Raw genomic sequence first — 54,929 nt, 5'->3', positions numbered from 1 at the left:
GGTCCGGTTCTTCACCCGCGTGATGGCCCGGCACATGGCGTCCGGCTTCCATGCCGTGCGCCTGATGCGGCCCGGCGTGCCGACGCTTCCCCATGACCGCCCGGTGATCGTCTACTGCAACCACCCCTCCTGGTGGGACCCGGCCTTCCTGATCCTGCTGGCATCGCGGGCCTTTCCGGAACGGCGCGGCTTCGGCCCGATGGACGCGGCGGCTCTGGCCCGTTACCGCTTCATGGCCCGCATCGGCCTGTTCCCGGTCGAGCCCGACACGGCCGCGGGTGCCGTCGCCTTCATGAAGGTCGGACAGGCCCTGTTGTCCCGGCCGGACGCCATGCTGTGGGTGACGGCGGAGGGCCGCTTCAGCGACCCCCGCTCCCGGCCGGTGCGGCTGCGCGGCGGCATCGCGCATCTGGCCTGCCGGCTGGAGCGGGTGACGCTGCTGCCGCTGGCGCTGGAGTACCCGTTCTGGGAGGAGCGGACGCCGGAGGCCCTGGCCCGGTTCGGCACGCCGCTGCTGAAGGAGCCGGGCAGCGACCTGACGCCGGGGCGCTTGCAGGAGATGCTGGAGGAACGCCTGGAGGCTGCCATGGACGATCTGGCCGTCGCGGCCCGGAGCCGGGACCCGGATCGCTTCGCCACGCTGCTGGGGGGGCGGGTCGGCGTCGGCGGCGTCTACGACCTGTGGCGCCGCGGACGGGCCTGGGCCCAGGGACAGCGCTTCGATCCCGCCCACGGGAGCGCCGCAGCAGGGGCGGCCGGACGGAAGGAACCGACATCTTGATCCTGATTGCCTGGAGCGCCCTGGGGCTGGCGCTGCTGCCGCTGCTGCTGGGGCTCTGGAACCTCGTGCTGTTCCGCGCGCCGCCGGTCGCCCGGTCCGCGCCGGTCTCCGGCGTGTCCGTGCTGATCCCGGCTCGCAACGAGGAGGCCAATATCGGCGATGCCGTGCGCAGCGTGCTGGCCTCCCGCGACATCGAGCTTGAGGTCGTCGTGCTCGACGACCATTCGACGGACGCCACGGCCACCATCGTCCGCGAGCTGGCGGCCTCCGACCCCCGTGTCCGGCTGGAGATGGCGCCGCCGCTGCCGGCGGGATGGTCGGGCAAGCAGCATGCCTGCCGGGTGCTGGCGGACCGGGCGCGGTTCGACCACCTGCTGTTCCTGGATGCCGACGTGCGGCTGGCGCCTGGGGCCGTCGGCCGCATCGCGGGGACCCTGGGAACCCGGGAGATCGCGCTGACGAGCGGCTTCCCGCGGGAAGTGACGGACAGTCTGGCCGAGCATCTGGTGATTCCCTGGATTCATGTCCTGCTGCTGGGCTATCTGCCAATGGCTTTCATGCGGCTGCTGCCCACCGCCGTGGGCTTCGGCACCGGCTGCGGTCAGTTGATGCTGGCACGCAGGCAAGCCTATATGGCAGCAGAGGGTCATGCGGCCATCCGTGCCAGCCTGCATGACGGGGTGAAGCTGCCGCGGGCCTTCCGCCGTGCCGGTTTCGGCACCGACCTGTTCGACGCCACGGACCTTGCCACCTGCCGCATGTACAGGGGCTGGAAGGAGGTCTGGCCGGGCTTTTCCAAGAACGCGACCGAGGGCATGGCGACGCCCGTGGCGCTGCCGGTCTGGACCGCGCTGATCGGCGGCGGCCACGTCCTTCCCTGGCTGCTGGCCCCGATCGGCTGGGCTGCCGGGTCCGGGACGGTGGCGCTTCTGGGCCTGGGTGGGATCGCCGCCAATGTCGCGTGGCGCGCGCTGCTGGCGTGGCGCTTCCGCCAGAGCTGGACCGGGGCGCTGCTGCATCCCGTGGGCGCCCTGGTGCTGCTGGCGATCCAGTGGACCGCCCTGCTGCGCCGCGGCCGCCCGGCGGAATGGCGGGGCCGGCGCTATTCCGCCGTCTGAGCGGTTCCTGCCTTTCCTGGAATATCGCGGACTGCCGGGCCGGGAGGGCGACTTCCGTGTTCTAGCTGGACATTGACAGTCCAGAGGCTCCCATGCGCGATCAGCCCGGCACCGCCGAACAGCACGCCCCGTTCCGGAACGTCCATGTCCGCACGGGATCGCGTATCGAGGAAGGATCACCCTTTCCACTCGGGGCCACCTGGGACGGGCTGGGCGTGAACTTCGCCCTCTTCACCGCCAACGCGACCAAGGTGGAGCTGTGCCTGTTCGACGCCGAGGGGCGGCGGGAGCTGGAGCGCATCGCGCTGCCGGAATACACCGACGAGGTCTGGCACGGCTATCTGCCGGACGCGAGGCCCGGCACCGTCTATGCCTACCGGGTCCATGGCGCCTACGAGCCGCTGGCGGGGCACCGCTTCAACCCGAACAAGCTGCTGCTGGACCCCTATGCCAAGGCCCATGTCGGCAGCCTGCGCTGGTCCGACGCCCTGTTCGGCTACCGCGTCGGCTCCCGTCAGGCCGACCTGGGGTTCGACCGGCGTGACAGCGCGCCGGCCATGCCGAAGTGCCGTGTCGTCGATCCGGCCTTCACCTGGGGTCGGGATCGCCCGCCGGCGATCCCGTGGACCAGCACGCTGTTCTACGAGACGCATGTGCGCGGCCACACGATGCGCCATCCGGCCGTGCCGGAAAGCCTGCGCGGCACCTTCGCCGGCATGATGCAGAAGGAGGTGATCGACTATATCCGCAGCCTCGGCGTCACCTCGGTCGAGCTGCTGCCGATCCATGCCTTCGTGGACGACCGCTATCTGATCGAGAAGGGACTGCGCAACTACTGGGGCTACAATTCGATCGGCTTCTTCGCCCCCGATCCGCGCTATCTGGCCGGCCCGGTCATCAGCGAGTTCAAGGAGATGGTCGCCCACCTGCACGATGCAGGGATCGAGGTGATCCTGGACGTGGTCTACAACCACACGGCGGAGGGCAACGAGATGGGTCCGACGCTGTCCTTCAAGGGCATCGACAACGCCAGCTACTACCGGCTGCTGCCCGACCAGCCGCGCTACTATATCAACGACACGGGCACCGGGAACACGCTCAACCTGAGCCATCCGCGGGTGCTCCAGATGGTGACGGACTCCCTGCGCTACTGGGTCACCGAGATGCATGTGGACGGGTTCCGCTTCGACCTTGCCACGATCCTGGCGCGGGAACCCTACGGCTTCGACGAAGGCGGCGGGTTCCTGGACAGTTGCCGGCAGGACCCGGTGCTTTCCCGCGTCAAGCTGATCGCCGAACCCTGGGACATCGGGCCGGGCGGCTATCAGGTCGGCGGCTTCCCGCCCGGCTGGGCGGAGTGGAACGACCGCTTCCGCGACACCGTGCGGGCCTACTGGAAGGGTGACGAGGGGCGGCTGCCCGACCTTGCGGCGCGGGTCACGGCCTCGGGCGACGTGTTCAACCGGCGCGGTCGCAAGCCGTGGTCCAGCGTCAACTTCGTCACCGCTCACGACGGCTTCACCCTGAACGACCTCGTCTCCTACAACGACAAGCACAACATGGCGAACGGGGAGGAGAACCGCGACGGCCACTCCCATAACCTCTCCTGGAACCACGGGACCGAAGGGGCGACGGACGACCCGGCCATCCTGGAACTGCGCGAGCGGCAGAAGCGCAACATGCTGGCGACCCTGCTCTTCGCCCAGGGCACGCCGATGCTGCTGGCCGGCGACGAGTTCGGGCGCAGCCAGGGCGGCAACAACAATGCCTACTGCCAGGACAACGAGATAAGCTGGCTGGACTGGCAGGGCATCGACGACCGGGGACAGGACCTGATCCGGTTCGTCCGGCGCCTGATCCGCATCCGCCAGATGCACCCGCTGCTGCGCCGTGGCCGTTTCCTGACCGGCGCCTACAACGGGGACCTGGACGTCAAGGACGTGACCTGGCTGACTCCGTCGGGGGAGGAGATGACGCCCGAGCACTGGCAGGACCCCCATGCCCGCTGCCTGGGCATGCTGATGGACGGTCGGGCCCAGCCGACCGGCATCCCGCGCACGGGCAACGACGCGACCCTTCTGCTGGTCTTCAATTCGCACCACGAGGAGGTGCCCTTCACCCTGCCGGAGGTCGCCGGCGGGCGGGCCTGGGCGACGCTGGTGGACACCGCGCGGCCCGATCTGGAGAACGGCGAGAACCTGGATCCCGGCGAGGTGTTCGGCGTGCCCGGGCGGTCGCTGCTGCTGTTCGAGCTGGTGCGCCCCCGTGGGCACCGCGTATCGCCTGCGTCCGAGTGAAGGCGGGACGTTCGGAGTACGCCGACGGAACCCGGCCGTCGCGGCCCGATCTTCAGAAGTCGTTAAGCACCCCGGTGATGATCTTGGGGCGGGTCGGCGCGCCGGGCGCTGGCCGCCGCCATCGTCCGCCACACCGCCTACCGGGGATCTCCGACCATGACCCGTTTCATGCAGCCCGATCTTGAGGATGCCGCCTTCGTCCAGGCCCGGCTTCTGGACCACTTCATCGCCATCGCGCGCGATACCGCCGAGCAGGAAGGCGGTTTCACCCGGGAGAGCCTTGGCGATCTGATCGAGGCATTGCGGGAGGAGCGGCGCACCATCGGCCAACTGGCCCGGCCCCGGCTGGTCGGCGTCTAGCCGGCTGAGGTACGCCGGCTACCACGAAAGAACCGGATGATCCGCATGCGGACCCTAGGTACGCAGGGGATCTTCCGGCTACACTTCCGTCATTCGCGCTAGACTTTTGCGCCCGGGTTTCGGTCCCGGGCGTTTTTTTGCGGCCGCACATTCGCCTGCCGTGCCTGGAGGGTCAAGAGCACCTGTCGGCTTATCCCGTTGGAACCGCCAGCCCTGGCCGGTCGAGTACATCCTCCGGCAAGATCATCCCATGCTTCCCTGAGCCGTGGGGTGTGGCGGCTGTTGCATTTCCTTGACGCTTCTCTTCCCGCGCCTGTCCCGACCGCGGTGTGGACCCCTGCACGACGCAGGGCCATCTTCGCTGCACACCGCGGGCCGGTGCGGCTGTAGTCTCGTCGCGGCGGCATCGGCCTTCCCCAAGCCGGTGCGACGGCCCTCAACGAGAACAACTCCGGAGGAAATGCGCCATGCCCGATACTCTGACCAAGCCTGCCGATGTGCGTGCCGTGGTCGGTGAGGCGGAGTGGAAGGTCCGGGAGGATCTTGCCGCCTGTTACCGTCTGGTCGCCCTGTTCGGCTGGGATGATCTTGTCTTCACCCACATCTCGGCCCGCGTTCCGGGACCGGATCACCATTTCCTGATCAATCCCTACGGCCTGCTGTTCGAGGAGATCACGGCGTCCAGCCTCGTGAAGATCGACCTTCAGGCCAATGTCGTGCTGGACACCGGGTTTCCCGTGAATCCCGCCGGTTTCACCATCCATTCGGCCGTGCATGAGGTGCGCGAGGATGCGCACTGCGTCATGCACCTGCACACGCCGGACGGCACGGCGGTATCGACGATGACGGAGGGGCTGCTGCCCCTGAACCAGACGGCCCAGCTCATCCTCGGCGATCTGGCCTACCATGACTATGAGGGTGTGGCGCTCGACCATGACGAGCGGCCCCGGTTGCAGGCCGACCTCGGGGACCGCTCCACGATGCTGCTGCGCAACCACGGCACCCTGACCCTGGGCAGCACGGTCGCCGAGGCCTTCACCCGCATGTATTTCCTGGAGCGGGCCTGCCAGATGCAGGTGCGGACCCTGTCGCAGGGCCGCGAGCTGTATCCGACCGCGGACGCGGTCATCGGGAAGAACGAGGCGATCGGCAGGATGGGGCTGACCCAGGCCGCCAACCTGCTGATCTGGCCGGCCCTGTTGCGCAAGCTGGAACGCACCGATCCCGGCTACAGGGAGTAGGTCCGGGACGCCGGTACGGACGGGAGGACGGGGCGGCGGTTCCCGCCCCGTGCCCCGCGACGGCCGGGTCAGGGCCTGTAGCCGGCCGGGCCGCGCAGCCCCGGCGTGCGCAGCGGGGCGGCGAGATTGGCGAACTCGCAGAGGAGGCTCCGCGTCTCGCGGGGGTCGATGATCTCCTCCACCGAGAAATGCTCGGCCGTGCGGAAGGGGCTGCGCATCCGCTCCAGCCGGGCCTGGATCTCCGCCATCCGGGCGGCGGGATCGGGAGCGGCCTCCAGCTCCGCACGGTAGGCGACCTCGATGCCGCCCTCCATGGGCAGGCTGCCCCAGTCGCCCGACGGCCATGCATAGCGGTAGCGCAGCCGGGCATGGTTCATCATGCCGGCCCCGGCGACGCCGAAGGCACGGCGCAGGATGATGCTGCACCAGGGCACGCTGGCCTGGTAGACGGCGGCCAGGGCGCGGGCGCCGTGCCGGATGGTGGCCGACTTCTCCGCCTCCGGCCCGACCGCGAAGCCGGGAACGTCCACCAGATGCACGACGGGAAGGTGGAAGGTCTCCGCCAGATCGACGAAGCGGATCAGCTTCTGCGCCGCCGCCGCATCCCAGGCCCCGCCGAAGACGAACGGGTCCGTGGCGATCAGGGCCACCGGCCAACCGTCCAGCCGGGCGAAGCCGGTGACCAGCGAGCGGCCGTGGCGCCGCCCCATCTCGAAGAAGCTGCCCTGGTCCACCAGCGTCTCGATCACCGGGCGGATCTTGTAGACCTGCTTCCGGTCGCGCGGGATGGCGGACAGGAGGCTGTCGTCGCGGCGGGCGGGATCGTCGCGCCTTGCCCCGCGGGGCGGCGCCTCATGGACGGAGGAGGGCAGGTAGGAGAGGAAGCGGCGGGTCCGCTCGAACGCCTCCTCCTCGCTCGCCACCTCGTCGTCGATGGCGCCGGCCCGGGTGTGGACCGCCGCCCCGCCGAGATCCTCCTTGTCCAGGCTGGGACCGATGCGCGCGACGACCGCCGGGCCGGCGATGAACATCTGCGCCGTCCCTTTCACGATCATCGAATAGTGGCTGGAGACCGCCCGTGCCGAGCCCAGCCCGGCGACCGGCCCCAGCGCCAGGGAGACGACGGGCACGGTGGCGAGGTTCGCCACGACCCAGTCCCAGCCGGGATTGAAGGGCACATAGGTGAATCCCATCGCCTCGTAGGACTTCACCGATCCGCCGCCGCCGGTGCCGTCGATCAGCCGCACGATGGGCAGGCGCAGCTCGTTGGCCATCTGCTCGGCCATGATCTGCTTCTGGAAGATGCCAGCGTCCGCCGCCCCGCCGCGCACCGTGAAATCGTCGCCCCCGACGATGACGGGCCGGCCGTTCAGGCGGCCCCGTCCGAACAGGAAATTGGCCGGGGTGAAGTCCTCCAGCGTGCCGTCGTCGGCATACCGCGCCTGTCCGGCCAGACTGCCAACCTCCCGGAACGTCCCGGCATCCAGCAGCTTGCCGATCCGCTCCCGCACGGTCAGACGGCCGTTGGCGTGCTGGCGGGCGACCTTCTCCGGCCCGCCCATGCGCCGCGCCAGTTCCTGGCGGCGGTGCAGTTCCTCGATCTCCGGCTCCCAGACCATCCGACGCTTCTCCCCAGGGTCCTTCCATGTCCGGGCACTGGCGGCCCTTGCCCCGAGTAGGCGGGGCGTGGCCGGAGCGGTCAAGGGGGAGCAAGCAACGTCAACGGGTTGACGACGGGAGGCGCCGCTCTGCGGCCGGGTCAGGCGCGACCGACGGGCGGATCGAGCAAGGTCAGGAGCTGGGCCATGTCGGCCGGCAGGTCGGCGTCCAGCGGGCTGGAGACGCAGTAGCGTTCCAGCCGGGCGCCGTCCGCGATGGCGGCGAGCATCTGCTCCAGCCGGACCAGGGTAGCGGGGTCGCAGCTTTCCACGGCCCGCGTGCAGGACTGCACGATACGGGTGCGGCGGGCCGCGAAGGCGGATCTGGATGCGGTCATGACGCCCCCCTGGAGTGACGGGTCGAGACTAGGCTCCCCGGGTTAAAGCCGGTTTCAAGCCCGCGCATCCCGTCTTCAAACCCGTTTTAATCCCGCCCGGCTAGGGTTGTCCCGAGAACCGCCTGTCATTCGAAGGGATTCACCATGCTGCCGATACCGATCCAGACCGCGCCCTCCGGGACGGCGCCCGCGGCTGCCGGCCAGAACGGTGGGGCGGTTCAGGGTGGCGCCGGCATGGCGACAGCAGGGGGGGCGGCGGTGGTTCCCGGATTCCTCGCCGCGCTGGCGCTGGTCCGGCCGCAGGGCGAGGCCGAGGCGGGTCCGGTCGCCGGCCAGCCCAAGCGGACCAGAACGACCGAGGGTGAGGCGACGGGGCTGGAGGGGCAGGCGCCGCTTGTCGCTCCCTTCCCCATGATCGCCATGGCGCCCATGGCGGCGGCCGGTCAGGCGTCGCCCGCTGGTGGGGCACCGCTCCTGGCCGCTGCACCGGCGGCGCCGTCGTCGGCTGCCGGGATGCCGGGGCCGGGGGGTGCCGCTTCGCAAGGAACCGGGGCGACACCGCCGCTGGCTGGAGCTTCGCCCGCCGGCGGGACGCTGGCGGGGGGCGAGGCAGCCGCCGGTCCCGGGACGGCGGACGGGGAGCCCGGGGCCGCGCCTCCGATGCCCGCCGCGCTCCAGCAGGGAGGCGCGGCCCGTTCCGATCAGAAGGCGGCAGCCATGGACGAGGCAGGGCGTCAGACCCGCGCCGATGCCGCCGTCCAGTCCCTCGGCGCCGCGGTCCGGCCCCAGGTCCGCGCCGGCACGGCCGGCCCGGAGGCGATGCGCCCCGCAACCCCGGGAGAGGCGGCTGCCGCACTTCCCGACGGCACGGCCACGCTGCTGCCCGATGCCGTGGAGCCTGCCGCGACTGTCCTCGCGCCCACCGTGGCGTCGGGCGATCCGGCCCGCGTGGCGGCCGTGCATCAGGCGGTCCGCGCCGGCCCGGCCAGCCCCGCCGCACAGATCCATGTCCAGATCGAACGGGCCGTCGCCGACGGCGGCCCGCGGAGCTTCACCGTCCACCTGGAGCCTGAAGAGCTGGGCCGCGTGGAGGTGAAGCTGGAATTCCAGGACGGACGCCTGCACGCGCTGGTGATGGCCGACCGTCCCCAGACCCTTGATCTGCTGCAACGGGACGCCCGCCTGCTGGAACGCTCCATCGAACAGGGCGGCCTCCGGCTGCAACAGGACGGGCTCCAGTTCAGCCTGCGCGAAGGTGGCGGCCAGAACGGCGGCCAGGGTGGCTGGCAGGGGGGCGATCCGCTCCACCGCGGCGCGCGTCTTCTGGCCGCGGTCGGTGAGACCGCCGGCTCCACCGACCCCGTCCGCACCCTTGCGGCGGACGGACTGATCGATATCCAGGTGTGAGGTTCAGAGCATGACCACCGTTGCCTCCCCGTCCGCCGCCGGCACGCAGCAGACCACCGCCGATGTGGCAAGCGTCCGGCTGGCCCAGGACACGCAGTCCTTTCTGAAGCTGCTGACGGCACAGCTCGCCAACCAGGACCCGATGGCGCCGATCGACGCCACCCAGTTCGTCACCCAGCTCGCCCAGTTCTCCTCCGTGGAGCAGGCGGTGCAGTCCAACACGCGGCTGGCCGAGGTGCTGGGCGAGCTGCGCTCCAGCAGCGAGCGGCTGGATCTGGCCTATGTCGGCCGGACGGTCGAGATCGAGTCCGATGCCCTGCCCCTGACCGGCGGCGCCGCCAAGGCCAGCTATACCGTTCCGGAGGATACCGAGAAGACGGAGATCCGCATTCTGGACAAGGACGGCACCATCGTGCGGACCCTGGAGGGCAGCAGCATCCCGGGCAGCCACCTGATGACCTGGGACGGGCTGGACGACAATGGCGTCAAGGTCGCGGACGGCATCTACCAGATCGACGTGGCGCCGCGGAATCCCGCGGGCGACCGGCTTGCCAGCACCGTCCAGACGGCGGATACGGTGGAGCGGGTCCGCCGGGTGGACGGCGAGAGCGTCTTCGTCATGCGCAGCGGTCTTCAGGTCCAGCGCGACCAGATCGTCTCGGCCGGCTGATCCGCCGGCCCGGAAGCCGGCGGACCGGATTCAGCCGACGAACCAGATGCCGGCGACCTTGTGCAGCCGCTCGACTTCCTCCAGCGACAGTTCGACACGACGGCGCGACAGGGTAAGTCCGTAGAACCGGCCGTCATCGTCCTGGCGCAGGTAGAAGGCGAGCGGCGACCAGCTCACCCGGTTCACCACGAGGTCGCCGAGTGCCGGCGCGCGGCCGGGATGCACATGCAGGACGACCCCCGGCATCAATGCCGGGGCGTTCGACAGGTCGTTGATGGTGATCGCATAGGCGTCCGGCACTGACCGGAGCTGCGCCGGTGCATCGACCCTGCCGATGGGCTCGGCCGCATTACCGACGCGGGCCAGATCGCGCCCGTCGTAGAGCGGCAGGGTCGCCGCCGGCTCCGGGGCGACCATGACACGCAGGGCGCTCGCCTCCCCGATCAGGTCGGCGGGCGGAATCTCGAAGGCCCTGGCCAGCTTGGCGACATGATCGGGGCGCAACGGGCGGACGCCCGTCTCCAGCTTGGACAGCTCCCCCTTGGACAGGCCGACCTTCGCGGCCAGCGCGGACAGACTCATCCCGCGGGCGGTGCGCAGGCTGCGCAGGCGGCTTGAGTCGCGGACGGGAACGTCGGGCGGCATGGCAGACCTGATAGTTTCCTGATGGAAACATACACGATCTGCGTGCGCCGGGAAGGGGTCGCATCCGCGCAGGTGACGGGCTTGTCCGGAGCCTGCGCCTCTTGGCCGCAGCTTGCCGCTCTCTCCCAGGTGCTGTTGTCGCTCAGGTGCTGCGGTTCTCCTGCCGCACCAGCTTGGAGAGATCCAGGCTGCGCACCCGCTCGGGGCCGATGGCATCCCGCGCCGCAGCCAGCAGTGCCGCGGACAAGGCAGCCGGATCGGCCGCTCCCGGATCGAGACGCCCCTCGGCGCCGGCGTCGATCAGGGTCTCCAGCATCCGGTCGTGCAGGATGGGCATCAGCTCGGACGGGGCACTGCCGGGAGCGAGGCGCAGGCTGATGGCGGCGGCGACATAGCCGATGATCCGTCCCTCCCGCCAGATCGGCACGATGATCTGCCCCAGGTCCGCCAGCATCTCGATGTCCTTGGACCCCAGCGCGGCGCCCGGGGGCGGGTCCGCCGGGGGGGGCGTGGCGGGGACGGGCTGCACGACCACGCGCCCCAGCGCGAAGCCAAGGACCGCACTGGACGCCACGGCGACCAGGAAGAGGCGGGAGCTGGAGGACATGGCGGCGCTTCCGTGGGGATCAGAAGGGCAGCACGACGTCCAGCACCTGCTGGCCGATGCGGGGCTGCTGCATGTCCGTGATCTGGCCACGGCCGCCATAGGCGATGCGCGCCTCGGCGATCTTCTCGTAGCTGATGCTGTTTCGGGTGGTGATGTCCTCGGGTCGGATGACGCCGGCGATGCGCAGCTCGCGCAGCTCGAAGTTCACCCGCACCTCCTGCTTGCCGGCGATCACCAGGTTGCCGTTGGGCAGCACGTCGGTGACGACGGCCGCGACCTTGAGCTGGATCTGCTCCTGCCGGTTGACCGAGCCGGCGCCGGTGCTGGAACTGGAGCTGTTCATGTTGACAAGCCGCTCCGGGTTCACCGCATCGGGCAGCACGGCATCCAGGCGGCTCTCCAGCCCCAGGAAGTTCGGCGCGCCCAACTGCTCTCCGGAGGCGCGGCTGCGCTGGGTCTGGTTGCGGATCTGGGCCTGCTCGGACATGTCGATCACCACCGTGACGATGTCGCCCACCCGCTTCGCCCGCAGATCGCGCAGGAAGCCGGTGGACCCGGTGCGCCAGAGGGAGGCGGGCTGGCGCGCTTCGGTCGAGGGCACCGGCATGGGCATCCGGACCAGCCGGGCCTCCGTCTGCGTGCCGGGGTCTTCGATGGGCGACATGGCGGGCGCCCGGCCGAGATGGTCGAACTGTCCGGCGCAGCCGGGCAGGCTGGCCAGGAGAAGCAGGGCGGCGGCGGGGCGGATGCGGGACATGGGCGGATTCCTGATCGGATCGGGGCGGACGTCAGGGCGAGGCCGAGACGAGACCGGGGCCGCTGACGACGCCGGTGATGGTGCGGTTGCTGTCCAGGTTGATGACCCGCACCACGTCGCCCACCCCGCCGCTCTCCAGGGCGCGGCCCCGGGCGGTCAGGAGCAGGGCACCGCTGCGGAACTCCAGGGTCACCGGCTTGCTGCGCTCGACCACGACCGGCTCGCCGACCGATCCGGCCTGGACCAGCCGGCCGGGCACCAGGGCGCGGCGGACCTGCTTGCCGACCAGGTCGGCGGGGGTCACCACGGCACGGGCGCTGACCTGATCGGCACGGACGGGAAGGGAAGCCAGGTCGCCCGGCTGGATGATCTCCCCGGGCGTCAGGCGACGGTTGGGCACGGCGGCCGTGATCTCCGTCCAGGCGCTTCCTTCCACGGCGAAGCGGCCCTCCGCGGCGACGAGGATCGCCGCCACCCGGCCGGTGCGCGGATCGTAGCGGAGCGTCTCCACCCCGATGATCTCGGCCGGCCCCTGCCGGTCCAGGAGCACGCGCAACTCCCCCTCCGGCAGCGAGCCGCCGAAGCGGCGCACCATCTCGTCCGCGACGGCCTCGCCGGCATTCGCCAGGGCGGGGGCGGGAAGCGTAAGGATCGCCAGAAGGGGGAGCAGGTATCGCATGGCCGCCTCAGCGCATCTGGGTGACGGTGTTCAGCATCTGATCGCCGGCTTCGACGACGCGGCTGTTCATCTCGTAGGCACGCTGGGCGGAGATCAGGCTGGTGATCTCCTGCACGATGTTGACGTTCGCCGCCTCGACATAGCCCTGGCGGATGCCGCCATAACCGAGCTGGCCGGGGATGCCCAGGATCGGGATGCCCGAGGCGGGCGTTTCCCGGAACAGGTTGTCGCCCATCGCCTCCAGGCCCGCTTCGTTGACGAAGGTGGCGACCTCGAACTGGCCGACATTCTCCGGTTCCGTCTGACCGTCGATGAAGGCCAGCACCTCGCCGTTGCGGTTGATCGCCACCTTGCGGGTGTTGTCGGGCACGGTGATGTTGGGGCTGACGGTGTAGCCGTCCACCGTCACGATGGTGCCCTCGGGCGAAAGCTGGAAGTTGCCGGCGCGGGTATAGGCGGTATCCCCGTTCGGCAGCGTGACGACGAAGTAGCCGCGTCCGTCCAGGGCCACGTCGTAGTCATTCTCCGTGGGGGTCAGCGGACCCTGGCCGTGCATGCGGCTGACCGCGGCCGGCTTCACACCCAGGCCGAGCTGGATGCCGGCCGGCACGATGGTGTCCTGGTCGGAGGATTCCGACCCCGGCCGTACCTGGGCCTGGTACATCAGATCCTGGAACTCTGCCCGGCTGCGCTTGAAGCCGACCGTGTTCAGGTTCGCGATGTTGTTGGAGATGACCTCCACGTTGAGCTGCTGGGCCATCATGCCGGTGGCCGCGATGTTCAGCGTGCGCATGCTAGTCTCCTTGGTGCGGCGTCCGTCCGCGGCCTCAGGTGGCCGGGCCGCCGAGCTTGGAAATGGCCGTCTTCTGGCGTTCGTGTTCGGATTCGACCATGCGGTTGGCCTGTCCGTAGGCGCGGGTCAGTTCGACCAGCCGGACCATCTCGGTGATCGGCTGCACGTTGGACCCTTCGACCGCGCCCTGGATCAGGGTCGCGCCTTCCGCGGGCAGCGGGTCGCCGTCGTAGCGGACAAGGCCGGAACCGTCGCGCTCCAGGTCGCCGGCCGCGGGCAGCCGGGCGAGACCGAGGCGCCCCAGCTCCTCCACCTCACCGTTCTCGCTGTCCACGGCCGGGGCGCGGATGGCGCCGTCCGCCGTGATGGCGATGGCACCGACATCCTCGGGCAGGGTGATCTCCCCGCCGCCCTCGTCCAGCACCGGATAGCCGTCCAGAGTCACGAGCCGGCCGTCAGGGTCACGGTTCAGGCGGCCGTCGCGGGTGTAGCGGACACCATCAGGCGTGGCGACGCTCAGCCAGGCATCGCCGCGCACCGCCACGTCCAGCGGATTGCCGGTGGTGGCGACGGTGCCGTCCCGCGTGTCGGTGTAGGTCGCGCGGTCAATGACGAAGGCGACCTTCTGGCCCTTTCCGGCCTTTTCGACAAAGGCATCGAAGACCGGGCGTTCGGCCCGGAAGGCCGCCGTATTCATGTTGGCGACGTTGTTGGCGGTGACGTCCAGCATCCGGCGCACTGCCATCTGCTGGGACAGTGCCACGTACAGCGAATTCTCCACGGGACCGGTCTCCGGCAATGGGAGTGGGAGGTTTTGAAGCGGCTTTAATGTGGCGACGCTAGGTTAAACGGGCGTTCAAGTTTCCAAGAAGTTGCCGATGAAAACGACGCTCCCCGCCGCCGCCCTTATGGCCTTCCTCGCCTCCAGCGGCGCCCTGGCGGACCCGCCGGTCGCCGCCGAGCTGCGCCTGCGGTCCGGCGCCACGGAACTGGTGCTGCCCGGGCAGGCATCGGCCCGCCGCGCGCTGATCCAGGACGCCTGTTCGGCGACCCTGTCCGTGTCGGTGCCGGTCGATATCGGCAGCCTTCCGCCACCACCGCTGGGGGGCGTCCTCTCCCTGTCCATGGCCAGTCCCGAGACGCTGGTCGTCGGCGTGCCCTGCGGGGCGCGGGTGGAACTGAAAAGCCGACGGGGCGATCTGGTCCTGGCGGTCAGTGCCGTGCCGATGCCGGTCCGGAAGCCCGGCCCCGGCCCGGCCCCGGCCCGGAACATCGCGGCCACCCCGTCCGGAGATGGCGCCGACGGGGCAGCGCCGCCGCCTCCGTCGGAAAGCTCTCGGGCGGGGCATATCCAGACAGCGGGCGCTACAGGGGGCGCACCGGTCCCGATGACGGAGGGTGAGACCCGGCACGTCCGCAAGGCCGTGGCCGATGCCCTGGACGCCGTGGAGCGCGATCCGGTGACCCCGTCCGCCGGCCCGGCGCCGGATGGCGAGGCGATGCCCCCATCCGCCAGCACCGGGCCGGCTCCGCGGCCCGCCGAGCCTCCGGCACCGCAAGGTGCGGTCGGCGGGACATCTCCCGTTCCGGCTGCCCTCGCAACGGCGGCTTCACCGGCTCCTCCGCCGGCCCCCGCGCTGTTCGACCTCGCGGCATGGCGGACGGAGCCGTTCCGGGCCCGCCGCTCCGCCCTGCGGGAGGCCGCGGCCCGTCCTGACGCCCCGGAGGCGCGGCGCGATTTCGCCAGCTTCCTGCTGGCCTGGGGGCTCGGACCCGAGGCGGCGGCGGCGGCCCGCGCGGCTGGCGACGTTCCGCTGCTGGCGGCGGCGACCCTCCAGGAGGACCCGGAAGCCTCAGACGCCGACTGGCTGGCCGGTCCGGAGGCGCTGACCCATGCGGACGGACCGCTGTGGGCCGCGGTCCTGCTTGCGCGGCGAGGCCGACCGGCGGAGGCGCTGCCGCTGCTGCCGGGTGCCCTCAAGGCGCTGCCGGCCCTTCCGGCGGATCTGCGCGGCGCCTTCGCGCTCGATCTTCTGGCCATGGCGGCCGGTGCGGGCCGCGACTCCGTCGGCCGCGATCTCGCCCGGATCGCCGAGGAGGCGGGACTGGCGGAACCGGACCAGGCCCGTCTGCATCTGCTGATCGGCCGTCTGCATGAAGGGACCGGCCGCAAGGATCTGGCCCTGGAACAGTACGACAAGGCGGCTGTCCTGCCTGGGGAGAGCGCGGCCCGGGCCAGGCTGGCCGCGGCCGACCTGCGTTTCGCCCGCGGCGACCTGGACGCGCCCGCTCTCCACGCCGTGCTGGAGGAGCTTGCCCGCGACTGGCGGGGAGGGGAGGTGGAATTCCGCACGCTGGCGCGGCAGGCGGAGCTTTCCCGCGCCGAGAGGCGGCCCGTCGAGGCGCTCGATACCTTGCGGCTGCTGATCGACCGTTTCCCGGCGTCGGAAGCCCTGGCGGCGGAGACGTCCCGGGCGGGCGGGGATTTCGCGGCCCTGCTGGCCGCCGGTCCGGCCCCGGATCTGGTCGCCGCCTTCGAACGCAACCGCGCCCTGTTGCCGGCGGGCAGGCCCGGGCTGGATCTCAGGATCGGATATGCCCGCCTGCTGACGGCCCAGGGCCTGACGATGGCGGCCGCGCGCGAACTGGCCCAGGTGGCGCAGGCGCTGCCACCGGCCGAGACCGCCGCGGTCCGCCAGGAACTGGCCGCCCTGGAACTGGCCGCCGGCCGGCCCGACGCGGTCGCTACCCTGGTGCCGGAGGACACGCCGGACGCCCGGGCCGTCCGGGCGCGGGCGGCGGCGGCGACCGGCAACCTGGACACGGCCCTCGACCTGATCGGCACACCGAAGGACACCGCGGGTCTCACGGCCCGGGGGGATGCGCTGTGGCGGTCGGCCCGCTGGACGGAGGCCGCCCGGACCTATGGCCTGCTGGTGGAGGCCCTGTCGGCCCTTCCTGCCGGCGATCCCGGTCGCGCCGGGTTGGCCGACGCGGTCGGACGCCTGGGCGTGGCAGCCTATCTTGCCGGCGATGCGGCAGCTCCCCGCCGTCTGCTGACGGCACATGCCGATCTGCTGGCCGGCGGTCCCTGGGCGTCACAGCTCGCCGTCCTGGCCGGTGACCGCTCCCCGCCGGCGGGAACGGCCGGGATGGACCGGCTGCTGGCCGAGACCGACGCATTGCTTCGCCTGTCCGCCGCCGGCCGAACCGAAAACCAGCCTTAATCGGACGGCGGCACACTCGCCCCGTCCCAACACCCGCTCCGGAGGGAAACCATGAACCTGATAATCGGGTCGATCATCGTCATCGGCTCCGTCCTGGGTGGGTTCGCCGCCCTGGGCGGCAATCTGGGGGTGCTCTGGCAGCCCTTCGAGGTCCTGATCATCTGCGGCGGCGCCGTCGGCGCCTTCGTCATCGCCAACCCCAGCCAGGTGCGCAAGGACACCGTTTCCGCTCTGCGCGAGCTGTTCCGCGGCACGCGGCACAAGCATGCCGACTACCTGGAACTGCTCGGGCTGCTCTACACCGTGCTGCGGATGGCGCGGACCAAGGGGCTGCTGTCTCTGGAGAAGGACATCGAGCGGCCCGAGGAGAGCCAGATCTTCCAGCAGTTCCCCACGGTCCTGCGCCACGAGCGGGCCGTGCGTTTCCTCACCGACTATCTGCGTCTGATGTCGCTCGGGGCCGACCGCTCGCATGAGATGGAAGCCCTGATGGACGAGGAACTGTCCACCCTCCAGAAGGAACTGCAACGGGTCTCCCATGCCCTGCATGTCGTGGCGGAGGGGCTGCCCGCCCTGGGCATCGTCGCGGCGGTGCTGGGCATGATCAAGGCCATGGGGTCCATCGCGGCCCCGCCGGAGGTCCTCGGGCACATGATCGGCGGGGCACTCGTCGGCACCTTCATGGGAGTGCTGCTCTCCTACGGATTCATCGGTCCGCTCGCGGGGGCCGCGCACCGCATGCGCGACGAGGAGCTGAAGTACTTCCAGTGCATGAAGGCCGGTCTGACCGCCTATCTGCACGGGTCGGCCCCGGCGATCTGTGTCGAGCACGCCCGCAAGGTGCTCTATTCGGAGGTGCAGCCGAGCTTCTACGATGTGGAGGAGGTGACCACCGCCGCCGCGGCCCGCCTGACCGAACGTCAGAAGGCGGCCTGAGCCATGACGGGGAAGCCCCAGAAACCACAGATCGTCATCAAACGCCGCGGTCCGGAAGAATCGGACGAGCTGGAGGGGAACGGCACCTGGAAGATCGCCTATGCCGACTTCGTGACGGCGATGATGGCGTTCTTCATGCTGTTGTGGCTGGTGAATGTGACCACGCCGGAACAGCGGCACGGGATCGCCGACTACTTCAACCCGATCGCCGTGTCCGATGCGAATTCAGGCGCCAACGGCCAGCTTGCCGGCCAGTCGGTGGCGCGCGAGGGGGCTCTCACGAGCAACGCGGCAAGCGCCTGGGAGACGATCCCCACCGCGCGCGTGCCGACGCTCTCACCGCCGGGTCCGGACCGGGAGCTGAACGAAGGCGAAGGCGGGGGCGCTTCGTCCCGGGAAAGCGCCGAGACAGCGCCGGCCGACCAGAACGGCACCCCGATGAACGCGGCCCTGGAGCAGCAGCTCCAGCAGGTGGCGGCGGAGGAGCAGAGCTTCGACCGCATCGAACAGTCCGTCCGTGACGCGCTGACATCCGCGGTCGATCTGGCCGATCTGTCGCAGAACCTGGTGTTCGAGCGGACCGCGGACGGTCTGCGCATCCAGATCACCGACCGGCCGCACTTCTCCATGTTCGATTCCGGTGCGGCCGACCTCAACGATCGCGCCGTGACGCTTCTGGGCATCGTCGCCGAGGCCCTGTCAGGGGTGCCGAACCGGATCGCCATCAGCGGGCACACCGACGGGCGGCCGTTCGCCGCCAATGCGCGTTATGGCAACTGGGAGCTGTCCGCCGACCGGGCGAACGCCGCCCGGCGCGTCCTGCTCCAGAAGGGCATCCAGCCGGGCCGGGTGGCCCGGGTGGAGGGGTTGGCCGACACGCTGCACCTGTTGCCGGAGGAACCGGGCGATCCCCGCAACCGGCGCATCAGCATCATCGTCATGCGCCGCGTGCCGCTGCCCGGCGCGCCTGTTTCTCAATAGGAAACCATCTCCGCAGCGTTTTCACGCGCCTTTAAACGGCGCCGGCATACCGTGCGGCAGGAGGAGGTCCCAGCGGACTCCGCCGATCTGCCGACAAACGATGGAAAACCGCCATGAGCATCTACAGCGCCATGTATTCGGGGGTCAGCGGCCTGGCCGCGCAGAGCGCCAAGTTCGCCGCGATCTCCGACAACATCTCCAACTCCTCCACCGTCGGCTACAAGCGGTCCGGCGTGCAGTTCTCGACGCTGGTGACCAGTGCCTCCAATCAGGGCAGCTACTCTGCCGGCGGCGTGAAGGCCGACCTGCACACCGAGGTATCCCGCGGCGGCATCGTGCAGGCCACGACCTCGGCGACCGACATGGCGATCGCCGGGCGCGGTTTCTTTGTCGTTTCCAACCGTTCCGCCGCCGTGAACGGGGATGCGCCGAGCTACATGCTGACCCGCTCCGGCGCGTTCCGTGTGGATGAGAACGGCAACCTGCACAATACGGCCGGCTACTTCCTGCAAGGCTGGAAGCTGGGGCCGGATGGCAAGGTGGTCGGCGGCGAGCCGTCGCGCACCAGCTTCACCGGCCTGGAGACGGTGAACCTTTCCTCCATCACCGGGCTTGCCAAGGCGACGACGCAGATCGACTTCGCGGCGAACCTGCCGGCCAGCCAGACCGGTCAGACCCCGGCGGCCCAGCCCTTCTCCACCTCCGTGGACTATTACACGCCGCTGGGCGGCACCGGCCGGTTGACGCTCCAGTGGGCCCCGCAGTCCACCGACAACCAGTGGAACCTGACCGTCTATGATGGCGCGACGTCGCTGGGAACGGTCAACATCGAGTTCAACGGCAACACCGCCACGGCCGGCCCGCCGGGGTCGCTGAACACGATGTCGGAGGTCGGCGCCTCGCCGACCCTGGATGTGGATGCCGCCGCCGGCACCCTGAAGCTGGACGTCAACGGCCAGCCGATCGTCGTCAATCTGGGGCGTCCGAACCAGACGGGCGGGCTGACCCAGTGGGGCGACGACTACGTGCCGACCAAGATCAACAAGGACGGCGCGAGCTATGCTCCGCTGGAGCGGGTCGAGATCGGCGACGACGGCATCATGACCGCCATCTACAAGAATGGCCTGCGCCAGGCGGTCTACCAGATCCCGGTGGCCGACGTGACGAACCCGGACGGGCTGCGCCGCATGGACGGCAACGCCTTCCAGGTCAGCCGCGAGTCCGGCGACTACTATCTCTGGGATGCCGGCTCCGGCAAGGCCGGGGCCGTCGACGGCAGCGCGCTGGAAGCCTCCAACGTGGATATCGCGGAGGAGCTGACCAGCATCATCGAGACCCAGCGCGCCTATTCGTCCAACGCGAAGATCATCCAGACGGCCGATGAGATGCTGGATGAAGTTTCGCGCCTGATGCGCTGACGGGGAGGGTACGATGAGCCTCGGCCTTGCCTTGCAGACGGCGCTGACGGGCCTTCAGGCCCAGCAGCGGAAGTCCGCGGTCCTTGCCCGCAACGTGGCGAACGCCACGACCCCGGGCTACACCCGCAAGGAGGTGACACTCGCCTCCCTCACCGTCGGCGGGGAGGGCCGGGGCGTCACCGTGCGCGATGTCCGGCGCAGCGCCGATGCGCATCTGGCCCGCGAGGTCCGCACGCAGTCATCGGACTATGCCGCCAAGGCGGCCCGGGCCGATGCGCTGGCGGTCTATACGGAGAGCATCGGCCAGCCGCAGGAGGAGCGCTCCCTCTCGTCCGCCGTCACGGCGCTGGAGACCGCCTTTCTTGCCCTTGAGGAACTGCCCGACAACCCGGTGCAGCAGCGTGCCGTCGTCGATGCCGCGGTGTCGCTGGCCAACCGGCTGAACGCGGCGGACGACAAGATCAAGCAGGTCCGCCAGCAGGCGGATTCCGATATCGCCGCCTCCGTGGCCGATGTCAATCAGGCGCTGGTCCAGCTTGAGAAGCTGAACCGCGAAGTGAAGATGCGGACCGGCAGCGGCCAGGACACTTCCGAGCTGGAAGACCAGCGCGATGTGCTGCTGGACCGTATCGCCGACCAGATCGGCATCCAGTACTTCACGCGCAGCCCGAATGAACTGGTCATCATGACCGACGGCGGGGTGACCCTGCTGGACGGTTCGGCGCGGATGCTGGAGTTCACGCCGACCGCGGTCATCGGCTCCACCACCGAATACCCGTCGATGCTGAGCGGCCTCAAGGTCGAAGGCGCGGACATCGCCCCCGGGAGCGGCTATCCGCTTCCGCTGAAATCCGGCCGCATCGCCGGGCTGTTCGAGGTGCGTGACAGCCTGATGCCGCAGGCGCGGCGCCAGATCGACGAGATCGCCAGCGTCCTGGCGGACCGCTTCCAGGCGGCCGACGCCTCCATTGCCGGCACCGGCCTTACGGATACCGGCCTGTTCACCGATGGCGGGGTCCGGCACTCCCGCACCCCGCCTTATTCGGCCGCATCGCCGGGACCGGCCGGGCTGGCGGGTCGCATCGCCGTCAACGACCTTGTCCGGGTCGAGGCCGGCGGCAATCCGGCCCTGCTGCGCACCGGCATCCATGCCGCGACCACCGGCGATGTCGGCGACACCGCCCAGATCCGCTCGTTCCTGGGGGTCTTCCAGCAGACCGTCAGTTTCGACGCGGGTGCCGGGTTGATCCCGACAGGAACCCTCAAGGGGTTCGCGTCCGCGGCCATGGGGCATCAGCAGGTGCTCCGCGCGACGGCGGCGAACGACGCCAAGGCCCAGAGTGTGCTGCTGGAAACGGTCGATACGGCGCGCATGTCGAAGGATGGCGTGAACATCGAAGAAGAGATGCAGGAACTCCTGCTGATCGAGAAGGCTTTCGCCGCCGCCGGGCAGGTGATGCAGGCCGCATCGCGCATGCTCGATACGCTCATGGAGATCTAGCATGTCTGTTTCTTCCATCTCGACCATGGCACTGGCGCGCCAGACCCGGAACCTTGTCCGTACCATGCAGACGGACATGCATACCCTCGAGCTGGAGATCGGGACGGGCAAGAAGTCGGATGTCGCCGGTTCCGTGGGCAGCCGTGCGGCGCTGCTGCTGGATCTGCGCAATGCCCGTCAGACCACGGCCGAGTACCGCCAGTCCATCCAGACGCAGTCCTCGCGGCTCACGCTGATGCAGGAAGCGCTGGACAAGGTCCGGGGATCGGCGACCCATGTCCGGGATCTGGCCCTGTCGGTTTCCGGCTCGGGCGACGGGGCCGCAGCCGCGACGATCGACGAAGCCGCGCTCAACGCGCTTCAGACCCTGTCCTCCATGTTCAACTCCTCCCAGTCCGGCCGTTATCTCTTCGCCGGGACGCGCTTCGATACCCGGCCGATGCAGCCGCCGACGGAGGCGGCGCCGTCCGGCGTCGTGCCGCTGGACGCGGTTAAGTCCGTGCTTTCCTCATTGGGGCCGACCTCGACGGCGGCCGATGTGGATGCGGCGCTGAACGGACCCAACGGTCTGTCGTCGCTGTTCTCCGACACCTATGGCGGCGGACCGGCCGCCCCGGAGAATTTCTCCAAGACCTTCTTCCTGGGCAGCACGACCCAGGTGAAGGGGCGGGCGGGCGAGGACCTGCCGGTCACCTATGCCTGTACCGCTGGCGACGAACCCGTCCGGACCTTGCTGAAGGGGCTCTATCTGCTGGCGGCGGTTCCTTCCGAGTCCGTCTCCACCGAGGCCTATCAGCGGATCACCGACCAGGGCTGGCGGTTGATCACCCAGGCGACCGACGAGCTGATCGACACCCAGGGCATCCTTGGCTTGCAGGAGGAACTGCTGAAGCGGGCGGATGAGCGGCACGAGGTCGAGGACGGGCTGCTGTCGAAGCAGATCACCCAGATGGAAATGGCCGATCCCTACGAGACGGGACTGCGCCTGAACACGCTGGAGACCCAGCTTGAGGCGACCTTCGCCATGACAAGCCGGATCAGCAAGCTGTCGTTGATCGATTTCCTCTGATACCGGCCCCGCACGCGCCGCTCCCACAGGCAACGGCCCCGGGTGGAGATCACCGCCCGGGGCCGTAGCGCTTCCGGCACCATCTCATCGGTGCGGTAACGCGCCCACGGAAAAGGCGCTGGCGGAAGCGGCAGTCAGGGGCCAAGCCTGACCATACCGTTTCCACCAGCGCCGGAGTCCGGGCAAGGCCCGTCAGCAGGGCCGGATGATCGGAATGGAGCGGGGTCGACGCCGGCGGGCACCGCGATGCCCGCCGGCGCGGAACTGCTTCAGCCGCTGACGTGGCGGCCGTCGTCCGCGGCCAGGGCAGGGGAGAGGGGGGCGATGTGCGCGACGGCCCCGATGTCGGCTTCCTCTTCGGACGGGGCTTCGAACTTGTAGCCGCGGCCGTAGACGGTCTCGATATAGCGGTCGCCGCCCGTTGCTTCCGCCAGCTTCTTGCGCAGCTTGCAGATATAGACGTCGATGACCTTGTCCAACGGATCGGAGCCGGTCAGGCCATAGACCGTTTCGTAGATCTTTTCCTTCGAAACGACGCGGCCGACATTCAGGGCCAGCACGCTGAAGATGGCATGCTCACGGTGGCTGAGCCGCAGCCGCTGGCCGTCCACCGCAGGATCGCGCCCGTCGAGATACACGGTGAGGCGGCCGACGCGCAGCTCGGAGGAGCTATGGCCGTGCGCCCGCCGGCGCACCGCGTGCAGCCGGGCTTCGAATTCCAGCGCGTTGATCGGCTTCACCAGCACATCGTCGGCGCCGGAGCGCAGATAGGCGATCGTGCTGGTGACGCAGCGATGGCCGAGCAGGCCGATGATGATCGTGTGTCCGGAGCAGCGACGGAGCTGCGAAACCAGACCGCCGCCGTTCGACACGGTTCCGACCAGGATCGCATCATAGTCGGCGAAGCTGTCGTCACCTTCCTGCATCAGCCGGATGGCGTCAGCCTCGTCCGACAGTTCGCACCGCAGGCCGGCTTTGCCGATCTCCCGGTGCAGTGCCGCAGCGATGAGCCGCTCGTTTTCGATAAGCAGGATTCGCATGCCCCCTCTCCATGTTGATCCCGGCGGACCGGGCGACCCGTCGTGAGAAGATTTCCGTAAAATTGTTTGTTATTTGGTCTTACCACTTTCTTGATTATCTACCGCATGACTTGCTGGCAAGAGTCAAGGATCCAGCGCCTTTAATCTGAGTTTAATCCATGAATAAAGTATAGTTTGATTTGTAGATAAACACCTTAACAAAGCCGCGCTCCGACCTTCCGGGCTAAAAGCCGCTTTAACCCGCTGCCGCTAGGCTGCCCCCTGTTGCCGAAAAGAAAACGGGGTTGAGGCATGGATGCCCGCCGTTCCGGCCAGCGCGCCCTCGCAGTCGTCCTGGCCTTGCTCCTGTCCGTCCTGCCGTCCGCCGGCCCGGTCTTCGCGCAGATGCGCATCAAGGATCTGGTCGAGGTCGAGGGGGTGCGCAGCAACCAGTTGATCGGTTACGGCCTCGTGGTCGGACTGGATGGCACCGGGGACCGCCTCCAGAACTCTCCCTTCACGCAGCAGAGCCTGGAGGGGATGCTGGAGCGCATGGGCGTCAACATCACCGGCCTGAACGTGAAGACCCGCAACGTCGCCGCGGTGATGGTCACGGCTGAACTGCCGCCCTTCGCGCGTCAGGGGTCGCGACTCGATGTTTCCATTTCCACCATGGGCGATGCCACCAGCCTGCTGGGCGGAAGCCTGCTGGCCACCCCGCTGATCGGAGCCGACGGTTCGGTCTATGCGGTCGCGCAGGGCTCGGTGGCGGTGGGGGGGTTCTCCGCCCGCGGGGAGGCGGCGAGCGTCACCAAGGGCGTGCCGACGTCCGGCCGCATCCCCAACGGCGGCATCGTCGAACGTGAGGTCGAGTTCGCCTTGAACGATCTGGCGCGCGTTCGGCTGACGCTGCGCAATCCGGACTTTTCCACCGCCACCCGCATCGCCCAGGCCGTGAACCGCCAGCTCGGCGCCTATTCCGCCCGTGCCACCGACCCGACGACGGTCGAGCTGACGGTGCCCGGCGCCTACAGCGGCAATGTCGCGGACCTGATCTCCCGGGTCGAGACGCTCCCAGTCACCCCGGATCAGCCCGCGCGGGTGGTGATCGACGAGCAGTCCGGGACCATCGTCATGGGCGACAGCGTGCGCATCAGCACCGTCGCCATCGCCCAGGGCAACCTGACCGTGCGGGTGACGGAAACCCCGCAGGTCTCCCAGCCCGGCCCCTTCGCCCAGCAGGGCCAGACCGTGGTGGTGCCGCGGACGGACATCCAGGTGGATGACGGCTCCGGCAACCGCCTGAACATCGTCCAGGGCAGCGTCAGCCTGCGCGAACTGGTTGACGGCCTGAACCGGCTGGGGGCGGGCCCGCGGGACATCATTTCCATCCTACAGGCGATCAAGGCCGCCGGTGCCCTGCACGCCGACCTGGAGGTGCTGTGATGCATGTATCCCCCCTGGCGGCGACGCCCGCCACTGCTGCGGCTGCCCGGGCGAACGATCCAGCCTGGAAGACGGCCAAGGCCTTCGAGGGCATGATGATGTCGCAGATGCTGGAAGCCATGTTCGCGGGCCTGTCCACGGACGGCCCGTTCGGGGGTGGTTTCGCCGAGGAAACCTATCGTGGACTCCTGCTGGAGAACTACGGGTCGGCCATGGCCGGGGGAAACGGGGCTGGAACCGGGATCGCCGAAGCCGTCTATGCCCAGATCAACGCCTATCGCCAGGCCAAGGAGAGCTGACGTCATGGATGTGGATACTCTGCCGCCCGACCTGCGCCAGCGGCTGCGGACCGCCTTCGACAATCTGGCCGATCTTCTCGACGAGGAGACGGGACGGGTCGCCCGCGCCGATGCGGAGGAGCTGAAGCTCTATACCGAGGCCAAGCAGGCCCTTTTCGAGCAGCTCGGGATTCTGCTGAAGGAAGCCAACCGGCCGCAACCGCCCGTCCTCCCCGGGCCGGTGGTCGAGACCGGTGGCGTGGCGGCCGAGCTTGCGGAGGGGGCCGCGACGGGGGCGGAGTCGGCCGAGGAAACGACTGCGGCCACGCCGGATGGTGGCGGAGAAGAAACCTCCGCGCCGCCGGTCGACGACCCGGTCGCCGTGCGGGCCGCGGCCACCCGGCTGCGCGGGGCCGTCGAAACGAACCGGCGGGCGATCCGCGCGGCCCAGGATGCCGTATCGGCGGTCGCGCGCCATATTGCCGGCGCGATCGAACGCAGCCGCAGTGACGGGGTCTACGGGCGCAGCGGTCAGGCTCGACGGGCTGTCACGACCAGCTTCGCCCGGGTGGAGCGTGAACTGTAGTCTCCGAGGCTGCGGCAGCCGAGAGGATGGAAAGGGCCGCCGGTATCGACCGGCGGCCCTTCTGCTGTGACGCGTCGCCGTCGTCGCCAAAAAGGAAACGATTTTTACCCGGGCTTAAACGGACCGTGCCAGGGTGGAGACGGTCGGAAACGGCGGCACAGCCCGCACCGACGCGGTGCCAGAAGGCGCCCTGACCAACCCCATCCATGAAGGACGACGAAAATGGCTGCTTCCTCGATTCTCACCAACACCGGCGCCATGGTGGCGTTGCAGACCCTGAACCGCACCAGCAAGGATCTGCAGACCGTTCAGGACCGCATCTCCACCGGCATGAAGGTCGCCACCGCCAAGGACAACTCGTCCTACTGGTCCATCGCGACGACCATGAAGTCGGACGTCAGCGCGCTCAAGGCTCTGAACGAGAACCTGGCGATCAACTCCGCCACGGTGCAGACGGCCCGGGTCGGCGCCGAGAACATCCAGAAGCTGCTGGGCGAAGTGAAGGCCCAGCTTTCGCTGGCCACTTCCTCCTCGGTCGACCATGCGAAGATCGGTAAGGAGCTGGACAGCCTCGCGGCGAACATCCAGAACACGATCTCGGCCGCCAGCTACAATGGCGAGAACCTGCTGAACAACACCACGGCTCGCGTTCTGACCGTGTCCATCAACCGCTCGGGCAGCTCCATCTCGGCGGTGACCGATACGGTGTCGGGCGTCGACATGACGGCCGTGCAGACGTTCGTCGCCGGCCTCAGCGCCGCGATCACCGGTGGCGCCGACGGCGTTGCCAACGCTGCGGCGGCCCAGACCCAGCTTCTGGCCCTGGAGGCGCAGATGACGACCTCCATCAACGCCGCGGCTGAGTTCGGTAACGTCGGCAAGCGTCTGGAACTCCAGGTCGACTTCACCAGCAAGCTGATCGACAGCCTGAACGAGGGCGTCGGCACCCTGGTGGACGCCAACCTGAACGAGGAGTCCGCTCGTCTGCAGGCCCTTCAGGTGCAGCAGCAGCTCGGCATCCAGGCGCTCTCCATCGCCAACGGTGCGCCGCAGAACATCCTGTCGCTGTTCCGCTGATCCGCGGTCAGTCCAGGATCGTTGCCCCGGGAAAGGGACCGCCGCAAGGCGGTCCCTTTTTCCTGTTCCAGAACAGAAAGTTTCCATAAATTTCCAAGGATAACCCTTCACCCGGGTTTAATCGCGGGCTGCTACTGTTGGCGGACATGAGATCATGAGGACGGAAACCATGAGCGTAGCCGCCTATCGTCAGTCGATGCGGGATACCGTCAGCCCGCGGCAGTTGGAGCACCGTGTCTTTTCTCAGGTCACGGCCGAACTGGAGGTCTGCACCCGGCAGCCGGACGCCTTCGCCACGATCCGGGCGGTCGACCGCAACCGTCGACTCTGGGGCGCCCTGGTGACGGACCTGGCAGAGCCCGACAATCTGTTGCCCGATTCTCTGAAGGCCGGCCTCATTTCGCTCGGCCTCTGGGTGAACCGCTACAGCAGCGAAGTCCTGACCGAGGGGCGTCCGCTCACCCCGCTGATCGAGGTCAACCGGACCGTGATGCAGGGGCTGGGGTCGGCATCCGCCGGTGCGGCCTGAGGGAAGCCGTCCATGGGTCTGAAGCTGAAGCTCAAGCCGTTCGAGAAGTTCATCGTCAACGGCGTGGTCATCGAAAACGGCCGTCACCGCAACACCGTGACCGTTGCAAACCACGCCCAGGTGATGACCGGCCGCAGCATCATGCAGCTTGAAGAGGCGAATTCGCCGGCCCGGCGGACCTACTTCGCCATCCAGTGCATGCTGATCGACCCGCCCCGGATGGCCGAACATCGGCGCACCTACGAGATGCTGATCGGCCCCCTGAGCGAGGCCGTCACCGACACGGAGATGGCCCGGCATCTGGCCGAAGCGGCTGCCCATGTCCGGGACGGGGACCACTACAAGGCGCTCGCAGCCCTTCGGCCGGTGATCGCCTACGAGGCCGACCTGCTGGGCGACGACCGGGTGGCGGCTGGCGCGACGTTTGCGGACGAACCTGCCGGCGACCAGGCGATCCCGGCCCGGTAAACGCCGGGAGGCCGGAACCGCCGCCGGGACAAGGAGGGGATGATGAGCGAACGCAAGCCTGTCGAAGGGGTTTCGGCCAGCGAGGCGGCGACAAAGATGCGCCTGCCGGAGCGGGTCGTCACCGAGGCACGCACCCGCGAGGCGCGGGAAGAGAAGCCCCCTGAACCGCCACCCCCGCCCATCGAACCGTCCCCCTCCTACCGGCCGTACCGGGTCCAGCTCGACCCGGAAACCAGCCGCCTGTTCACCGAGGTCATCGACCCGCGCACGGGCCATGTGCTGCTGCGCATCCCGCCGAGCTATGTGCCGTCCGACGAAACGTCGGAACCACCCGATGCCAGGGCTGTACGGAAGGAGATCGAACTATGAGCGTGGTCGGTTTCGGCGCCGGTACCGTCAGCGGTGGGACGGGGTCCAGCATCACGCAGTGGCGGCTGCTGGGCCGCACCGCCGACCGCCAGAAGACCATGATGATGAGCGATCCGGTCAACAAGGCGGACACCCAGTACGCGCGCGCCAAGCTCGCCTCCGTCGGCACGGTCGACGAACTGATGTCGGACCGCCGCCTCTACAGCTATGTGATGCGGGCCTTCGGGCTGGAGGATCAGATCAATTCCCAGGCTCTGGTGCGCAAGATCCTCACCAGCGACCTGTCGGACCCGTCCTCTCCGGCTAACCGCATCGCCGATCCGCGGTTCCGGGAACTGGCGGCCGCGTTCAATTTCGGCGCCAGTGGATCTTCCGGTAGCAGCGCAGCTCGGGCCAAGGCCAGCCCATCCTTCGCCAATCAGATTGCCGACCTCTATGTGACGGCGCGGTTCGAGGAGACGGTGACCGAGAAAAACGAAGCCCTTGGCATGATGCTGGACTTCACACGCAAGTTCCCCAGCAAGACCAGTTGGGCCGATATCATGGCGGACGACGGAATGGCGGCAGTCGTTCGTACTGTCTATTCCATGCCCGAGCCGATCGGCCCGGTGGACGCTGCCGCCCAGGCCAAATCGCTGGAGGCTGCGGTTCCCTTCGCCAACATGAAGGTGGCCAGCGTGCAGGCTGACTTCCGCGAGGCGTTCTTCAACATCTGGGACGCCAGCGGCAATCCGCGCGGCAGCGCCGTTTCGTCCAAGCTGCAATGGGAGATCCTGAGCAGCACCTATGACCGGGACAAGGCTGCGTTCGCTGCCCGGTACGATGTCAAGCGGGACGTCGCCACCCTCGCCAAGACGATCCCGACCCTGGACTCCGTCGATGACCTGCTGAACGACCGCAAGCTGCTCCCGATCGTGCTCAAGGCGTTCGATCTTGAGGACAAGGCGACGGACAGGACCTATCTGCGCAAGGTGCTGGAGAGCGACCCGAACAGCGCCACCTCCTTCGCGGTCAAGGCCGGTCCGGAGGAGAAGGCGCTGGCGCTCGCCTTCGGCATGACCAATTCCGGGGCGAAGCGGCGCGGCAGTCCCGCCTTCGTCGAGGACATCGTCAACCGCTACACGACACAGAGCTTCGAGGTGTCGGCCGGCAACGCCAACGAGGCGCTGCGCCTGGGCCTCTACTTCCAGCGCAAGGCCGGGGGCCTCACGAGCTGGTATCAGGTTCTGGCCGACCAGGCACTGGCGAAGGTGGCGCGGCTGGCGCTGAACCTGCCCTCGCAGTCCGCGCAGATCGATCTCGACCGACAGGTCGACATGCTGTCGAGCAAGTTCGACATCAAGAAGCTGAAGGACCCGGCGGAGGTCGGTAAGCTGATCGAGAAGTTCCTCCTGATGTGGGACGTGACCGGCGAGGATAACGGCAACAGCGCCTCGTCCTCCCCCCTGGTGCAACTTCTTTCCGGCAACGGCGGCCGCACGAGCCTGGACCCGTCCACGCTTCTGGCGGCGGCGTCCCTCCGGCGGCGCTGGTAGGCGCCCCCGTTCCCGGGCTGTCATCCGGCCCACGGCCCGCCTAATCTGTCCTGGATCGTGACCAGGCAGGGGAAGGTCGTGGACAAGGAGATGCGTGCCCGGATCAGCCGGCGGGAGCGGCAGCGGCGCTGGCGTCAGCGCAATCTGGAGGACCGCAGCGGCCGGCGGGGGACGTCGGTCGTCGCCCACCTCAACGACATCGAGATCGCCGTCCTCGACAAGCTGGCGATCGACGATTACCGGCGCCGCCCCTGCGGCCGCACCGATGCGGCCGACCTGTCCCCGCCCAGCCGCTCCCGTGCCATCCGCCTGCTGATCCGGCGGCTGCTCGATCTCGATCTCATCGCGCCGGAGGATCTGGGGCCGCTCATCCCGTTGAAGGAGGAACTCGGCGAGTTCTGGAGCCGGGAGGCGTGCTGGCGCCGGGCGAGCCGGGAGCGTCGCCAGGGCCTGGACGACGAGGGACGGGACGCCATCGAGCAGCCCGAACCGCCCTGGCTGCCGGACCCAGACTGTCGCGGCTGACGCGCGGCTTGGGGGAGGCGCCCGCGGGCGGGCCCTCAGATGCCGGCGACGAAGCTCCGCATTGCCAGGAAGAGGGCGGCGCTGATCAGCGCGGTGAGCGGAACCGTGATCACCCAGGCCGCGACGATGGTCAACAGGTGGCTGCGGCGGACCAGCCGACGTTTGGCCACCTTGCGCAGGGTCTCTTCCGGCACAGGATAGAGGACCGGCTCGGGGGCGGCGGCCGGCGCAGGACCGTCCACGCCTCTCAGCCGCAGGGCGCGGCGGATGTGACCACCGCGGCTGACATGGTACTCGCGGGCAAGACCGACTCCGAACACGGCCCCGACGGCGATGTGCGTCGAACTGACGGGCAGCCCCAGGGCCGAGGCCACCAGGACAGTGATCGCGGCCGACAGGGCGACGCAGAAGGCCCGCACCGGATTCAGCTTGGTGATCTTCTCCCCGACCACGCGGATCAGGCGGGGGCCGAACAGAGCAAGGCCGACCGAGATGCCGATGGCACCGATCAGCATGATCCAGCTCGGCACGGCGACCTTCGCTCCGGCTTCCCCGCCGACCGCGGCGGCGATGGCCGCCAGGGGACCGATCGCATTGGCCACGTCGTTGGCCCCATGCGCGAAGGAGAGGAGGGCGGCGGCCACGATCAGCGGCACCATGAAAAGCGTTCCGACCGCCTTCTCGCTGTTGTCGAGAAGCGGCGCCCGCCGGGCGATGGCCATGCGGGCCAACTGTGCCCCTCCCAGCAGGATGGCGACCGACAGGAAGAGCAGGGTCCCGGTGCCCGGATGCCAGACCTTGGACAGTCCCTTCTGGACGAGATAGACGGTGAAGGCTGACGCCGTGACCCCGACGATCAGCGGCACCCAGCGTTGTGCCGCGGCGATTCTGTCATCCGCCTGGAGGATGAGCGCGTTGAGGACGGCAAGGAAGCCGGCCGCGATCAGGCCGCCGAGCAGCGGCGAGATCACCCAGCTGGCGGCGATGGCGCCCATCACGGGCCAGTTCGCCACGTCGAACCCGGCCGCCGTGATCCCGGCGCCGAGCACGCCACCGACGATGGAGTGTGTCGTCGAGACGGGCGCACCGATCCATGTCGCCAGATTGAGCCACAATGCGGCGCCCAGCAGGGCCGCCATCATCAGCGCGACGAAGGTGGCGTTCCCGGAGACGGCCGCCGGGTTGATGATACCACGGCTGATCGTTTCGACGACATCGGCGCCGGCGATCAACGCCCCGGCCGCCTCGAAGATCGCCGCGACCACCAGCGCGCCGGTCATGGTCAGAGCCCGGGCCCCCACCGCCGGGGCCATGTTGTTGGCCACATCATTGGCACCGATGTTCAGTGCCATGTAGCCACCGATGACCGCCGCTGCGACCACCAGCCCGGCACCGGAACCGGGGAGAACCTGGTTGGTGGCCAGCAGCCATACCAGCACCAGGAAGATCAGACTGAACCCCAGCGGCAGCAGCCGCAGCCCGCCTTCGTGACCGACAGTCTCAAGAGCGCTGATCTTCTTGAGGTCCTTGTCGAGCGCCTGCTTGCGCAGTTGTGACGGCATCTCGCCCATGATGTCCTGCAAACGGGTATCCGGGGGGCGCCAGCTATCAGAGTTTGCGGGGCGGGACAACGTCGAAGGTCATCTTCATACCCCCTCGGATATGCCAGCCCGGTCTTGCCCGTCCGGATCGCAGACCCGTAGGCCTGCGGGCAAAAGCGCGTCCGTGCCAGGGGAGCACCCCGCAAGTTCCTCTTTCCTGGGGCATATTCAGTCGGGGCAGGGTAGGGCAGGCCGCAGAACGATGGCCCTGTCGCCGGGACGGCGCTGGGACGAATCGTCTCCCCGGGGGACCGGGCATACTCTTCTGGCTGCTGTGGGCTCAGGAATTGCCGGTGTCTTGGCTATGGCGGGCGTCTGTCTCTGACGGGATTGATTTATGTCCAATCCATGAGATGCCACCACATACCGTCTACGCGTAGACGGTATGTGGTGGTTTATTTGGAAGGGAAACCGTAGCGACATTCTGGGAAACCGAAAGCAGACAGCACATGCCCCGACAGCTCGCGCGGAGCCTCTCCGGCCCCCGTCATCCGGCGGGGCGGGGCAGTCTTTTGTGCACCGGCGCCTCCGGAAGGGGAGGTTCCGGTGCCAACCCGTCCAGGATGCCCTGAAGCCGTGCGAAAGCGTCAGCGGACGCCGTCGTCTCGGTCTTGCCCTGGCGCAGAAAACTCTCCAGCGGTTCATTCGCCCTGATGGCGAGATCCAGCTCCGGATCGCTGCCGGCCTTGTAGGCACCGAGCCGCACCAGTTCCTCCATGGATTCGTACCGGGCCAGCAGTGCCCGGGCACGGCCCATGGTCAGGTTCTCCTCATCCGAATGGCAGCCAGGCAGGGCGCGGGACACGCTCTTGAGGACGTCCGCCGCGGGATAGCGTCCGCGCTCAGCGATGGAGCGGGTCAGGACCAGATGGCCGTCGAGAATGCCGCGCACCGCGTCGGCCACCGGCTCGTCATGGTCGCCACCCTCCACCAGCACGGTGAAGATGCCGGTGATGTCGCCCGTGCCCTCGCGCCCCGGCCCGGCCCGCTCCAGCAGCCGGGGCAGTTCCGCGAAGACGGTGGGGGGATAGCCCTTGGTCGTCGGCGGCTCGCCGGCGGACAGACCGATCTCCCGCTGGGCCATGGCGAAGCGGGTGACGCTGTCCATCATGCACAGCACGTCGCGCCCCTGGTCGCGGAAGTACTCGGCCAGCCCCAGCGTCAGCCATGCCGCCTGCCGGCGCATCAGCGCCGGCTCGTCGGAGGTGGCGACGACGACGACGGAGCGGGCCAGCCCCTCCGGTCCCAGATCGTCCTGGATGAACTCCTGCACCTCGCGCCCGCGCTCACCGATCAGGCCGATCACGTTGACATCGGCGGCACTGGAGCGGGCCAGCATGGCCAGCAGGGTGGACTTGCCCACGCCCGACCCCGCGAAGACACCCAGGCGCTGGCCGCGGCAGAGCGGCACGAAGGTATCCACCACCCGCAGCCCCGTCTCCAGCCGCGGCCCGATGCGGCGGCGCTCGTAGGCGTGGGGCGGTGCGGCACGCAGCACACGGTTCTCGTCACCGCGGGAGAGCGGCCCCCGGCCGTCCACCGGCCGGCCGAACCCGTCCACGACCCGCCCGAGCCAGGAGAGCGACGGGCGGAAGGAGGCCGGCTCGCCGCCGGTCTCCACCCGGCAGCCCAGCCCCAGCCCGTCCAGCGGACCGAAGGGCATCAGCACGGCGCGGCCGACGGAAAAGCCGATGACCTCGCAGGCGAGCGGCCGGCCGTCGCGGGCGAAGACCCGGCAGGCATCGCCGACGGCCAGCCGCCGTTCCAGCCCCTCGACCTCGACCGTCATCCCCGAACAGGAGGACACCTTTCCATGGAAGACGGGACCGGGAAGGTGCTGGACGTCGGCGGCAAGGCCGGCAAGGACGGTCATGGGACGGGACTCCGGGAACGGGATCGCGGACGGCGCTTGGCCGCCATCCTCGGCCGCCGGGTTTAAAGCGGCTTAAAGCGTGCCGTCCCGGTCAGGGGCCTTAAACCCCGCTTTAAAGGCGGCATGGAACCATCCGCTCCGACAGAAGCCGGCCCCGTGCCGGCCCCGCAGAACCACAGGGGCACGACGTCATGGACCTCGCCGCCATCGGGCTCTTCCATCTTGCCAGCCGGCGCATGGACTATCTCGGCGCCCGCCATCAGGTGATCGCCGAGAATGTGGCGAACGCCAATTCACCCGGCTACCGCGCCAAGGACCTGAAGGCGTTCGACTTCCAGTCGGCCATGCAGTCGGCTGCGGTGCGTCCCTCGCTCACCGACCCCGCCCATCTGGCCGGCCTGCGCGAAGCGCGGGACTTCAAGGAGGACCGGCAGGCCGCCGCCTACGAGATGGCGCCGGACGGCAACGGGGTGGTGCTGGAAGAACAGATGATGAAGGCCGCCGAGGTCCGGCAGGCCTACGACCTCGCGGCCGGCCTCTTCCAGAAGCATGTCGGCATGCTCCGCCAGGCCTTCACCGGCCGCTGAGCCCCGCGCGACCACGGGAGATCGACAGAATGGATCCGCTTGCCTCCTCCTTCGGCATCGCCGCTTCCGGCATGAAGGCCCAGGCGACCCGCCTGCGCGTCGTTGCAGAGAACATGGCGAACGCCAGCTCCACCGGCGAGACTCCGGGCGCCGATCCCTACCGGCGCAAGACCATCGTCTTCGACAGCGTGCTCGACCGGGCGCTCCGGGCGGATACCGTCCGGGTCAAGACGATCGGCCGCGACAGCTCCGATTTCCGCCTGAGCTACGAGCCGGGCCATCCCGCCGCGGACGCGAAGGGCTACGTCAAGCTGCCCAACGTGAACACGCTGGTCGAGATGATGGACATGCGCGAGGCCGGGCGGTCCTACGAGGCCAACCTGAACGTGCTGCAACAGGCCCGCGGCATGCTGGGCCGCACCATCGACATGCTGCGCGGCTGAGCGGACAGGGAGACCGGAGATGATCGTTCCCGCAGCAGGCGTCGCCAAGGCCTATGCCGCCGGCAAGGTGGCCGGCATTGCCGGTCCGGCGCTCGATACCGCGACGGCGCCGGAGCGCGGCAGCTTCGCCGGCTTCGTCGAGACCGCCGTCAAGTCGGCCATCAAGACGGTCCACACCGGCGAACAGATGTCCGCCGCCGGCCTGCAAGGCAAGGCCAGCGCGCAGGAGGTGGTGCAAGCCGTGATGTCGGCAGAGATGACCGTGCAGGCCGTCGTCACGGTCCGCGACAAGCTCGTGAGCGCCTATCTCGACATCATGCGCATGGGGATCTGAGCGGCTGTCATGAACGAGGCGGATGTCTTCGAACTGGTGCGGGCGGGGATCTGGGCCGCGGTCTGGGCCGTCGGCCCCGTGCTTGCAGTCGCGCTTCTGGTCGGCTTCGGCATCTCGCTCCTGCAAGCGCTTACCCAGCTCCAGGAGGCGACCCTCAGCTTCGTGCCGAAGATCATCGCCATGCTGGTGACGATCGTGCTGTCGCTGCCCTTCATGTATGGCGTTCTGGCCACCTTCACCGAACAGGTGGTGGCGCGGATCGGAGGCGCGCCATGAGGGCGCTGGGAGAGGTCACCGCGACGCGCCGCATCTTCGTGAAGCGCAGCCGCCGCCGGCTGCACCGGCTGCTGTTGCTGGCAGTGCTGGTCGGGCTGGGCCTCGTGGCGCCGGGCTGGGCCCTGTCCGAACCTGCGGCGCTGCCGGCAACGGCCCCCGAGCGCCTCTGCCTGGACGCCATCCGCAAAGCAGAGCGGGCGCACCGCCTGCCTTCCCGGCTGCTGCTGGCCCTGGGCGTCACGGAGTCCGGCCGGACCGTGGACGGGCGCCTGACCGTCTGGCCCTGGACCGTCAATGCCGAAGGGCAGGGGCGCTTCTTCAAGAGCCGGGAAGAGGCGCTGGCGCATGTCCGCGCGCTGCGGGCCCGGGGCGTCCGGTCGATCGACGTGGGCTGCCTGCAAGTCAACCTGCACTGGCACCCGAAGGCGTTTCCGGATCTGGAAACGGCGCTCGATCCAACGGCCAATGTCGGCTATGCCGCGGCCATGCTGAAGGACCTGCATGGCGATCTGCGCAACTGGACGCGCTCCGTCAAGCACTACCACTCCCGGACGCCCGAGCGGGGCGAAGCCTATTTCGACCGTGTCTCCGAGAACATGCGCCTGGTCGCTCAGCGCCGCCGCGATCTTGCCGACGCCCCCCCGCCGCGCCAGCGCACCGCCCCGGCCCCCGGCGGTACCGTCATCCGTCCCGTGACGGACTCGCTGAGCGCCTGGCGTCTGCCGAAGGCGTGGTAGGCGGCCCCGGCCACCGGACTTGAACCCCGGTTTTACCCGGGGGGCCTAGGCTTCTTCCCGATCTTCCGCCGCCAGAGCGCCGAGCCCGATGACCACAGCCTCCGCCGCCATCCCCCTCGGCCTCAAGCACCGCGACGTCCTGTTCGCGCTGGGGCTGGTCTTCATCCTGACGGTGCTGATCCTGCCGGTGCCGAGCTGGATGCTGGACGTCGGGCTGGCGCTCAGCATGGCGGTGGCGGTGCTGATCCTCATGGTCGCCCTCTGGATCAACCGGCCGCTGGATTTCTCCAGCTTCCCCACCGTGCTGCTGATCGCCACCCTGCTGCGGCTGGCGTTGAATCTTGCCTCCACCCGTCTGATCCTGTCGGAAGGACACACCGGCACGGATGCGGCCGGCCATGTCATCATGGGGTTCGCCAACTTCGTGATGGGCGGCAACTTCGTCATCGGCCTGATCGTCTTCGCCATCCTGGTGGTGGTGAACTTCATCGTCATCACCAAGGGCGCCAGCCGCATCGCCGAAGTGGGCGCCCGCTTCGCCCTGGACGCCATGCCCGGCAAACAGATGGCGATCGACGCCGATCTCTCCGCCGGCCTGATCGACGAGACCGAAGCCCGGCGGCGCCGGCAGGAACTGGAGCAGGAAAGCTCCTTCTTCGGCGCCATGGACGGCGCCAGCAAGTTCGTCCGCGGCGACGCCGTGGCCGGCCTCATCATCACCGGGATCAATGTGCTGGGCGGCATGGTGATCGGTGTCGCGCAGCAGGACATGGCCTTCGGCGATGCCGCCCGGACCTATACGATCCTCACCGTCGGCGACGGTCTGGTCACCCAGATCCCCGCCCTGATCGTCAGTCTGGCCGCCGGCATCCTGGTCTCCAAGGGCGGCAACCGCGGCTCCGTGGACGAGGCGCTGCTGGGCCAGCTCGGTGCCTATCCGAAGGCCCTGGCCGTGGCCGGCGGTCTGATGGGGCTCCTGTCGTTGACGCCGGGACTGCCGATGCCGCCGTTCCTGCTGCTGGCGGCGCTGGCCGGCGGGCTGGCCTGGTTCCTGCCCCGCCATGCGGAGAAGCAGGAGGAGGCGAAGAGGCACGAGGAGATGCTGGCCGCCAAGGCGCCGACGGCCGAGGAGCCGGTGGCCGAGATGCTGCGGGTGGACGATATCAAGGTGGAACTGGGCAACGGCCTCGTCACCCTGATCCTGGACCCCGCGCAGGGCCTGTCGGCCAAGGTACGCCGACTGCGCAAGCGCTTCGCCACGGAGTTCGGCTTCCTGCTGCCGTCGGTGCGGCTGCGCGACAGCGCCAGCCTGCCGCTGAACGCCTACGAGATCTCCATCCAGGGCGTCGTCGTCGCCAAGGGGGACGTGATGCCGCGCAAGATGCTGGCGATCGACCCTCGGGCCCAGGGCATCGACGTGCCGGGGGTCGACACGCGCGAGCCGACCTTCGGCCTGCCCGCCCGCTGGATCGACGCGGCCCAGACGGAGGAGGCGGAGCTGAAGGGCTTCACCGTGGTGGACGCGGACAGCGTCATCACCACGCACCTGTCGGAGGTGATCAAGGAGCACATGCCGGGCCTGCTGGGCTATGCCGCGACCCGCAAGCTGCTGGACGAGATGGACCGGGAGAACCAGCGGCTGGTCGCCGACCTGATCCCCGGTCAGGTCAGCCTGTCGGTGGTGCAGCGGGTGCTCCAGGCTCTCTTGGCCGAGCGCGTCTCCATCCGCAACCTGCCGATCATCCTGGAGGGCATCTCCGAGGCGGCCGCCTGGACGCGCAACGTCACCCTGATCACCGAGCATGTCCGGAGCCGGCTGGCTCTCCAGATCTGCCAGTCCCTGATGAATGCCGAGGGCTACATCCCGGTGATCGTCGTCAGCCCGGACTGGGAGCAGTCCTTCCTGGAGAACATCGTGGAGGAGGGGGAGGACCGCCGCTTCGTCATGCCGCCCAGCCAGGTGCAGGACTTCCTGCTGGCGGCGCGGGCGAAGATCCAGGCCCATGCCGGCAGCGACCACTGGCCGGCCGTGCTGGTCGCCCCGGCCGCGCGGCCCTTCGTGCGGTCCCTGCTGGAACGGGTCAGCCCCTCCACCCCCGTGATCTGCCACAACGAGCTGCACCGTAAGGCGCCCGTGACCACCATCGACCAGATCTGAGGCAAGGGCGTGACCCTGCAAGCCACGCTGAACGGCGAGATCTACGGCGTCCTGCTGGTGCTGGTGCGGGTCGGCGCCGCCCTGTCGATGCTGCCCGGCTTCGGGGAGATGGCGGTGCCCATGCGCACGCGCATGGCGGCGGCGCTGGCCCTGGCGCTGGCGCTGGCCGCCGCGGTGCCCGGGCTGCCGGCCGCCGCCCCCGCCGGTCCGGCCGAGCTGCTGCACCACATCGTGGGCGAGGCGATGGCCGGGGCCGTGATCGGAATCGGCGCGCGCATCCTGTTCGCGGCCTTGCAGATCGCCGGACAGATCATCGCCCAGGCGGCCAGCCTGTCGAACATCTTCGCCCTGCCGGGCACCGGGTTCGAGGGCGGTTCAGTGCTGGGCGCCTATCTGATGGTCGCCGGTCTGGTCCTGGTCTTCGTCACCGACCTGCACCACGCCATGATCCGGGCCCTGCTGGACAGCTACCAGCTCATGCCAGCCGCGACGATCCCGGACCCCCGGTCGCTGAGCAAGGTGACGGCGGAGACGGTGAACCTGTCCTTCCGTCTGGCCGTGCAGTTCTCCGCCCCGTTCCTGCTGCTGGGACTCGCCTACAATGTGGGGCTGGGGCTGGTGAACCGGGCCATGCCCCATTTCGCCGTCTTCTTCGTCGGCCTGCCGGTGTCGATCCTGGGCGGCTTCGTCGTGCTGGCGCTGGTGGCGGCGGCCATCCTGGGCGGCTTCCTGGACGCCTTCGGCGCCTGGCTGGGCCGCTTCTGACCGGAGAGCGGACCCGCCATGTCGGAACGGCCCGAAGAAAGCCAGAAGACCGAGGAACCGACCCAGCGCAAGCTGGACGAGGCGCGGCGGAAGGGCGATGTGCCCTTCAGCCGCGAGGTCGGCTCCATGATGCTGGTGCTCGCGGGTGTCGTCCTGGTCGGGGGCCTGGGCTCCTGGATGGGCGGACGCCTGACCGACGACCTGCTGCCGCTGGTGGAGAATCCAGGCGACTTCCCCTTGCAGACGCCGGCCGACGCCTTCCGGCTGCTGGCCTGGCTGGGCGGAGAGGTGGGCATGGTCCTGCTGCCCGCCGCCGCCATCCTGATCGCCGCCGTGCTGCTGGGGGCCATCGGCCAGAACGGGATCGTCTTCACCACCGAACGGCTGAAGCCGAAGCTGGAGCGCATCTCCCCGATCGCCGGCCTGCGCCGGCTCGTCTCCCTGCGCACCCTGGTCGAGTTCCTGAAGGGGCTGGCGAAGGTGGCGGCGGTGGGCGCCGCCCTGCTGGTGGTGCTGGAACCGGAACTGCACCGGATCGAGGCGCTGACCCTGACCGATGTCGCCGCCCTGCCGGAGCTGCTGACCTCGGTCCTGACCCGCCTGCTCCTGGCGACCCTGGTCGCCAGCATCGCCATCGCCCTGCTCGATCTGGTCTGGCAGCAGGTCTCCTGGCGGCGGCAGCAGCGCATGACGCTCCAGGAACTGAAGGAAGAGTTCCGGCAGGCCGAAGGCGATCCGCATGTGAAGGCACGCATCAGCCAGCTCCGCCGGGAGCGGGCCCGCCAGCGCATGTTCTCGGACATCCCCCGGGCCACGGTTGTCATCACCAACCCCACGCACTTCGCCGTCGCCCTGCGCTACGACCTCAGCGAAGCGCCCGCCCCCGTCTGCCTCGCCAAGGGCATGGACCTGGTGGCCAGGCGCATCCGCGAGGCGGCGGTGGAGCACAAGGTGCCCGTCGTCGAGAACCCGCCCCTGGCCCGCGCGCTCCACAAGTCGGTGGAGATCGGGGAGGAGGTGCAGCCGGAACACTACATGGCCGTGGCGGAAGTGATCAGCTACGTCGTCGGCCTCCAGGCGCGCGCTCGCGGCGGCGCACCGCAACCGCCCGGGCAGCCCCCCGCACCACCTCCGGGGCCGGCGCCGCGGTAGACCGGGGCCGATCCCCGTTCCCCGGAAGCACCCGGACAGAAAAGAGCCGGCCGGAGAGATCCCCCCGGCCCGCCCTGTCCATCCTGCTGTTGCCGTCACCCGCCGTCTGCGGCGGGGGCCTTCCCTCACAGGCTCACATGCCCGGCCCTCACATGCCCGGCCCTCACATGCCCGGACCGGGAACAGGCCGGCTCGCTTCCACCGGGGCAGCGGCGGCGACCGGCGTGGCCGGCCGGGCGGCGGTCCGCGGGGCCGGCTGGCGGACAGGCTGCGGCGCCGGCGGACGGTCGGCTTCGGGCGTCCGGCGGAGGGCCAGGGTACGGGTCAGCTCATTCACCTTGGCCGCGTCCATCTCCGCCAGGATCGGGGCGGAGCGCCGCTCCTCCATGGCGTCCACCAGATCGACGAGGATCGGTGTCTCCGTCTCGTTCAGCAGGCGGGCGGCATCCTTGGGCTTCATGGCGCCATAGATGCCGACGAGGCGTTGCAGATCGGCCTTGGACAGGCTGGTCCGCGTCTCCAGCAGGCGCGCCAGCTCGGTGCGGGCGGCCTGCAAGCGGTCGAGCTGCTCGCTGGCGCGGCGTTCCAGCGCCTCCAGGGTCTGCGCCCGGTTGTCCAGGTCGCGCGCCCGGGTGTCCAGGGCGGCGCGTTCCTGGGCCACCATGTCCAGCACGGCGGAGGAACAGGCGCCGGCCGGAGCGCCCTGGACCGCAAGCGGGGCCGGCGCCGCGCCCTGGGCCGCCCCGGGGGTGGATTCGGACGGCATCAGCAGGTCGGCATAGCCCGGTTCGCCGGCCATCTCCGGCTGTCGGGAAGGGGGCGGGGCAGGGGGCGCGGCGGCGGACTGGGCCAGGGCCGCCAGCGTGTCCGCGACCCCGCCGGCATAGAGCGGGGCCGCCAGCGCGCAGGCGGCGATCATCACGGGCAGCAGTCGGGGACGGGGCATCAGGCAGTACTCCCAGGCTCGGGCGGCAGGCCGTCAGAGGCCGCGGAACGTCTCGCGGAAGAAGCGCAGGGCCGCGCGTTCGCCGGTCTTCGGCTCGGGCGCGGGCGCGGGCGGGGCGGCGGGTCGCTGCCGGCGGATCACCCAGCGCGGCTCGGCGGCGCCGGTGGCGACGGCCGGCTTCGGGGCGGGGTCCGCTTCGGCCACCGCGTCCGCCGGCGCAGCAACCGGCGGAGCCGGGGGAACCGGCCGGGGCTCGGGCACCGCGGCGATGAAGGGGGCGGGCGCCGGCCCTTCCTCCAACCGGGCCAGCAGCCGACGGGCCGCGGCGCAGGTGGCGTCGATGTCGGCCTTCAACCGCTCCGCCTCGTCCAGGCTGCGCCCCAGGCCGACGGCCATCTCCTGCGTGGCGGAGCGGAGGCGGGCGATCGACTTCTCGGCCGTGTCCACATTGTCGGAGCAGGACCGGAGCAGGCCGTGCAGCTCGGACTGGGCGCCGCGCAGCGCCGTCAGGCGCTGGTTGAGCCGGGCAAGGTGGACCAGCGCGCCGACGAACAGCAGCGCCAGGGCCAGGTTCAGTCCGTGCTGGAGCAGCTCAGCGTTGAAGGAGGCCATGGATCACCTCGTCCTGGGCACCAAGGTCGGCGTCGATACGGATGGCGATGTTGCCGTTGCGCTGGCCCATCTCGCCGACGAACATCGGGACATGGCCGCAGGTCAGCAGCGCCTGCGCCTCGGGGCGCATGTCGAGCACGAGCTGCGTGCCCTCCTTCCACGCCAGCAGGTCGGTCAGGCTGACCTGCGCCTGCCCCAGCACCGCGGACAGATCCACGCTGGTGCGACGCAGCTCGTTCTTCAGGTGGGTCTCCCACATGCTGTCACGGCCGAACTTCTCGCCCATGAACATCTGCAACAGCAGATCGCGGATGGGCTCCAGCGTGGCATAGGGGATCAACAGCGAGACGCAGCCGCCGCGGCCGTCGAGCGCCACCTGGAAACGGGCCGAGATGCAGGCGTTGTTGCTGCGGGTGATGACGGCGAACTGCGGCGTCGTCTCCACCCGCTCGCAGGCGAAGCCGACGGCGGAGAGGGGGGAGAAGGCCGTCCCGAGGTCCTTCAGCACGGTGCGGATCAGCCGTTCCGCCAGCGCCCGTTCGATCACCGTGTAGGGCCGGCCGTCGATCGGCGCGGGATCGCTGCGCCGGCCGCCGAGCAGAATGTCCACGATCGAATAGATCAGCTCACTGTCCACGGTCAGCAGGCAGTGGTTGTCCCACTCCTCCGCGCGGACGACGGCGATCAGCGAGGGCAGCGGGATCCCCGAGAGGTAGTCGCCGAAGCGAACCGAGGCGATCTGCTGGACCGTCACCTCGACCGTGCCCGAGGTCAGATTGCGGAAACTGGTGTTCAGCAGCCGCACCAGACGGTCGAACACCACGTCCAGCATGGGCAGCCGGTCGTAGTTCACGAAACTGGAATTGACGATCTGGTCGATGACGCTGCGGGTCCGGACCGACTTGGAATCGTCCACGTCCAGCAGCCGGTCGATCTCCGTCTGGCTCAGCGTCTTCTCGCTGCCGGCCACCATCGCCTCCCAGGCGACGAGGGCCTCGTCTTCGTCGGCGGGGGCCGTCTCATCGGGTTGATCGATCATCGCTCACCTACTGAAGGATCATGGTTCTGAGCAGGACATCCTCGACCGGCACCGGCGCGGCCAGCAGCCGGCTGCGCCGCAGCAGGCCTTCGCGCAGGCGGGCGAGGCCGGCATTGCCTTCCAGGTCGTGCTCGTCGAGCTGGCGCAGATAGTCCTGCATCCCGTCGATCAGGACAGGCTCCAGCGTCGCCAGCTCCGCCGCCTTGTCGGGGGCGGTGCGGAGAGTGACGCCGATCTTCAGCAGCTTGACCTTGGAGGTCGGCCGCAGATTGACGGTCAGGTCCGGCAGCTTGACGAAGGCGGACCAGGCAGCCTGGGCCGGAGCGGGCGCCTCATCGGACCAGAGACCGATCTCACGGCTGCCGACAGAGGCAAGAAGCCCCAGCACGCCGGCACCGACGACGGCCCCGGCCCCCAGAAGAAGGCGCCGCCGGCGTGTAGCCTGCGCTTCATCGGCCTTTTTCGTCAGTTTCTCGAAAGTGCTTTCCGACATGACCCCAGTCGTCCGCTCCGAAGGCCGAAGAAAAACAGAGAATTTTACTGAATTCCTTTCCGAAGCACCCCGGCCGTTTTTTACCGCCGCTAAAATCAGGGCCTGTACGGTGCCGTTCGGTTGCGGTCGGACGATAAGCGCGACCGGTCTTCAGAAACGTAAAAGATTCGGAGCCGTGGTGGCGAACCTCCTTCAGAACCTGCGGGCCCTGGGCCAGCGCCGTCTGATGCTTCTCGCGGCAGCTGGAGCCGGCGTCCTGCTGGCCGTCGCCCTGGTGGCGTTCGGCCTCTCCCGTGCGCCCATGGGCGTGCTCTATGCCGGTCTGGACGATGCCGAGGCCGGCCGCATCCTGACCCAGCTTCAGAGCATGAAGGTGCCGTACCAGGTATCCGGGACGGGCGGTGCGATCCTGCTGCCGCAGGACCAGATCGCCCGGACGCGGATGCTGCTGGCGCAGCAGGGCCTGCCCTCGGCCGGGGGGGCCGGCTACGAACTGTTCGACGAACAGGGGGCGCTCGGCCTCACCTCCTTCATGCAGCGCCTGAACAAGGCGCGCGCCCTGGAGGGTGAACTGGCGCGCACGATCCAGACCCTGAACGGGGTGAAGTCGGCGCGGGTCCACCTGTCCATGCCGGACGGCGAAGCCTTCGCCCCCGGTGCGGCCCCGGCCGGCGCCTCCGTCGTCGTCCGGACCGTCGCCGGCGGGCTGGACCGCTCCCAGGCGCTGGCCATCCGGCATCTCGTCGCGGCGGCCGTGCCGCGGTTGCAGCCCGGCGCGGTCACGGTGATGGACGCCTCCGGCGTCGTCCTGGCGGCCGACGGGGGCGCGACCGACGGGCTGGCCCTGCTGCACGCGGAGGAGCTGCGCTCCGCCACCGAGACGCGGCTTGCCCGCGCGATCGAGGAGATGCTGGTGCCCCGGTTCGGGCCGGGCAACATCCGGGTGCGCGTGGCCGCCGAGATCGACCTGGGCCGCGAGACCCTGCGCGAGCAGACCTTCGATCCGAACAGCCGCGTGCTGCGCTCCACCCAGACGGTGGAGGAGCGGGAAAGCTCCACCGACCGCGATACCGACCAGCCGACGACGGTGGAACAGAACCTGCCGCTGGAGGCGGCCGACGCCCAGGCTCCCCAGGGCTCACGCAGCGAGAGCGCGCGGGAGGAGGAGACGGCGAACTACGAGATCAGCTCCATCCTGCGCGAACGCGCCCAGGACGCCGGCGAGATCAGGCGTCTGGCCGTCGCCGTGGTGGTCAACGGGAGCTACGTCCCCGGCGCCGACGGCAAGGGCGTGTACCAGCCCCGCAGCGCCGAGGAGCTGGCGCGCATCGAGCATCTGGTCCGTACCGCCATCGGTTTCGACGACCGGCGCGGCGACATGGTGGCGGTGGAGAACCTTCAGTTCCTCGCCGAGCCCGAGGAGCCGGCAGCCGCGCCCGCAACCGAGCCGGGCCTCGTGGGGAACGACATGGTGCGCCTGCTGCAATGGCTGGTGCTGGGCGTCGTCGCGGTGCTGGTGATCCTTCTGGTGCTCCGCCCCCTGGTGATGCGTGCCAAGGACGCGCCGGCCCCGGCCGCAGCGCAGGCCGCGGCACCGCCACAGCTTGCCGACGCCACCACGCCGGTGGCGGGCCAGCTCACCCATGAGGGCAGCGACCTGGTTCCGGCCGGGGAAGACGGCTCGCAGGAGGTGGACGACATCGTCGATCTCCGCAGCGTCGAGGGTGGCGTCAGTGCCGCCGCCCTGCGCCGGCTGGCCGGCATCGTGGACGAGCATCCCGAGGAGAGCATCACCGTCCTGCGCACCTGGATCTATGAGGGAGCCTCCTGATGCCCCGCCCCTTCCGGTTCGGAAACGAATTCCCGCCCGACCTGCCGCCCGGCAGCGCCGATGTCCCGCCCGAGCCGTTGCGCAGCACGACGACGGTCGGCGGCTTCACCGAGGAGGACCTGGAATCGGTGCGCGACCGCGCCTTCCGCCAGGGCCTGGAGGTCGGCGAGCGCAACGGCTTCGAGCGCGGACAGCAGACCGCCCGACAGGCTGCCGAGGCGCAGATGGCCGAAGCGCTGGCCGGTATAGAAGCCGCCCTGCGGCGGGCCGACGAGACGGTCGGCCCCTTCCGGGAGCAGATCGAGCGCGACGCCGTCCGCGTCGTCTCCTCGCTGGTGACGCGGCTCGCCCCGCCGTTGCTCGACACCGTGGCCGAGGCCGAGCTGGACACGCTGGTGCTGGACTGCCTGCACGCCGCCGTCGGCACGCCGCGGCTGGAGCTGCGGCTGCCCCCCGGCAGCGTGGAGCGGATGCGCGAACAGATCGAGAAGATGCAGGCCGCCGCCGGCTTCCGCGGCACCGTGGCCCTGATCCCCGATCCGTCGCTGCCGGCCGGGGCGGCCACCGCTGACTGGGGCACCGGCGGCGCCGTGCGCGATCCCAAGGTGGTGGAACGCCGCCTGTCGGACGCCGTCGCCATCGCCATCAGCCGGCTGACCCTGCGCGGCGGCCCGCGCGCCTGACCGCCCCCATCGCCCCTCACGCCTTCCGCCAGGACAGGAGACTTCGATCATGACGACGCAGCCCGCCAGCTATACCGACACCATCGCCAAGCCCGCCGGGGCGGATACGGCCGCCGCCGCCCGCCCGGCCGGTCCGGAGGAACCCGGCCAGGACCGGGACGAGCTGCGCGCCATCTTCAACGTGCCGGTCAATGTCCAGGTCGTTCTCGGCCGCACCACCATGCCGGTCAGCCAGCTCCTGAAGCTGGGCCGCGGCGCCGTGGTGGAGCTGAACCGCAAGGTGGGGGAGGCGGTGGACGTCTTCGTCAACGACCGCCTGATCGCCCGCGGCGAGGTGGTGATCGTGGACGACGGCCGCCTGGGCGTCACCATGACCGAGATCGTCAAGGCCGAGCTGAGCCTGCTGTGAAAGCACGCACGACGCTGCTGGCGGCCGGCGCCGCCCTGCTGACGACGCTGCTCGCCGCCGTCCCGGCGCTGGCGCAGAGCTTCAGCATGGACATGGGCGGCACCGGCGACGCCTCGTTCGCCGGGCGCATGGTGCAGGTGGTGGCCCTGGTCACCGTCCTGTCCGTGGCGCCGGGCCTGCTGGTCATGGTGACGAGCTTCACCCGCATCGTCGTCGTGCTGTCGCTGCTGCGCTCCGCCCTCGGGCTGCAACAGACCCCGCCGAACATGGTGCTGCTGGGGCTGGCGCTTCTGCTGACCGCCTATGTCATGGGGCCTACCCTGGACCGGAGCTGGCGCGAGGGCGTGCAGCCCATGGTGGACGGCCAGATCACCGAGGAACAGGCGTTCGAGCGCATCGTCGAGCCGTTCCGGGACTTCATGCAGGCCCATGTCCGGCCGAAGGATCTGGAGCTGTTCCGCAGCTTCGAGGCGGGAACGAAGGCCGGGACGGCCCCTGCCGCCGGGGCCGGAACCCCGGCGCCGGCCGCGGAAGAGTCCGCCACCGCGCCCGGTCTGCGTACCCTGATCGCCGCCTTCGTCATCTCCGAGCTGCGCCGCGCCTTCGAGATCGGCTTCCTGCTGTTCCTGCCGTTCCTGGTGATCGACATGATCATCGCGGCGGTGCTGATGGCCATGGGCATGATGATGCTGCCGCCGGTCATCATCTCGCTGCCGTTCAAGATCATCTTCTTCGTGATGGTGGATGGCTGGCTGCTGGTGGCCGGTGCCCTGGTGCGGAGCTACGGGGGCGTCGGATGACGCACCCCCGGCCACCGCGCCAGGAGGTCCGCGCCGCCGCGCTCACCTACGAACAGGGCTCCGACGCCCTGCCGCGGGTGGTGGCGAGCGGTCGCGGGGCCGTGGCCGAGCGCATCGTCGATCTGGCCTTCCTCCACGGCGTCCCGGTGCGCGAAGACGCCGATCTGGCCCGCGTGCTGGCCGCCATCGACCCGGGCACGGAGATCCCGCCCGACGCCATCATGGCCGTGGCCGAGGTGCTGTCGCACCTCTACCGCCTGAACCGCTCGCTGGCGTCGGACCGATCCGGTCCCGCCCTGACCGAACCCAAGACCGATCCCGCCTGACGCCCAAGAGGACGCGATGCTGCCGAAGATCCGTAGCGACTACAAAAGCCTGACCGGTCTGGAGAAGACGGCCGTGATCCTGCTCGCGCTCGGCGAGGAGCGCGGGGCGCGGCTGATGGAGCGGCTGGAGGACGACGAGATCCGCGACGTCAGCTATGCCATGGCGGGCCTGGGCACCGTGTCGGGCAAGGTGGTCGAGCGGCTGATCCGCGACTTCAGCGAGCGCTTCGCCGGCACCGGCGAGATCCTCGGCGGTTTCGACAGCACCGAGCGTTTCCTCGCCCGGTTCCTGCCCAGCGACCGGGTGCAGGAGATCCTGTCCGAACTGCGCGGCCCCGCCGGCCGGACCATGTGGGAGAAGCTCTCCAACGTGAACGAGCAGGTGCTGGCCAACTATCTGCGCAACGAGCACCCGCAGACCATCGCCGTCGTGCTGACCCGTATCCGGCCGGAGCATGCGGCCAAGGTGCTGGGCCTGCTGCCGGGCAACCTTGTGCAGATGATCGTCAGCCGCATCATCAAGATGGAGGCGGTGCCGCGCGACGTGCTGGAGGATGTGGAGAAGACCCTGCGCAGCGAGTTCATGGCGAACTACGTCCGCGCCCACGGCCACGACAGCCACGCCATCATGGCGGAAATCCTCAACCGCACGGACAAGGAGCTGTTCGAGCAGATCATGGACCCGCTGGAGAAGCGGATGCCGGAGAGCGCCACGCGGATCAAGCAGCTCATGTTCACCTTCGAGGATCTGGCGCGGCTGGACCCGCAGGCGATCCAGACGGTGATCCGCAACACCGACAGCGAACGCCTCGCCTACGCGCTCAAGGGGCTGGACGACCCGATCCAGCAGGTCTTCCTGGAGAACATGTCCGAACGCGCCGCGGCCTTGCTGCGGGAAGAGATGGACCTGCTGGGCGCCGTCCGCGCCCGCGACGTGGAGGAGGCGCGCGACGCCATCCTGCGCACCACCAAGCTGCTGGCGGAAGAAGGCCAGATCGTCATCAACCGCGGCAGCGATTCCGCTGCCTACCTCGTCTACTAGGCGGAGACGGACCCGTCGCATGGCGGAGCAGGGCGGATACGGACCGGGCGGCGTCGCCCCGGTCGGCGGCGTAGGTCCGGTGCAGCGGCCGGTCCAGGCCCACCCGGCCGTGCAGGCGCCGCATGCCCTGGTCGCGGCACGCCCGCCGGAGCTGCCGGCCGGCACGGTGACGGTCACCGGGGTCCTGGGCGCGGCCGGGAGCGACGGTCTGCTGCCGCTGACCACCAGCTTCGGCACGCTGCTGCTGCGCCCCGTGCCCGGTGCCTGGCCGCCGGAACTGCCGGCAGGCAGCAACCTGACGGTCAACCTGGGCAGCCGCGGCAGCGTGGTGATCACCTCCTCCACGCCGACGACCGCCCCGGCTGCGGTCCAGGCGGACCGGGCCGCCACGCTGCCCATACGGGCCGCGGGCATCGAAGGGAGCCTTGCCAGCCGGGCCGTGGGCGCGTCGGAAGCGGCGCTGCGCGGCCTGCTGGCCCTGTCCGCCACGCCGGCGGCGACACAGCCGGCCTCCACGCCCGCAGTCCCCCCGGCGGCACTGCCGGGGGCGGTTCCCAATGCCGCGCCGGGCAGCCCGCACGCCCCGGCGGCGACACCGGCGCTGCTCTCCGTCGCCGGCAGCATCCGCGGCCCCACCGTCGCCCCGACGCCAGTGGCCGCGCTGCCGTCGCTCCCGCGCGGCGTGACGGCGCCGGCCTCCCCCGTCTCGATCCCGGCGCTGGGCCGGTCGCTGGGCGGCGGAACCGACGACCTGCTGCGGCAGGGAGCCGCGGTGGCGGCCCGGGGACCGGCGACGGGACAGGCCGCCGCCCTGGGAACGGGACTGACGCCGGAAGGGCGCGAACTGCTGGCCGATCTGGCCGGCGGCGCGGAACCGGAGGCGGCACCGCGGCCGGACCTGCTGCTCGCCGCCGCGCTTGCGAATCCCGCCGTCGCGGCCCGCCTGAACCCGCTGCTGCCACGGCCCGACCGTCTGGGCGGGCTGGCGCTGCTGCTCTACCTGTTCGGTGCCCGCGGCGGCGGCCTGCGCGCCTGGACCGGTCTGGAGGGGCTGGAGCGGGCGGGGAAGGTGGGGGCCAGCCTGAAGCGGATCGAGGAAGCGATGACTCCGACGCCGCGGCCGACCGCCGACGGCAGCGTCTGGTCGGCCCTGCTCGCCCCGCTGCTGGACCCCGACGGCGACGGGCTCTCCATCCTCCTCCTCGCCAGTCGGCAGGGCCCGGCGGAGCCCCTGGACGGGGAGGAAGACGAGACGGCGACGCCGCGTCCGCGCGTCGGACGGCCCGTCGATTTCGCGGTCGGGGCTGAGCTGAGCGAGCTGGGCCCGGTCCAGATTCTGGGCCGTGCCGGGGGGCTGGACCTGCGGCTGGAGATCAGCGTCGGCGGCCTGCCCGAACCCGGCCTGAGGCAGGATTTCGAGGTGGCGCTGGCCCAGGCGCTGCCGGCCGTCAGCCGCCTCCGGGTCGCCTGGGGAACCCAGCCCGCGAAGCCGGAACTGATGCCCGGCGGCATGCTGCCGCGCCTGGATGCCCGGTTATGACCAGAATACCCGAGGAATTGAATATTCCTTAATTCTATCGATCTTTTAACCCGGCTTTAAACCGGCGCCGGCACAATTTTATCGAGTTTTGCAGCAAGCCCGAACGGGCACGAACCGAACAGGACCCGTCATGCCGCACACCGCGCCGATATCGCTGACGACCGAACTTCATCTGCTGCTTGACCAGGCCGCCGAACTGGCGGACGAGACCGGACTGGCCCGTCTGCGCGAAATCCTGCTCTATCTGAGCGAAGGCGCCGAGATCAAGGACTACTCGGTCGAAGTGCCCCAGGGCCTCGACCACAACCCCCTGTTCCAGCGGCAGCTCATGTTGCAGCACCTGCTGACGACCGCAGCCGCCGGCCGCTGCTGAGCGCGGCTGACCGGGACGGACCGGGAAACGGGCGGACGTGTCAGCGTCCCTTGAGACGCTTCTCCGCTGCGTCCAGGACTTCCCAGAATTCCTTGAAGAGCTGCACGCGCAGCTCGTAGCTCGCGTCGCGCGGCGCGGTATCGGGGTGGAACCGCCGCGCGAACGCCGACTTGATCCCCGTGATCTCCTTCAGCGCCAGCACCGTGTCGGCAAGGCGCACGCTGTCGTCCATGGCCGTGGTTGCCGGAGCCGGTTCGTCGGCGGGCGGAGGGCGGGGGGCCTCGCGGCGCCATTCCGCCTCCATGCCGTTCAGACGCGGACCCGGGACCGGCTGGAAATGCGTCAGGATGCGCCGTGCCACCTGGGCATCAAGGCAGACATAGGTCGCCGCGACCCGGCCTTCGGTCTGCCAGCGCACGACACGGGCCTCGATCGGAAAGCTGAACCGCTCCCCGCTGCGGGCGATGAAGTCCAGGTCCGCCGAGAAACGCCGACCCGGCTGCATCGGCCGGTCGAGCCCGTCCAGCAGCAGGCCGTTGAGGCTCCAGTTCAAGACCCGGCAGGGGACTCCGTCCACCAGGGCGCCACCGGCCTGGACCGGCTCGCGGATCTGCCGGCGCTTCTCGAAAAAGGAGGTCCTGCTCACGGCGCGCGGGGCTCAGGGGGACGGGACGGGGCTGTCAGGATCGCAGAGAGGGCTTAAGTGGCGCTTAAAGCCGGCCAGGACCGGCCGCCACGGCCTGGGGACCAGGGGTCAGTCGCCGTCATCGCGGTAAGGGAAATCGGGATCGGTCCCGTCCGCCCGGAAGCGCCAGACCTTCCGCGGCGCGATGCTCATGTCCCCCTGTTTCAGCCGGTCCAGGATGGCCCCCGCGATCGCGGCGAGAAGCCGGTCGGCCCAGGGCTTCATGGCCGCCGTCCCTTCCGTCAGGAAGGCCGGGGAATAGAGGGTGCGGGCCACGCCCTCCGCGTGGGCGTCCAGGAAGGCGACGGCGAGAGCCGCGCACTCCGCCGGTTCCAGCACCGGCTCGATATCCTTGGCCGCGGCGGCAAGGACGGGATAGAGCAGGTGCCGCCGCTCCTCCAGGTCGTCCCGGATGTCCAGCTGGTCGGCCAGTTTGGCGATGTAGGCGGCTTGCCGGATCGGCAGGTCGCGCAGGGCCGGATCGAGAATCGAACGGTGGTTCATGGGTCCGCTGGGGGCTGCGCCGCACCCCATGCTTGCGCAGCCCGCCAGCCGGCGCAAGCCATCCGTAACAAAGGGGGTGCGGTCAATGGCCCCGGCCTGCCGACCCGCTTCAGGCCCGCAGGGGCAGCAGCATGTCGGCCGGAGAGGCACCGGGCTGGTCGCAGACCTGCAACAGCAGCTCGTCCACCTCACGCTCCTCGATGTCGCCGCATTCCTCGAACAGCCGGGCCAGCACCTCGACCTGGAACGCCTCCCGTCCGCACAGCCCGCCGACGAAGCCGCTGTCCTTGGCGGTGCGGATGGCCGTGCGGAAGGGGGCGTGCAGCGGGGCGGGAATCCGCGCCGCATCGAACAGGGTGCGCAGCCCCAGGGCCCCATCGTCCCAGACAAGCATCTCGGCGCTGCCGACGGCGATGCCGCCGCGCTCGGCCATGCCGGCGACGAACAGGGGCAGATCGCCGCCGCACAGGGCGCGGAACAGGAAATGCGGCGTCAGCCGGCCCTGCCAGTGCAGGTGCCGGGCCATCAGCTCCGCATCGCCGGCGCGCAGCAGCAGCGGCTTCAGCAGGCGCAGGGTCGCCGCCTCACGGCCGCGCTGGGAGAGGCGGGCGGCGAGCTGTGGCTCCAGCCCGTGATCCTCCACCAGCCGGCGGCGGATATCCTCGGAGACGAAGGCGATAAGGCGTTCCACCAGCGCCAACGGCAGCTCCGGCCGGGCAGCCACGGCGTCGGCCACGGTGCGGATCTGACCGAAGCGTTCCACCGCGCGCTCCAGAGTCGCCGCCGCGACATGGGCACCGCGGTTGCGCAGCAGATGCACGACGGTGACCAGGTTGCCCGTCTCCACCAGCGCTGTCGCCACCTCGGCAGAGACCCGGCGGCGACCGGCGATGGCAAGCTGCTTGTGCGGATCATGCTCGGCGACGATCTCCAGCAGCAGCTCGTCCGTCAGCCTGTCCACATGGCGCAGGATGGGGAAGGCTACCCGGGCGACGTCGCGCGCCAGACGCTCCGCCAGATCGGTGGTGAGCACCGGGCTGTTGTGGATCTGCCAGGCGACGGCGCTGCGCACCTCTGCCTCGGCATCGGTGGCGAAGGCGCCGAGCACCTCAAGCGCGAGCCTGTGCTCGGCCTGGGTCAGCAGCCCGGCCTCCAGGTCCGCGACCAGCTTCGCCATGGTCTCGATGCGGCTGTGCGGCCCGGGCTCGCGCAGCAGCCGGTCCACATCCGAACGTGTCAGCCGCGTCCGCTGCCGTGCCATCGCCGTCCCCCGGGGCGCCCGCCCTGGAAAGCGCTCAGTCCAGATTCCGCGCGTCGTACCGGATGATGTCGCCCCACAGCCGCTCCAGCCGTCGCAGCGTGCGGTAGGTCGTCTCCAGGTCCTCGGCGTCGCGCGGTTCGCGGATCAGCACCCCGGCCTGATGACCTTCCAGCCGGCGCAGCTCGTTGCAGAGCCACTGGCCCTTCTCCGACAGGCGCAGCCGCGCCGCCCGGCGGTCGCGCTGGGAGGCGCCGCGGTCGACATAGCCCTGCTCGACCAGATGCTTGAGATTGTAGGAGGCGTTCGAGCCGAGATAGTAGCCCCGCTCCATCAGGTCGCGCACCGACAGCTCGTCGTTGCCGATGTTCATCAGCATGACGACCTGCATCGGGCTGATGTCATCGACACCGATACGCCCCAGTTCCACCCGCACCACGTCATGGAAACGGCGCTGCATGCGCTCCACGACACGGGCGATGTCGGTATAGACCGAAATGCTGGTCACCGGGTCCTGGCGCTCCGCCATCGCCGCGACCGGGCGGTTCGGTTTCGTCATCATGACCGCTGCCCCCCGTTCAGCCCGTCCCGCCGGGGCGTCCGCCTGCCGGTTTCCCGCATCACCACACTCCTCATCATTCCGCCGCCAGTCCCTTGTTCCTGCCCCCGCGGTATCCGTCGGGATTCACCCGCCTCGACCGGGACCGGAGGATCGTCCAGCCGCGACAGTCACCTGGGAAAGCATAACCGCATTCATAACCCGAATTATAGCGGGCACCGGGGTCATGAAGTGTGTCAAGGATTAAACTGGATTAGCCCTTATTGTCACAATCTTCCCCCACAGCAGGGGGATGATCGTATTCGGGCATACGCTCTCTCGCGTTGCGGTGGCGATGTCTTCGGAACATCCGGCCATCCTGCTCGCGCGGAGGTCGTGGCGGCCATGCCGCCCGGGATCTGCGGTGACCGCCCAGGCCAGCGCGTTTCTGCACTGAAGTACGGTCAGGAATCGGGGGTGCCCCGAAACCCGCCGCCTCGCCTGTCGGGACAGGCCGCACGCAGAGGAGGGAATGTCGAAAGGGTAGCAGCCCCGGCCAGTGAGCGGCTTTACCCTGCGACAGTGCCGCGAATAGAGTGCCGAGGAGTCCGGTCATGCCAGGATGCGTTTGTCCTCGCATATCGGAGCATGTTACCCGGGACCCCGGAACGCAGAGGTCCCGAATTTCCCTGCGGATGGCGGAGTGGAACAGCGGCAATGCCCAATTCGATCGATTCAGCCGTCGCCGAAGTCATGGATGGCATGAGCAATGTCGGCCGGAAACAGATCCAGCCCGTGCTGCTTTCGGGAGGAACCGGGTCGCGCCTGTGGCCCATGTCGCGGGAGCGGTTCCCCAAGCAGCTCCTGGCCCTGTCGGGAAAGCGGACGATGATCCAGGAGACGGCGCTGCGCGTCGGCGACGCCCGCGGCTTCCGCAGCCCCATCGTCGTCTGCAACCAGGAGCACCGCTTCTCCGTCGGCGAGCAGTTGCAGGCCGTGGGTATCGAGCCCGCGGCCATCGTGCTGGAACCGGTGGGGCGCAACACGGCCGCGGCTGCGGCCATCGCCGCCCGGCTGGCGGCCCACGACGACCCGGACGCGCTGCTGCTGCTGCTGCCGGCCGACCATGTGGTGCAGGACCGTGCCGCCTTCGGCAGGGCGGTGGAGCAGGCTGCCCGCGCGGCCGCGGCCGGTTTCCTGGTGACCTTCGGCGTCCGCCCGACCAGCCCGGAGACGGGCTACGGCTACATCAAGGCAGGTGCCGCCCTGGACGGGATCGCTGGCGTGCAGCGCGTCGCCCGCTTCACGGAAAAGCCGTCGCTGGCGGTGGCCGAAGCCTTCGTCGCCGGCGGGGAGCATCTCTGGAACAGCGGCATGTTCCTGTTCCGCGCCGGGACCTTCCTGGAGGAGCTGGAACGCCACGCTCCGGCGGTGCTGGCCGCGACCGACGCGGCGCTAGCGGCGGCCACGCGGGACCTGGACTTCCTGCGCCTCGACCCCGAGGCGTTCGGCCGCTCTCCGAACCTCTCCATCGACTATGCCGTGATGGAGAAGACCGACCGTGCCGCCGTCGTCCCCGCCGATCTCGGCTGGACGGATGTCGGTTCCT

General features: G+C 69.6%; 58 protein-coding genes (2 of these 58 cut by a window edge). 39 read left to right on the top strand and 19 right to left on the bottom strand.

From position 1 onward, the window contains the following. The 5 genes from ACFQPS_RS19085 to ACFQPS_RS19065 form a co-directional block, all read left to right on the top strand. Positions 1-781: the 3' portion of a lysophospholipid acyltransferase family protein gene (locus ACFQPS_RS19085; protein ID WP_377360813.1), read on the top strand. 47 nt of this gene lie to the left of the window's left edge; 781 of the gene's 828 nt are visible here — the last part of the coding sequence; its start codon lies off the left edge, out of view; it ends in the stop codon at positions 779-781. Continuing rightward, positions 778-1,899 carry a glycosyltransferase family 2 protein gene (locus tag ACFQPS_RS19080; protein WP_377360812.1) on the top strand — a complete coding sequence of 374 codons (1,122 nt, stop codon included), beginning with the start codon at positions 778-780 and terminating at the stop codon, positions 1,897-1,899. The genes ACFQPS_RS19085 and ACFQPS_RS19080 overlap by 4 nt, the downstream gene beginning before the upstream one ends. Before the next feature lie 92 nt (positions 1,900-1,991). Beyond that, a complete protein-coding gene (glgX, locus tag ACFQPS_RS19075) occupies positions 1,992-4,196 on the top strand; it encodes a glycogen debranching protein GlgX (protein ID WP_377360811.1) in 2,205 nt (734 codons plus the stop codon). Between the two features lie 156 nt (positions 4,197-4,352). Continuing rightward, positions 4,353-4,556 (top strand): hypothetical protein, encoded by a 204-nt coding sequence (locus ACFQPS_RS19070; protein WP_377360810.1) that lies wholly within the window; start codon positions 4,353-4,355, stop codon positions 4,554-4,556. Positions 4,557-5,023: 467 nt separating this feature from the next. Further along, positions 5,024-5,797 carry a class II aldolase/adducin family protein gene (locus ACFQPS_RS19065; RefSeq protein WP_377360809.1) on the top strand — a complete coding sequence of 258 codons (774 nt, stop codon included), beginning with the start codon at positions 5,024-5,026 and terminating at the stop codon, positions 5,795-5,797. A gap of 68 nt (positions 5,798-5,865) precedes the next feature. Here ACFQPS_RS19065 and ACFQPS_RS19060 read toward each other — a convergent pair whose 3' ends face one another. Together ACFQPS_RS19060 and ACFQPS_RS19055 are read right to left on the bottom strand one after the other, a co-directional pair. Continuing rightward, positions 5,866-7,416: an acyl-CoA carboxylase subunit beta gene (locus ACFQPS_RS19060; protein ID WP_377360808.1), complete on the bottom strand. Its 1,551-nt coding sequence runs from the start codon at positions 7,414-7,416 to the stop codon at positions 5,866-5,868. Between the two features lie 140 nt (positions 7,417-7,556). After that, positions 7,557-7,793 (bottom strand): hypothetical protein, encoded by a 237-nt coding sequence (locus tag ACFQPS_RS19055; RefSeq protein WP_377360807.1) that lies wholly within the window; start codon positions 7,791-7,793, stop codon positions 7,557-7,559. 234 nt (positions 7,794-8,027) lie between these two features. On the opposite strand from ACFQPS_RS19055, the gene ACFQPS_RS19050 reads away from it, so the two are divergent. Then, a complete protein-coding gene (locus ACFQPS_RS19050) occupies positions 8,028-9,200 on the top strand; it encodes a flagellar hook-length control protein FliK (protein WP_377360806.1) in 1,173 nt (390 codons plus the stop codon). Between the two features lie 10 nt (positions 9,201-9,210). Continuing rightward, positions 9,211-9,870, top strand: a complete 660-nt coding sequence (locus tag ACFQPS_RS19045; protein ID WP_377360805.1) for a flagellar hook assembly protein FlgD — start codon at positions 9,211-9,213, stop codon at positions 9,868-9,870. Between the two features lie 30 nt (positions 9,871-9,900). Here the strand turns inward: ACFQPS_RS19045 and ACFQPS_RS19040 are convergent, their stop codons facing one another. From ACFQPS_RS19040 to flgF, 6 genes are all read right to left on the bottom strand, one after another. Continuing rightward, entirely contained in the window at positions 9,901-10,515 is a 615-nt protein-coding gene (locus tag ACFQPS_RS19040) for a helix-turn-helix domain-containing protein (RefSeq protein WP_377360804.1), read from the bottom strand. 142 nt (positions 10,516-10,657) lie between these two features. Next, positions 10,658-11,122 (bottom strand): hypothetical protein, encoded by a 465-nt coding sequence (locus tag ACFQPS_RS19035; RefSeq protein ID WP_377360803.1) that lies wholly within the window; start codon positions 11,120-11,122, stop codon positions 10,658-10,660. Positions 11,123-11,141: 19 nt separating this feature from the next. Further along, positions 11,142-11,879, bottom strand: a complete 738-nt coding sequence (gene flgH, locus ACFQPS_RS19030; RefSeq protein ID WP_377360802.1) for a flagellar basal body L-ring protein FlgH — start codon at positions 11,877-11,879, stop codon at positions 11,142-11,144. Between the two features lie 31 nt (positions 11,880-11,910). Further along, a complete protein-coding gene (gene flgA, locus ACFQPS_RS19025; RefSeq protein ID WP_377360801.1) occupies positions 11,911-12,558 on the bottom strand; it encodes a flagellar basal body P-ring formation chaperone FlgA in 648 nt (215 codons plus the stop codon). Between the two features lie 7 nt (positions 12,559-12,565). Further along, positions 12,566-13,351: a flagellar basal-body rod protein FlgG gene (gene flgG / locus ACFQPS_RS19020; protein WP_377360800.1), complete on the bottom strand. Its 786-nt coding sequence runs from the start codon at positions 13,349-13,351 to the stop codon at positions 12,566-12,568. Between the two features lie 34 nt (positions 13,352-13,385). Beyond that, entirely contained in the window at positions 13,386-14,132 is a 747-nt protein-coding gene (flgF, locus tag ACFQPS_RS19015) for a flagellar basal-body rod protein FlgF (RefSeq protein ID WP_377360799.1), read from the bottom strand. A gap of 97 nt (positions 14,133-14,229) precedes the next feature. Between flgF and ACFQPS_RS19010 the strand changes: the two genes are divergently transcribed. The 6 genes from ACFQPS_RS19010 (at position 14,230) to ACFQPS_RS18985 (ending at position 22,483) form a co-directional block, all read left to right on the top strand. Further along, positions 14,230-16,578 (top strand): hypothetical protein, encoded by a 2,349-nt coding sequence (locus ACFQPS_RS19010; protein ID WP_377360798.1) that lies wholly within the window; start codon positions 14,230-14,232, stop codon positions 16,576-16,578. Between the two features lie 51 nt (positions 16,579-16,629). Beyond that, positions 16,630-17,514, top strand: a complete 885-nt coding sequence (motA, locus tag ACFQPS_RS19005) for a flagellar motor stator protein MotA (protein ID WP_377360797.1) — start codon at positions 16,630-16,632, stop codon at positions 17,512-17,514. 3 nt (positions 17,515-17,517) lie between these two features. Then, positions 17,518-18,495, top strand: a complete 978-nt coding sequence (locus ACFQPS_RS19000) for a flagellar motor protein MotB (protein ID WP_377360796.1) — start codon at positions 17,518-17,520, stop codon at positions 18,493-18,495. 113 nt (positions 18,496-18,608) lie between these two features. After that, a complete protein-coding gene (locus tag ACFQPS_RS18995; protein WP_377360795.1) occupies positions 18,609-19,913 on the top strand; it encodes a flagellar hook protein FlgE in 1,305 nt (434 codons plus the stop codon). A gap of 13 nt (positions 19,914-19,926) precedes the next feature. Next, entirely contained in the window at positions 19,927-21,414 is a 1,488-nt protein-coding gene (flgK, locus tag ACFQPS_RS18990) for a flagellar hook-associated protein FlgK (protein ID WP_377360794.1), read from the top strand. Between the two features lies 1 nt (position 21,415). Then, the gene (locus tag ACFQPS_RS18985; RefSeq protein WP_377360793.1) at positions 21,416-22,483 is read left to right on the top strand and encodes a flagellin; all 1,068 of its coding nucleotides are present in this window, start codon (positions 21,416-21,418) and stop codon (positions 22,481-22,483) included. A gap of 269 nt (positions 22,484-22,752) precedes the next feature. On the opposite strand, the gene ACFQPS_RS18980 is transcribed toward ACFQPS_RS18985, so the two are convergent. Then, positions 22,753-23,523, bottom strand: coding sequence for a response regulator transcription factor (locus ACFQPS_RS18980; protein ID WP_377360792.1), 771 nt, complete (start codon positions 23,521-23,523; stop codon positions 22,753-22,755). 291 nt (positions 23,524-23,814) lie between these two features. Here ACFQPS_RS18980 and ACFQPS_RS18975 point away from each other — a divergent pair, with 291 nt between their 5' ends. From ACFQPS_RS18975 to ACFQPS_RS18935, 9 genes are all read left to right on the top strand, one after another. After that, positions 23,815-24,948, top strand: coding sequence for a flagellar basal body P-ring protein FlgI (locus ACFQPS_RS18975; protein WP_377360791.1), 1,134 nt, complete (start codon positions 23,815-23,817; stop codon positions 24,946-24,948). Further along, positions 24,948-25,247 carry a rod-binding protein gene (locus tag ACFQPS_RS18970; RefSeq protein ID WP_377360790.1) on the top strand — a complete coding sequence of 100 codons (300 nt, stop codon included), beginning with the start codon at positions 24,948-24,950 and terminating at the stop codon, positions 25,245-25,247. The genes ACFQPS_RS18975 and ACFQPS_RS18970 overlap by 1 nt, the downstream gene beginning before the upstream one ends. 4 nt (positions 25,248-25,251) lie before the next feature. Further along, complete coding sequence (locus ACFQPS_RS18965; protein ID WP_377360789.1) at positions 25,252-25,812, top strand: hypothetical protein; 561 nt, start codon at positions 25,252-25,254, stop codon at positions 25,810-25,812. 222 nt (positions 25,813-26,034) lie between these two features. Continuing rightward, a complete protein-coding gene (locus tag ACFQPS_RS18960; RefSeq protein ID WP_377360788.1) occupies positions 26,035-26,889 on the top strand; it encodes a flagellin N-terminal helical domain-containing protein in 855 nt (284 codons plus the stop codon). Between the two features lie 169 nt (positions 26,890-27,058). After that, a complete protein-coding gene (gene flaF / locus ACFQPS_RS18955) occupies positions 27,059-27,418 on the top strand; it encodes a flagellar biosynthesis regulator FlaF (RefSeq protein WP_377360787.1) in 360 nt (119 codons plus the stop codon). Between the two features lie 12 nt (positions 27,419-27,430). Continuing rightward, positions 27,431-27,886 carry a flagellar biosynthesis repressor FlbT gene (locus ACFQPS_RS18950; RefSeq protein ID WP_377360786.1) on the top strand — a complete coding sequence of 152 codons (456 nt, stop codon included), beginning with the start codon at positions 27,431-27,433 and terminating at the stop codon, positions 27,884-27,886. Positions 27,887-27,928: 42 nt separating this feature from the next. Then, positions 27,929-28,255, top strand: a complete 327-nt coding sequence (locus ACFQPS_RS18945; protein ID WP_377360785.1) for a hypothetical protein — start codon at positions 27,929-27,931, stop codon at positions 28,253-28,255. Next, on the top strand, positions 28,252-29,790 hold the full coding sequence (locus tag ACFQPS_RS18940; RefSeq protein WP_377360784.1) for a DUF1217 domain-containing protein: 1,539 nt from the start codon (positions 28,252-28,254) through the stop codon (positions 29,788-29,790). The genes ACFQPS_RS18945 and ACFQPS_RS18940 overlap by 4 nt, the downstream gene beginning before the upstream one ends. Before the next feature lie 78 nt (positions 29,791-29,868). Continuing rightward, a complete protein-coding gene (locus tag ACFQPS_RS18935) occupies positions 29,869-30,315 on the top strand; it encodes a hypothetical protein (RefSeq protein ID WP_377360783.1) in 447 nt (148 codons plus the stop codon). Positions 30,316-30,350: 35 nt separating this feature from the next. Here ACFQPS_RS18935 and ACFQPS_RS18930 read toward each other — a convergent pair whose 3' ends face one another. Both ACFQPS_RS18930 and fliI read right to left on the bottom strand, forming a co-directional pair. Next, entirely contained in the window at positions 30,351-31,886 is a 1,536-nt protein-coding gene (locus tag ACFQPS_RS18930; RefSeq protein WP_377360782.1) for an inorganic phosphate transporter, read from the bottom strand. 517 nt (positions 31,887-32,403) lie between these two features. Next, positions 32,404-33,789, bottom strand: coding sequence for a flagellar protein export ATPase FliI (gene fliI, locus ACFQPS_RS18925; RefSeq protein WP_377360781.1), 1,386 nt, complete (start codon positions 33,787-33,789; stop codon positions 32,404-32,406). 191 nt (positions 33,790-33,980) lie between these two features. Between fliI and ACFQPS_RS18920 the strand changes: the two genes are divergently transcribed. The 8 genes from ACFQPS_RS18920 (at position 33,981) to flhB (ending at position 40,241) form a co-directional block, all read left to right on the top strand. Beyond that, positions 33,981-34,376: a flagellar basal body rod protein FlgB gene (locus ACFQPS_RS18920; RefSeq protein WP_377360780.1), complete on the top strand. Its 396-nt coding sequence runs from the start codon at positions 33,981-33,983 to the stop codon at positions 34,374-34,376. Positions 34,377-34,405: 29 nt separating this feature from the next. Beyond that, positions 34,406-34,819 carry a flagellar basal body rod protein FlgC gene (gene flgC, locus ACFQPS_RS18915; RefSeq protein ID WP_012565436.1) on the top strand — a complete coding sequence of 138 codons (414 nt, stop codon included), beginning with the start codon at positions 34,406-34,408 and terminating at the stop codon, positions 34,817-34,819. Positions 34,820-34,838: 19 nt separating this feature from the next. Continuing rightward, positions 34,839-35,153, top strand: a complete 315-nt coding sequence (fliE, locus tag ACFQPS_RS18910; protein WP_377360779.1) for a flagellar hook-basal body complex protein FliE — start codon at positions 34,839-34,841, stop codon at positions 35,151-35,153. A gap of 9 nt (positions 35,154-35,162) precedes the next feature. Further along, positions 35,163-35,429: a flagellar biosynthesis protein FliQ gene (gene fliQ / locus ACFQPS_RS18905; RefSeq protein WP_377360778.1), complete on the top strand. Its 267-nt coding sequence runs from the start codon at positions 35,163-35,165 to the stop codon at positions 35,427-35,429. Beyond that, complete coding sequence (locus tag ACFQPS_RS18900) at positions 35,426-36,166, top strand: lysozyme family protein (protein WP_377360777.1); 741 nt, start codon at positions 35,426-35,428, stop codon at positions 36,164-36,166. Before fliQ ends, ACFQPS_RS18900 begins: the two co-directional genes overlap by 4 nt. Before the next feature lie 88 nt (positions 36,167-36,254). Next, the gene (gene flhA, locus ACFQPS_RS18895; protein ID WP_377360776.1) at positions 36,255-38,324 is read left to right on the top strand and encodes a flagellar biosynthesis protein FlhA; all 2,070 of its coding nucleotides are present in this window, start codon (positions 36,255-36,257) and stop codon (positions 38,322-38,324) included. Between the two features lie 9 nt (positions 38,325-38,333). Then, the gene (locus tag ACFQPS_RS18890) at positions 38,334-39,089 is read left to right on the top strand and encodes a flagellar biosynthetic protein FliR (RefSeq protein ID WP_377360775.1); all 756 of its coding nucleotides are present in this window, start codon (positions 38,334-38,336) and stop codon (positions 39,087-39,089) included. Positions 39,090-39,107: 18 nt separating this feature from the next. Next, positions 39,108-40,241: a flagellar biosynthesis protein FlhB gene (gene flhB, locus ACFQPS_RS18885; RefSeq protein WP_377360774.1), complete on the top strand. Its 1,134-nt coding sequence runs from the start codon at positions 39,108-39,110 to the stop codon at positions 40,239-40,241. A 163-nt stretch (positions 40,242-40,404) separates the two neighbouring features. On the opposite strand, the gene ACFQPS_RS18880 is transcribed toward flhB, so the two are convergent. The 4 genes from ACFQPS_RS18880 to ACFQPS_RS18865 are packed head-to-tail and all read right to left on the bottom strand — an operon-like array spanning position 40,405 to position 43,331. After that, entirely contained in the window at positions 40,405-41,187 is a 783-nt protein-coding gene (locus ACFQPS_RS18880) for a MotE family protein (protein ID WP_377360773.1), read from the bottom strand. 33 nt (positions 41,188-41,220) lie between these two features. Further along, a complete protein-coding gene (locus tag ACFQPS_RS18875) occupies positions 41,221-41,799 on the bottom strand; it encodes a DUF6468 domain-containing protein (protein WP_377360772.1) in 579 nt (192 codons plus the stop codon). Then, positions 41,780-42,838 carry a flagellar motor switch protein FliM gene (fliM, locus tag ACFQPS_RS18870; RefSeq protein WP_377360771.1) on the bottom strand — a complete coding sequence of 353 codons (1,059 nt, stop codon included), beginning with the start codon at positions 42,836-42,838 and terminating at the stop codon, positions 41,780-41,782. The genes ACFQPS_RS18875 and fliM overlap by 20 nt, the downstream gene beginning before the upstream one ends. Positions 42,839-42,845: 7 nt before the next feature. Further along, the gene (locus ACFQPS_RS18865; RefSeq protein WP_377360770.1) at positions 42,846-43,331 is read right to left on the bottom strand and encodes a flagellar basal body-associated FliL family protein; all 486 of its coding nucleotides are present in this window, start codon (positions 43,329-43,331) and stop codon (positions 42,846-42,848) included. 178 nt (positions 43,332-43,509) lie between these two features. On the opposite strand from ACFQPS_RS18865, the gene fliF reads away from it, so the two are divergent. The 8 genes from fliF (at position 43,510) to ACFQPS_RS18825 (ending at position 50,335) form a co-directional block, all read left to right on the top strand. Next, positions 43,510-45,162, top strand: coding sequence for a flagellar basal-body MS-ring/collar protein FliF (gene fliF / locus ACFQPS_RS18860; protein WP_377360769.1), 1,653 nt, complete (start codon positions 43,510-43,512; stop codon positions 45,160-45,162). Beyond that, positions 45,162-45,845 carry a FliH/SctL family protein gene (locus ACFQPS_RS18855; RefSeq protein ID WP_377360768.1) on the top strand — a complete coding sequence of 228 codons (684 nt, stop codon included), beginning with the start codon at positions 45,162-45,164 and terminating at the stop codon, positions 45,843-45,845. The genes fliF and ACFQPS_RS18855 overlap by 1 nt, the downstream gene beginning before the upstream one ends. Before the next feature lie 49 nt (positions 45,846-45,894). After that, complete coding sequence (gene fliN, locus ACFQPS_RS18850; protein ID WP_377360767.1) at positions 45,895-46,254, top strand: flagellar motor switch protein FliN; 360 nt, start codon at positions 45,895-45,897, stop codon at positions 46,252-46,254. Continuing rightward, positions 46,251-47,054, top strand: coding sequence for a flagellar type III secretion system pore protein FliP (gene fliP, locus ACFQPS_RS18845; protein WP_377360766.1), 804 nt, complete (start codon positions 46,251-46,253; stop codon positions 47,052-47,054). The genes fliN and fliP overlap by 4 nt, the downstream gene beginning before the upstream one ends. Continuing rightward, positions 47,051-47,380, top strand: coding sequence for an EscU/YscU/HrcU family type III secretion system export apparatus switch protein (locus tag ACFQPS_RS18840; RefSeq protein ID WP_377360765.1), 330 nt, complete (start codon positions 47,051-47,053; stop codon positions 47,378-47,380). The genes fliP and ACFQPS_RS18840 overlap by 4 nt, the downstream gene beginning before the upstream one ends. A gap of 16 nt (positions 47,381-47,396) precedes the next feature. Then, on the top strand, positions 47,397-48,422 hold the full coding sequence (gene fliG, locus ACFQPS_RS18835) for a flagellar motor switch protein FliG (protein ID WP_012565419.1): 1,026 nt from the start codon (positions 47,397-47,399) through the stop codon (positions 48,420-48,422). 19 nt (positions 48,423-48,441) lie between these two features. Continuing rightward, positions 48,442-49,962 (top strand): hypothetical protein, encoded by a 1,521-nt coding sequence (locus ACFQPS_RS18830; RefSeq protein ID WP_377360764.1) that lies wholly within the window; start codon positions 48,442-48,444, stop codon positions 49,960-49,962. A gap of 130 nt (positions 49,963-50,092) precedes the next feature. Further along, on the top strand, positions 50,093-50,335 hold the full coding sequence (locus ACFQPS_RS18825) for a hypothetical protein (RefSeq protein WP_377360763.1): 243 nt from the start codon (positions 50,093-50,095) through the stop codon (positions 50,333-50,335). Positions 50,336-50,375: 40 nt separating this feature from the next. Here ACFQPS_RS18825 and ACFQPS_RS18820 read toward each other — a convergent pair whose 3' ends face one another. The 4 genes from ACFQPS_RS18820 to ACFQPS_RS18805 form a co-directional block, all read right to left on the bottom strand. Beyond that, a complete protein-coding gene (locus tag ACFQPS_RS18820) occupies positions 50,376-50,981 on the bottom strand; it encodes a J domain-containing protein (RefSeq protein WP_377360762.1) in 606 nt (201 codons plus the stop codon). A gap of 108 nt (positions 50,982-51,089) precedes the next feature. Beyond that, a complete protein-coding gene (locus tag ACFQPS_RS18815; protein ID WP_377360761.1) occupies positions 51,090-51,524 on the bottom strand; it encodes a hypothetical protein in 435 nt (144 codons plus the stop codon). 109 nt (positions 51,525-51,633) lie between these two features. Then, positions 51,634-52,785 (bottom strand): DUF2336 domain-containing protein, encoded by a 1,152-nt coding sequence (locus ACFQPS_RS18810; protein WP_377360760.1) that lies wholly within the window; start codon positions 52,783-52,785, stop codon positions 51,634-51,636. Between the two features lie 34 nt (positions 52,786-52,819). After that, a complete protein-coding gene (locus ACFQPS_RS18805) occupies positions 52,820-53,344 on the bottom strand; it encodes a MarR family transcriptional regulator (RefSeq protein WP_377360759.1) in 525 nt (174 codons plus the stop codon). 693 nt (positions 53,345-54,037) lie between these two features. Between ACFQPS_RS18805 and ACFQPS_RS18800 the strand changes: the two genes are divergently transcribed. Beyond that, positions 54,038-54,929: the 5' portion of a mannose-1-phosphate guanylyltransferase/mannose-6-phosphate isomerase gene (locus ACFQPS_RS18800; RefSeq protein WP_377360758.1), read on the top strand. Its footprint extends 590 nt past the window's final position; only the first 892 of its 1,482 coding nucleotides appear in the window; the start codon lies at positions 54,038-54,040; the stop codon falls past the right edge of the window.

This window comes from Rhodocista pekingensis (assembly GCF_042665545.1).
Classification (GTDB): Bacteria; Pseudomonadota; Alphaproteobacteria; order Azospirillales; family Azospirillaceae; genus Rhodocista; species Rhodocista pekingensis.
This window is presented reverse-complemented; position numbering and strand designations above follow the sequence as displayed.

Excerpts from the sequence above, each read along its gene's own strand:
- flgG (WP_377360800.1), bottom strand. The coding sequence starts at position 13,351 with ATGCGCACGCTGAACATCGCGGCCACCGGCATGATGGCCCAGCAGCTC.
- ACFQPS_RS19000 (WP_377360796.1), top strand. The coding sequence starts at position 17,518 with ATGACGGGGAAGCCCCAGAAACCACAGATCGTCATCAAACGCCGCGGT.
- ACFQPS_RS18805 (WP_377360759.1), bottom strand. The coding sequence starts at position 53,344 with ATGATGACGAAACCGAACCGCCCGGTCGCGGCGATGGCGGAGCGCCAG.
- ACFQPS_RS19040 (WP_377360804.1), bottom strand. The coding sequence starts at position 10,515 with ATGCCGCCCGACGTTCCCGTCCGCGACTCAAGCCGCCTGCGCAGCCTG.
- ACFQPS_RS18940 (WP_377360784.1), top strand. The coding sequence starts at position 28,252 with ATGAGCGTGGTCGGTTTCGGCGCCGGTACCGTCAGCGGTGGGACGGGG.
- ACFQPS_RS18995 (WP_377360795.1), top strand. The coding sequence starts at position 18,609 with ATGAGCATCTACAGCGCCATGTATTCGGGGGTCAGCGGCCTGGCCGCG.
- glgX (WP_377360811.1), top strand. The coding sequence starts at position 1,992 with ATGCGCGATCAGCCCGGCACCGCCGAACAGCACGCCCCGTTCCGGAAC.
- ACFQPS_RS19060 (WP_377360808.1), bottom strand. The coding sequence starts at position 7,416 with ATGGTCTGGGAGCCGGAGATCGAGGAACTGCACCGCCGCCAGGAACTG.
- ACFQPS_RS18875 (WP_377360772.1), bottom strand. The coding sequence starts at position 41,799 with ATGGCCTCCTTCAACGCTGAGCTGCTCCAGCACGGACTGAACCTGGCC.
- fliG (WP_012565419.1), top strand. The coding sequence starts at position 47,397 with ATGCTGCCGAAGATCCGTAGCGACTACAAAAGCCTGACCGGTCTGGAG.
- ACFQPS_RS18855 (WP_377360768.1), top strand. The coding sequence starts at position 45,162 with ATGCCCCGCCCCTTCCGGTTCGGAAACGAATTCCCGCCCGACCTGCCG.
- fliN (WP_377360767.1), top strand. The coding sequence starts at position 45,895 with ATGACGACGCAGCCCGCCAGCTATACCGACACCATCGCCAAGCCCGCC.
- ACFQPS_RS19065 (WP_377360809.1), top strand. The coding sequence starts at position 5,024 with ATGCCCGATACTCTGACCAAGCCTGCCGATGTGCGTGCCGTGGTCGGT.
- flgH (WP_377360802.1), bottom strand. The coding sequence starts at position 11,879 with ATGTCCCGCATCCGCCCCGCCGCCGCCCTGCTTCTCCTGGCCAGCCTG.
- fliE (WP_377360779.1), top strand. The coding sequence starts at position 34,839 with ATGATCGTTCCCGCAGCAGGCGTCGCCAAGGCCTATGCCGCCGGCAAG.
- ACFQPS_RS18825 (WP_377360763.1), top strand. The coding sequence starts at position 50,093 with ATGCCGCACACCGCGCCGATATCGCTGACGACCGAACTTCATCTGCTG.
- flgC (WP_012565436.1), top strand. The coding sequence starts at position 34,406 with ATGGATCCGCTTGCCTCCTCCTTCGGCATCGCCGCTTCCGGCATGAAG.
- ACFQPS_RS18980 (WP_377360792.1), bottom strand. The coding sequence starts at position 23,523 with ATGCGAATCCTGCTTATCGAAAACGAGCGGCTCATCGCTGCGGCACTG.
- ACFQPS_RS18930 (WP_377360782.1), bottom strand. The coding sequence starts at position 31,886 with ATGGGCGAGATGCCGTCACAACTGCGCAAGCAGGCGCTCGACAAGGAC.
- ACFQPS_RS18920 (WP_377360780.1), top strand. The coding sequence starts at position 33,981 with ATGGACCTCGCCGCCATCGGGCTCTTCCATCTTGCCAGCCGGCGCATG.
- flhB (WP_377360774.1), top strand. The coding sequence starts at position 39,108 with ATGTCGGAACGGCCCGAAGAAAGCCAGAAGACCGAGGAACCGACCCAG.
- ACFQPS_RS18900 (WP_377360777.1), top strand. The coding sequence starts at position 35,426 with ATGAGGGCGCTGGGAGAGGTCACCGCGACGCGCCGCATCTTCGTGAAG.
- flhA (WP_377360776.1), top strand. The coding sequence starts at position 36,255 with ATGACCACAGCCTCCGCCGCCATCCCCCTCGGCCTCAAGCACCGCGAC.
- ACFQPS_RS18985 (WP_377360793.1), top strand. The coding sequence starts at position 21,416 with ATGTCTGTTTCTTCCATCTCGACCATGGCACTGGCGCGCCAGACCCGG.
- ACFQPS_RS18815 (WP_377360761.1), bottom strand. The coding sequence starts at position 51,524 with ATGAACCACCGTTCGATTCTCGATCCGGCCCTGCGCGACCTGCCGATC.
- flgK (WP_377360794.1), top strand. The coding sequence starts at position 19,927 with ATGAGCCTCGGCCTTGCCTTGCAGACGGCGCTGACGGGCCTTCAGGCC.
- motA (WP_377360797.1), top strand. The coding sequence starts at position 16,630 with ATGAACCTGATAATCGGGTCGATCATCGTCATCGGCTCCGTCCTGGGT.
- ACFQPS_RS18865 (WP_377360770.1), bottom strand. The coding sequence starts at position 43,331 with ATGTCGGAAAGCACTTTCGAGAAACTGACGAAAAAGGCCGATGAAGCG.
- ACFQPS_RS18975 (WP_377360791.1), top strand. The coding sequence starts at position 23,815 with ATGGATGCCCGCCGTTCCGGCCAGCGCGCCCTCGCAGTCGTCCTGGCC.
- fliM (WP_377360771.1), bottom strand. The coding sequence starts at position 42,838 with ATGATCGATCAACCCGATGAGACGGCCCCCGCCGACGAAGACGAGGCC.
- flgA (WP_377360801.1), bottom strand. The coding sequence starts at position 12,558 with ATGCGATACCTGCTCCCCCTTCTGGCGATCCTTACGCTTCCCGCCCCC.
- ACFQPS_RS19070 (WP_377360810.1), top strand. The coding sequence starts at position 4,353 with ATGACCCGTTTCATGCAGCCCGATCTTGAGGATGCCGCCTTCGTCCAG.
- ACFQPS_RS18960 (WP_377360788.1), top strand. The coding sequence starts at position 26,035 with ATGGCTGCTTCCTCGATTCTCACCAACACCGGCGCCATGGTGGCGTTG.
- ACFQPS_RS18970 (WP_377360790.1), top strand. The coding sequence starts at position 24,948 with ATGCATGTATCCCCCCTGGCGGCGACGCCCGCCACTGCTGCGGCTGCC.
- ACFQPS_RS18830 (WP_377360764.1), top strand. The coding sequence starts at position 48,442 with ATGGCGGAGCAGGGCGGATACGGACCGGGCGGCGTCGCCCCGGTCGGC.
- ACFQPS_RS18945 (WP_377360785.1), top strand. The coding sequence starts at position 27,929 with ATGAGCGAACGCAAGCCTGTCGAAGGGGTTTCGGCCAGCGAGGCGGCG.
- ACFQPS_RS19045 (WP_377360805.1), top strand. The coding sequence starts at position 9,211 with ATGACCACCGTTGCCTCCCCGTCCGCCGCCGGCACGCAGCAGACCACC.
- ACFQPS_RS18880 (WP_377360773.1), bottom strand. The coding sequence starts at position 41,187 with ATGCCCCGTCCCCGACTGCTGCCCGTGATGATCGCCGCCTGCGCGCTG.
- ACFQPS_RS18810 (WP_377360760.1), bottom strand. The coding sequence starts at position 52,785 with ATGGCACGGCAGCGGACGCGGCTGACACGTTCGGATGTGGACCGGCTG.
- ACFQPS_RS19055 (WP_377360807.1), bottom strand. The coding sequence starts at position 7,793 with ATGACCGCATCCAGATCCGCCTTCGCGGCCCGCCGCACCCGTATCGTG.
- ACFQPS_RS19010 (WP_377360798.1), top strand. The coding sequence starts at position 14,230 with ATGAAAACGACGCTCCCCGCCGCCGCCCTTATGGCCTTCCTCGCCTCC.
- fliI (WP_377360781.1), bottom strand. The coding sequence starts at position 33,789 with ATGACCGTCCTTGCCGGCCTTGCCGCCGACGTCCAGCACCTTCCCGGT.
- flaF (WP_377360787.1), top strand. The coding sequence starts at position 27,059 with ATGAGCGTAGCCGCCTATCGTCAGTCGATGCGGGATACCGTCAGCCCG.
- ACFQPS_RS18965 (WP_377360789.1), top strand. The coding sequence starts at position 25,252 with ATGGATGTGGATACTCTGCCGCCCGACCTGCGCCAGCGGCTGCGGACC.
- ACFQPS_RS18950 (WP_377360786.1), top strand. The coding sequence starts at position 27,431 with ATGGGTCTGAAGCTGAAGCTCAAGCCGTTCGAGAAGTTCATCGTCAAC.
- ACFQPS_RS19050 (WP_377360806.1), top strand. The coding sequence starts at position 8,028 with ATGGCGACAGCAGGGGGGGCGGCGGTGGTTCCCGGATTCCTCGCCGCG.
- fliQ (WP_377360778.1), top strand. The coding sequence starts at position 35,163 with ATGAACGAGGCGGATGTCTTCGAACTGGTGCGGGCGGGGATCTGGGCC.
- ACFQPS_RS18840 (WP_377360765.1), top strand. The coding sequence starts at position 47,051 with ATGACGCACCCCCGGCCACCGCGCCAGGAGGTCCGCGCCGCCGCGCTC.
- ACFQPS_RS19035 (WP_377360803.1), bottom strand. The coding sequence starts at position 11,122 with ATGTCCTCCAGCTCCCGCCTCTTCCTGGTCGCCGTGGCGTCCAGTGCG.